The organism is Sporofaciens sp. St.21A7, assembly GCF_059728535.1.
In genome coordinates this window covers 1,091,691-1,142,714 of sequence record NZ_BAAGFN010000001.1, presented here as the reverse complement: position 1 = coordinate 1,142,714, position 51,024 = coordinate 1,091,691, and the positions used below count along the sequence as shown (strand labels likewise).

Sequence of the window (51,024 nt, the reverse complement as noted above, 5' to 3'; positions counted from 1 at the left end):
TTCTTCTTTCATTTTCTCTTCTACAATGGATTTCAGGCGCCCTAAAATTGTATCCATTAGCGTAGTTCCGGAAGACATATTCTCCGGAACAATAATTGGCAATATAATATCCCCGCCCTTTTTATCATCTTCGGCATTTTCGTTTTTCAGTTTATGATAGAATGTTTTCAAAATCGAAGTTTTACCAGCGCCTCTGCGGCCTATAATCCCGATATTATTTGTTTTCTGTTCTGTTTCAAACTGTTTATCACCCTGCTTATCACCCTGTTTTTGACTTCCGTATGGCAGGCTCTCTCGGAACACCTCAATCTGTTCATCAATGGATTCCGCATTTGGAAGAATCGCATTCATTTCTTCTTTGGATAAAATTCTTGCTCCTAATTTTGTCTTCTGTTTTCCCATAATATACTTTTCCTTTACAACTGTATATAACGACCTTACATAATAATATTTTACCACATTTTATAGAATCCAGTTAAAATAAATTGCCGTTTAAAGACAATTGGAAAATAGTTTCAAAATAACTCTTGCAATGTCCGATTTTCAAGGTATAATGGGAAATACGAGTCTTTTGCGGAATTAGCAGAAATTTGCAGTCAATACTGCAATCAATACAAATGAAAGGAGTCAAAACATGAGAAACGAAAAAATCAGCTGGGGAAATTTCTTTCGGACAGTACTTACAATCGCATTGCCAATCGCATTGCAGAATTTTTTATCCACCACGGCTAGTATGGTGGATACCATCATGATTGGCAGCCAGGGGGAATTGTCTGTCGCGGCGGTAGGAATCTGTTCCCAGATATCATCTTTATTCTTTTCCTGTTACTTTGGGTTCGCAAGCGGTGGACTGCTGTTTTTCTCGCAGTATTGGGGCGCCCGCAACGAGAAGGGAATCAACCAGGCATTCGGGCTTGCGCTTACCTGTATGCTGGCAGTATCTCTGCTCTTTGGAGGGGCTGCCGTTGCAAACCCGGATTTTATACTGGGAATCTATACTGACAAAGAAAATATCATCGCAATCGGCGCTCCTTATATCCGGATTGTAGGCTTCGCATACCCTCTGCAAGTGATTGCCATGATCATAAGTTTCCTGATGCGTTCTACGGAACGGGTGAAACCGCCTCTGATCAGCTCCATTCTTGCGTTGGTTACGAACTTCATCCTGAACTGGATTCTGATCTATGGACGTTTCGGCATGCCAAAAATGGGGGCGGCAGGCGCAGCAGTCGGCACTTTAGTATCTGGTATCGTAAATGTGTCCGTGCTGTCTGCCTTTCTTTTAAAAGACAAGAAGACAGTCGTGCTGAGACTAAAAGATATGTTTTCCTGGCAGGACGGTTTCCTAAAAGGGTATATGGGGAAATGCTTTCCCATTATCTTCAATGAGTTGTTCTATGGAATCGGGCAGATGTTGATTAATATCGTAATCGGGCATCAATCAGAATCCGCCATCGCAGCCATGGCTGCGTTCCGTGTCCTGGAAGGATTTGTATTTGCGTTCTTTGCCGGGCTTGCGGACGCCTCTTCCGTGGTTGTAGGAAAAGAAGTAGGCTCCGGACACCTTATGAGTGGATATCAGTACATGAAAAAATTCTCCGTGCTATGCCCGGCGATTACCTTCTGTATCTGCCTAATCGGGCTTCTTCTGAACAGGCCTTTGCTTGCGCTGTTCGGTCTTGGTACGGAAGCTATGTTTTTCGGCAAATATATGATTCTCATCTATCTTGCCGCCGGAACCATCCGCACCTGCAACTACATTATGAATAGCTGCTACCGGGCCGGCGGAGAAGCTGTATTCGGGACGCTGCTTGAAATTATCTGCCTGTTTACCATTAGCGTACCCGCAACGTGGGCTGCCGGTATGATATGGCATCTGCCATTCCTTGCCGTGTTCTCGTTCCTGTATACAGACGAACTCATCCGGCTTGTCTTTGAATTGTGGTATACCATAAGCGGCAGGTGGATTAAGCCCGTAACGGAACTTGGGCGGGCGGCTCTTCCTGAATTCAAGGCAGCGCTTGCAGCTAAGAAAAGTAAATCCACACAATCACAATGAATTGCAGCCGAAGCATGCGGCAGGCAGGTAAATCCCCCGCCGCATGCTTCGGCATATCAAGGCTGCAAAGCAGTTATCCCGCAATTTTACATCAGCGGCAAAATGTCATTTGCCTGCCATCTGCTTTTCCTGCTGCTCTTTCTCATTCTCACGGTGAAAATATTTATCTAACTCTTTTTTCGTCTCCTCCGGCATTCCTTTCTTAACCGGAAGCACTGCCGCATTTGCCACGTCCCCAATCAGCCTTATGGCAAAAGCCACATTTTTTTGCATTGCCTTTTCACTGAGGGTGGCGGATAAATCATGGATGGTATGTATCTCTGCCGTGGTTGTCTCCCTGCTCAGTCCCAATGCTGGAATTCCCTTGTCGCAGAACGGTGCGGAATCGCTGGAATGGACTACTACTGTAATTTTTGCAGGATAGCACGCGAGTTTACAGTACTGCTCCGCGAATGTCTGCAATTCCTTCTCCCCTGTCACGAAAATATGATTTGCACCCAAAGCTGTCCCGCACATATCAAAGTTGAAACAGAAACCAATCTTGTCAAACAGTTCTTCCTTCTGCTTCACATACGCTTTTGACCCCAAAAGGCCCATTTCCTCGCTGCCGCACCAGAGAAACCGCAGCGTCCTTCTGGGCTGGTTCGCCGCAAAGTGTCTGAAAATTGCCAGAAGAGCCGCCGTCCCGGTGGCATTGTCCCAGGAACCGGTCCCTACCGGGACAGAATCATAATGCGCCGTAAGGATGATGCTTTCCTCTTTCAAATCTGTCCCTTCAATCACAGCCGACACATTCCTGCTTTCCAATTCCACATCTTCCTGATTCAGCATAAGATGCACCTTCTCTACTTCCTCCTGAATCAGCCAAAGAGCGTCTGCCGCCGTTATGGCGAATCCGGGAATCACCCCATTCCTGCTCAGGTACTCTCCCAGCCTTCTGGGGAACAGGGACGCCTCTTGTTCAGAATGATAATACCTGCCCTGCATCACCAAAAACGCCGACGCTTTATGTTCTGCCAGCCGTTTATATACATCCTCTTCATAGAGTTTATTCAGCAGCACTGCCTTTCCTTCCAGATTCCCGGCTCCGGCGAAATCTATCTCAGAGGCTTCATCCAGATAGACAAGCTCACATTCCCGGTCTATGTTGCCGGAACGTAATAACGGCGCACATGGAATCTTCCGTCCTGCTGCCTGCACGGAACATTTTCCGACTTCCGCGCTGGGTATCTTAAAGGGCATGTATTCCCTCTGAATGTCTTCCCGCCCTGCTTCTTTTACAGCCTGGTTAATCTCTTCCATGACCAGTTCCGCCGCCTTTTTTTCTTCCGCACTTCCGCCTACGCGGACAAAACTTAATTCTTTTACAAACTCCATTAGTTCTTTCATTTTACTGTTCTCCTTCGTATTTCTTTCCAGCGCACAGAATCAGCAGTTATATCCGGCTCGTTCGCTTTGCTGGACTTTCTGAATTTTAATGGATAAGTCTATTATACATAGCTGTTTCATAAATTACAACTTGATTTATTTGGATGTATCCTCTGGTTAGATTACCAAAACCAGAATTTAGTATGATTCAGCAGGTAAAATGATCCTCCCATCTTCAATTCGCACAATTCTATCTGCCATTTGTGCGATTTCTGGATTATGCGTGATCATAACAATCGTCTGATGAAATTCTTTACTGGTCATTCTTAAAAGTCCAATTACATCATCACTGGTTTTACTATCCAGATTTCCCGTCGGCACTGTTCAGTTAGTACAACATAGAGAACCCCCGGAAAGCCTGCTGCCCTCCGGGGTACTTTTATTTTCTCCTGCTTTTGCTATACTCCCAGCACTCTTCTACTTCTTCACATTCATCACAAATCATTGCGCCATATGTCAATCTTCCGTTTTCCCTAAACATATTCCCAAAACATTTTGCGTGTGCTGTTTCTTCTGTGTCAGGTCTTCCGTTTACTGTTACCATGTGCCGCCCTCCTTACTCTGCCACTATCGCTTCCGCTGCGGCTTGCGCCGCTTCCCTTGTATTCCATTTCAGGCAGTCGCCGTCCCTTAACTGCACGTCCCCTATGTATGCGTACCAATGCCGCCCGCCCCTGAATTGCTTTATCCTGATTTCCTCCCGCTTGAAGTGTGGGAATACAAGCTGTTTCCTGCGGCAGAACTGCACCGTTTTAATTCCCCATGTATGACCGCCAGCCTGATTGATGAAGACTGCCCCATGTTCCCGGATTGTTTCAAGCTCTCCCGCCCCTATTTCCATATTCAGGCAACGGAAGCCGTCAAATATAGTCCCCTCTACCTGCTGCGCCTTAATGATTGCACATTGAAGATATTTAAAGTCTTTTCTCTGCATTATCTCTATACGCTCTTGTAAGGGCATATCGTCAAGTAAATTATACCACTCTTTCCCTTCCTGCCTGAACTTCATATAAAGGTTTACCGCCCCTTCATATCTGCCGCCAGTCTGTTTGTGATAGTCTATAATCTGTTCAACGTCCGTTAGCTTCAACCACCACATTTCCCCGTCATAGATGAAAAGATATTCGTTTTCCATGCGCCGCCCCTTTCATACGAACTGCGTCATTGTGTCAATATACTTCTTCATGTCCCCGGCTTCCCAGTACCCGGCGCAAGAATCGCCGCCCCGCCTGCTCTTCCCGTCATTGCTACAGAAATACTTCCACGCCCCTTTTCCCTGTTCTTTCGGCATGGCAAGTCCGCAGCTCTCACACTTCCCCGGTCTTTTGTCCTTCTCCTTCTCCATCCGTCTGCCCCTCTCTTTCCATGCGCTGATACACGGCAGTTACAATGTAATCATTCAGGGATTGCCCGGCAGCGGAAGCCGCCCTTTCAATCTTCACTTTCTCCCCCATTTTCACAAACGGGTACAGCCTTTCATAATTCTTGCCGTTGAAAGTGTTCTTCGCCCTTGTCGCCGCTTTCTGCTGCCCTGTGTTCTTTGTGTCCGGCTTTTTCCCTTCCGTCTTCTTTTCCTCCATCTGTCGCCCTCCTTCCTTTGGGTATGAATCATTATATCACTTACGCAAGTATTACGCAAGTATACAAATTATACAAAGTTACGCAAGTATATTTGTATATCCTGCCTATTGAAAATATACTTGCGTAAGTATATGATAGACTTATCAAATGAAAGAGAGGAAAACACAATGAAGAAATTTGAAGTAGGCAAGGGATACAGCATGACAAGCGTATGTGACCATAACTGCGTATGGACTTATACAGTAACCGCCCGGACAGCGCAAACAATCACCATTTCAGACGGCGAAAAAGTCCAGAAATGCCGGATAAGCAAGAAAATTTCTGAATACTGCGACGCTGAAACAATCTACCCGTTAGGGCGTTACTCCATGTGTCCCAGCCTGACAGCGTAACCGATAATCGGGGCTGCGGCTCCTGCCGCTGCCCTCCCTGAAAAAGAAAGGACCCTGAACAATGATAAAACCTGAAAAAGCCGCTTACAGCCGTCTTGCACTGAATGAAGGATTGAAGCAATTAAAAGCCGTACACCTTACCGCCGCCCGGAAGAACTGCTATTACCCGATTTATTCCAACCTTAATGAAATTAAAAACTGGCTGGAAGACTACGGCGGGAACCGTCACGCTTTCTACTGCTATCACCTTGAAGAATACAGGAACCGTCTTTACAGCCACTACAAGGAAACAACAAAGGCTGATTTCGCCCGCCTTGCCCGCCTTGCAAAACGGGATATGACAGAAAATATATTGTCTATCTTCCGTGAAGGGGAAGCCGGAAACGTGGATATTGTCTGAACCCCTGCCCCGTCCCTGCGGGGCTTTTCTTTTTATCTTACGCAAGTATACATATTGTACAAATATACTTGCGTAACTTTGTGTATTCTGCCTATTGAAAATATACTTGCGTAAGTATATAATAGTATCATAAGATGAAGCAAAGGAAAGGGGCAAATAAAATGACAATAGCAAATACAATCCTTGAACAACTCGGCGGCAACAAATTTATCGCAATGACAGGCGCAAAAAACTTTGTATCAGACGGAAACACGCTTCGCATGACGCTTCCGAAAAACCGCAGCAAGGCGAACCGCCTTTACATCACGCTTGACGCTTCCGACACTTACACAATGAACTTCTTCAAGTATACTGCCGGGCGGCTGAACAAAAAGACTTTCGCATGGTCCCCGGACAAGAAAGAAGACATTGAAAATATTTCCGGCGTATATGCAGATATGCTTCAAGATATTTTTACATCAGTAACGGGAATGTACACACATTTATAAAAACAACGGGCGGCGGCTCTGCCGCCCCTCCAGCAAAGAAGGGAATGAAAGAAAAATGATGATAGCAGAAAATTTCAATGATTTTGTAGACAAGGTATCAGAAGCGGAAAGAAGCGCACTGAATAGCCCCGCAGGTCAGGAACTTACACAAAAACTTCTTGAAATGAAGCTGGCGCAAAACCCGCACATGACCCCAGAAGAATGGGCGCAAACAAAGTCAGAATTTATGACTTTCATGTTTACAGTGTTCGTGAAGGAAGTCCCGGAAGCCATGCAGGAACTAGGACACCACGTTTATAACGAACTGCGGAAAGAAAACTGAATGACCGGGCGGCGGCTCCTGCCGCTGCCCTCCCTGAAAGGAACGGTGAAATTATGAAATTGAAATGGACTATGAACGGCGTAACCTTTAACCGCAGCAATTACCGCCCTGTGATTGCCCGCTTTGACAATACCACCTGCTGGCTCTCCCTCGCAGCCTGCACAACCACCAGCGGCTTCCGGGCGGCTGTCCGGGAACTTGCCGCCGCTTACGGCGCAAAAACCGTTGAACTGAAATATTTTTATGACGACGACGACAACCGGACTGAAACAAATGTTGTTGACTTTATGAAGCTATATTCAGAAGAACTTGACAGAAGCTATTTTATTTTTAGAAATGAATTAAATGTGCCGTCCGGCACTCCCCGGAAATTTATAAACTATACGGAAAGTGAGATTTTCACAACCGCATGAACGCCCCGTATTTGCCCCACAAGCGTCAGAAAAGCCCCGCAGGTATATTTCCTACCTGCGGGGCTTTTAGTCTGTCTGTGGGCTTGCGTGGCACGTCTGCGGGCTATTCTACTTCAATATGTGTCACGCCCTCTGCCGCTTCTGCCGCTTCCTCTGCCGTGATTGTCCCGGTTTTATTCCCGTCTGCGTCGTATACGTTCACTTTCCCTTCCTTGCTGTCCTCCAGCGCACCTTCCGGGACTTCATCTGTCGCAACTGCGGCTTTCCCTGCCGCTGCGGGTCCTGTGTAAATATTCACTGTCGGAACCTGTGCCGCTTCTACCGCCTGCGGCTCTGCCACCGCCGCTTCCTTCTCCCCGGCTTTCATTGCGTTGTAGGCTGACTGTGCGATTGCCCGCAACTGGTCTTCCGTGACTTCAATCCCGGCTTCGTCTGCAATCTCTTTCAGCTTTTCGACAACTGCCGCCATCTTCTCTTCCCCTGTTTCCTTTTTCATGAACTCTTTCGCCCATACTACAAACTGCGCCGCCCACTGTGACAGCATATTCAGTTTGTCAATTACGTTTTTCGGAATGTTCGGGAATACATACTTCCCGATAACAAACGCCGCAACCGTAAGTCCTAACTGTACCGCTAAAATGATAATGTCATTCATCTTCTTTTCCTCCCTCTTATGCTTCCGGCAGCTTCAAGGTCTGTCCGGGGTGAATCGTGTTGTTTGCCAGCCCGTTCATGACTTTAATTTCATTGTAACGGTAACCGTCCCCAAGCTGCGCCGCCGCAATCGCCCACAAGCTGTCGCCCGGCTTTACTGTATAGGTTTTTACGCCGCTTCCCGGAATCCTGATTTTCTGCCCGACGTTTATAATATTCGGGTTTGCAATCCCGTTGTGGCTTGCCAGCTTCTGGTATGTAGTGCCATACTTTGCGGCAATCTTTGAAAGCGTGTCGCCCGCCTGAACTGTGTAAACCTGTTCTGCGGAAGAAGCGGACCCGGAAGAAGGACTTCCGGAAGGAACGCTTGCAGAAGGAACGGACCCGGAAGGAACGCCGCTTGCCTTGCTTGCATAATCAGGCAGGCAATATCCCCGGATATAACGCCCGTTTACCTGCAACGCCCGTTCCCCCACTTTATTGCTCATATTCCCTTCAATGACCGTAATTGTATTCCCGTTCACCGCTTCCACAATGCCGACGTGTTCAGGATATCCCGTACAGTCCCCCGCCCCGTTGTCGTCCCAGTCATACATGACAATATCTGCGGGCTGCGGTCTGTATGCGTCGTTCTCCTGCCAGCGTCCCTTTGCCCGGTACAGGTCAATCATTGCCCCGCACCCACATTCAGTCGGCATAATGTCCGTAAGCCCGCAGACGATACCGACAAAAGAAACGAACGTGGCGCACCATGCGTCCGTATACTTCACCAGATAGCCCCGTGCAATCGGCTTGTGTGCGTTGTACCCGTCAATAATCTTCCTGTGGCTCCCGTCCGCTTCATTGCTTCCCAGATAGCCCCGTGCGGTCTGCACTACTTTGTTTCGCAACTCCTGTTCTGTCATAGTCTTTTTACCTCCTGTCTGATTATTGTTTGCAGCCCCGGAAGCCCCCTTGAAAAGCTCCTGTGCCTTTTTATATACAAGGTTCCTGCGGCTGCTGTATTTACCCATTACACGGTCAGCAAGTGCCGCCCCGTGTATGTGGTCAAGTTTTACTTTCCCGGCTCCCCCGGCTCTTCCCGCTGCGGCGTTCCCGACACGCTTTGAAGCTCCCGCCCCTCCCTGATTCTCCAAGTCTGCAAAATATACAAGGCTCTGCGGGTCTTCAATCCCCATCTTTACGCCGTGCGTGACGTATGAAAGAATGTCTTCTTCTGCCTGCCGGTCCTGCGCCTGCTTCCCCTGAACGCTCCCCAGAACCTTTGACAGCTTCGCTTTTTCCTCCGCTGTCGCTTTCCTTCTTGACCAGTCGGAAGCCGTCATGATTTCCCGGTACAGGGTCCCTCCCAGAACCGCTTCCGCTCCTGCGCCCATGCCCTGTACAATCTTTTTCAGAAGCGACAATGCCCGGTTCCCGTGCCACTGTACCTTGCCGACGCTCACCTCCCCATTATCATCAGCATTGACGGAAGCATAATTTCCTTCATTCGCAAAGATAATTTTCGCCGCTTCCGCTGCAATCTCTCTTTTCAGCTCTTCTTTCATCTGTCCTTCCTCCCTTACTGTGAACCCATGCCGGAAAAATCAGAAAGGGAACCGCACAAGTCCGGGTTCCCTTTCTTTATCTTCTCTAAATTTTCCGCTTTGCTCTTCCAGCAATAGAACGCAACCGCAAAAGCCGCAACGCCGCCCGTGAATGTCAGCAGGCTTGAAAGCTGGTATATGTCCTTTGCAACCACTACCCACACCGCAACCGCAAAAGCGATATAGTAGGTTATCATGATTGAAAAGACAATGATTTTTGTAACCTGTATCTTTTCCCGCTTCTGCTTCTTTGTCTGCGTCCTTGCCTGCGCCCTCCTGTACTTTCTTCGTGCCGCCATTATTCCCCGTGCGTTGAAAACGTACATGAATAAAGCGCATAACACGAACCCGGACGCAATCCATAAAACAATCATTCGTCTTCTTCCTCCCTTTCCACAAGAAAATCATTCTTTTCACAACGGCGCATATATACATTGCTTACATACTTGTAAGCCATATCTACACGCCCGTTTTCCAGCTTGTTTGCTTTTATGTACTCTTCATAGTCGCTATGTGTTTCAAAGAAATTGTCAAATTCTTCTTTCGTGTGCTTCCTGCGGTTCATACATTCATTTGCAAAGGTCAAGATTTCATGCCGCCAGCTCTCCACCTTGTGCTGCTGCAAGTCCTTTTCTATCTTGTCAAGCTGTCCTTTTATATCATGATTCATCAATGCCCCTATGCGCTTTATGATATACCGCACGGGCTGAAATTTAATGCCAGGGGTCAGGTCAATTATTATCCCTGCCGCCGCAAGCCACGCCAGAATCTCTTTCGCTGTCTGCAATAGCTCCTGTGACATTTCCGCATACCTCCTTTTTATACATTTCATTCAAACTTTTTCGCAGTCCGTAGCTTTCAAAATGTTTTAATATTCCCCGGTATGAAGCAACGCTTCTGTCAAGCGTGTCTTTGTCAATTTCACCTATTTTGTAGGCATGGAACATATATTGCAGCCGTCTTTTCAGCTTCTTTGCAGTCTTCTTCCTTAACTTCCTATGTGTCGCCCACACCCGGAAGCCTACAAACTCAATGCCCATACTTGTCGGGCGTATGCAGGTTTTCTTGTTTAACTGCAAATTCAGCTTCTTTCCCAGAAATACGGCTATGTCCTGTTTTACCTTCTCCAGATACTTTTTATCATCATGCAAAATTATAATGTCGTCCATGTATCGGATATAGAAGTGCAACCTTAATTTGTGCTTGCAGAACTGGTCAAGCTCATTCAGATACAGGTTTGCGAACATTTGAGAAGTCAGGTTTCCTATAGGCAAGCCCACATCATCTAACATTCTGTCAAATGCAACGTCCCCTATATCTGCGCCCAACGGCAATCCGAACTTTGTATCTTCGCAGTCAATGATTTTCGCCATAAGGTCTAAAAGCGGCGGGTCGTCAATCATCTTTGCAAGAATCTTCTTCAAAATGCCGTGGTCTATCCTGTAGAAATACTTTGATACATCTAATTTCAGATAGTAGTATTTCTTCGGCTTCCTGTCGGTCTGCTTTAACCAATATTGCAGGCGGTCTATTGCCTTGTGCGTCCCCTTCCCTACCCTGCAAGCGTAACTGTCGAAAATGAACTTCTTTTCAAAAATCGGGTTCACCTGCCTGTATATTGCGTGCTGCGCCACCCGGTCTTTGAATAACAGTGACATTATCAGGCGTTTTTTCGGTTCGTACACATAGAAAATATTGTACCTTCCGACGCTGTATTGTCCCCATATCAATTCATTTTGCAGGATAATCAGGTTATCTTCCAGCCGGTCCGTATACTCCATAACGTCCTGTCTGTATCTTTTGCACTTGATAGCCGCTTTGTATGCACAAAACAGGTTTTCAAAGTCATAGATTTTCGGGAAAATTCCCCGTATCTTCTTCAATGGTTTTTACCTCCTGCAATCAAAAATGTGTCGGGCAAATTTACTCCGGTCCACCACTCCGTTTCAAACGTGATATATTCATTCAGCCTTTCGGCTGACTTTCGCCCTGTAAGACAAAATCCTGATTCTGTCTTACAGGGTTACTAACTATCTTCCCGACAATTCAATCTTCTTCCTACGGTCCCCGGTTCCCCGGTCGCCTTTGGAACGGAAAAGAACCCCTTTTAACCCTGTACGCACGGGACACGCTCACTTGTGAACGTGACTTCTGGCTGTAGAGGAAAAGCGGAACGGAAGGACACATTGTTGTTGACGTTAGAACGGGCGTTGTTCAAGTTCAACGCCGCCACTCCACCGTTGGAAGTGTTGTTGAAGCTCGAACCCCGGATAGGCACGGCAAGTCCTCTATAACGGTTCTTTCCCGATATGAAAAAAGCGGTTTCCCGCTCATTTCTTTAATGATTTATAATAGCCGCCAATCATGCAGCCTATTTCATTTATCTTGCGTGAAATATTCTCATACTTCCGCAAGGGCAGGCAGGGTTTCCGGCTCCTTGTATACTGCGGGTCAGCCGCAAGCCTTACAAGGTGGCGTAATACGTCAACTTCGTTGTCAAGTTCTCCCAGCGTCGTCTTCTTGTAGTGCTTATTTTCCAGTGTCACGACAAGCCGCAAAATTTGAAGCATTGTTTCCCGTATCTCTTCCGCAAGTCTTCTTTGCGCCCGTGGAAACTGTTCAAGCTCTGGTCCCGTGTATAGTATCAGCTCATAGACTTTATTTTTCGTCTTGAAGTCGTCTGCCGTCGCATTGTCCCGTACCGGGTCAAGCTCCGGCAGTCCCTTTTCTTCTCCTGCCATATTTCACCCGCCTTGTCTGTTTTGATAGAAAGGGCTTGCTGTCGCAAGCCCTCCCAGTGTATCAGTTATCAGTTTACAGTTATTCATAAAAAGCGGAACGGAAGGACACATTGTTGAAGACGTCAGAACGGGCGTGGTCCAAGTTCAACGCCGCCACTCCACCGTTGGAAGTGTTGCCGAAGCCCGAACCCCGGATAGGCAGTCTTTCGCCGTTCGTCCTTGCCCAGTACCCGCCCGGTGAAGTCATGCCCGCTTCCGGGAAAAGTCCTGCTGCAATCAGAATTTTCGGTATTGTAACGCCCGTTACCGCTTCAACGCTCTTGAAATACTGGTTTCTCAAATAACTGTTTCCTTCGTCTGTCGTCGCAACTGTAACGCTTGTATTTATCCGGGGGCTGCTTGTCTGGCTTGTTCCGTCAATTTTCAATGTCCCTACGGTTCCCGGTTCAACCAGCGTTCCGTCCGGCTTAATCGCTTTCCATTCGGTACTACTTACCCCCATACTGCAATCAGATTTCATTGCGTTTCCGTAAGGAATAATCTGTATTTCACCGTTTACCAGCCGCATACCTGACACCCATTCCCAACAATTCCCGCAAAGGTCAGCAATGCCCGCTGCGCTGTGGTCATGGTTCCATGTTACGGGTCCGCTTCCTGTCGCCGTCCTGCCGCCGCCGTGTGAACCGTCGATATATGTATTTACGCCCCGTTCCCACGCCTTTTCATAGCTTGCGTCCCAGTTCGTGTTCCCTCTCGGAATCGTTTTATTTTTTTCACACCATAACACAAGGGCGGCAAAAACGCCGTTCTGTAATAAGTGCCAGCCCTCCCCTTTGTTCCGGCTGAACCGTAAAGCGTCGTCAAAATTCACATACGCTTTCGGGTCCTTCATAGGCAGGGAATAGGCTCTGTCATTCACGACACAATTCAGGTACTTTGATACCCAAATCACATTCTTTTCCACTCCTTCGACAACCCACCACGGCAAGGTTTCCTGTGTGCCGCCTGCAATAATATCAGAATACTTCATCTTCGGAACGCCTACCATGATAGACGGCTTTCCTAAATCGTCAAGAATGACTTTGTTATGTCCTCCAAAAGACGCAACCGCAAGGGCTAAATCATCAAAATTTCCCATCTTTATACCTCCCATAAAATAATTGTGCAAAGTGTAACATCAAAGTCAATCGGAATCGGCACTTCCCGTGGTTCTCCGTTTTCGTCCACCCCGTCTTCAATCACATCATAGCGGCGGGCGGGAATGATAATTTGCGCTGCGTACTTCTGCGCCCTGCCGCCCGTCCCGATAACAATTCCGTTTTCGCTGTCAATGCAAATGTCCAGCGACACTTCAAAATCTCTTTCCCGGCTTGCCAGATTTACAGAAAGTTCATCATCACCGAAAATAATCTTCTTGCCCTTCACTTCATACTGGATATGATTGCCGGGCATTTTTTCAACAACCTTGATTTTTGCCATCTTATCTTCCTCCTTCTTTTACAACTTCACGGGTCCTTGCGGCTATGATTTCCGCTGCTTCCCGTTGTTCCGGGGTTCCTCTCCCCTTTACTCCAAAAGATTGCAGCACATACGCTTCATGCTGCTTTCTTTCTTCGCTCCTGATAATCACATTTGCGCCCTTCATCAGTAGAAGCCCCCCTTCACAAACACTTTCAGTTTGACTTCCTTTGCGCTTCCTGTATGCGCAATCTTGAAGCCGTTCGCCAGCTTCTCCGTTACTTCAATATCCCCGACGCAACCGCCGCTGTATTCCAGCACTTCCGCTGTCACGGTATAGTCTAAATGGTTTCTTTCTGTTTTCAGCGCAACGGTCTTCACGGAATCATTGAAGGGGTACTGCTGCCCGTTTGTCATGGTCAGAAGAATTGTTTCCCCGGTTTCATCTGCCGCCCGCTGGTTCATGTGAATTGTTTCCGTCGCCAGAAGTGCCGCAAGCTCCCCGGCGTTCGTTATGCCGTCTTCCATGTGGTTGAAGTTCGTTGCGCTCTGCGGGGTCCCCTGCTGCAATACCTCCCCTTCCACGGCTTCATGCGTGATTGTCCCGTCGTCGTTTTCAATCTCTCTGTAACGGTTTTCATGCTCTGTAACATGGTCCTGCCACTGCTGCCATTCGTATGCCATCTTTATACCTCCTGTTCTACAAATCGGAAGACAAAACGGTATAACGCCCCTTCCTGCACATTAGAAAGCGTTATATCCTCCGTTTTATCTGCCCACAACTGCTTATTTTTGTTGTAAAGCTGTACCCGTTGAATTGTCGCTTCCGTCCCCGCCTGCGGCGTAATGTTCAGGTAAACCGCCACCCGCCCGTCTTTCAGGCGTTCCCGCCTGTGAATCGGGATTTTCTTCACTTCCTCATTCACCGTAACTTTTGCATACGCAATGTTATTGTCAAGAAAGCCTTTGAAGTCCTCTATTGCCTGTGGTGTCAGCATGGTTTTTCACCCCCTTTCAAAGTTTTCTGCGGCTCCCGCAAGGCTTGTTTGTATGCCTGAATACCTCCGCTTTCACCGTGCTTTCAATCCCTCCGCTTCCGGCTCCTTCTCCCGTGTTTCTGTCCGGCACGGTCCCGGCAGCTTTTACGGTATATAAAAAGCCGTCTGCGGCTTCTTCTGCCGCAATCCCGGCTTCGGAATTGCTCATGACAGTATTTCTTTCAGGCTTTGTCCCGGCAGCTTGCATGAAGAAGGGGAAGCCCTCTGCTTCCCCTTCTGCTTTTATATCCGTGCCGCTTCCCTGAAATACTGTGTTTCTGTCCGGGGCGGTTCCTGCTGCCGGGACTGAAAACGGCGTTCCTTCTGCTTCCGTCTGTGCTTCTATCCCTGCGCCCGTCCCTGCCCCTCTGTGGCTTCTCTGTGGCTCTTCTCCGGCGTTTATTTGTCCCGCAGGTGTATTTCTATGCCTGTAAGCCTTTAAAGCCGTTTCTGCGTCAATCTGCGTGTCTGTGTGCCTGAATACCGTGTTTCTGTCCGGGGCGGTTCCTGCTGCCGGGACTGAAAACGGTTTTTCCTCTGTTTCTGCCTGCGCTTCAATGACCGTCCCTGCCTGCGCCCCTCTGTAGCTTCTCTGTGGCTCTTCTCCGGCGTTTATTTGTCCCGCAGGTGTATTTCTATGCCTGTAAGCCTTTGAAGCCGTTTCTATGTCAATCTGTGCGCCTGTGTGCCTGAATATCGTGTTTCTATACGGATATGTCCCCGCCTGCGTCGGCAAAAAAATAAACCCCGCAGCGTCCGTCCCTACTACAATCACGCTTCCCGCCTGTACGCCCCGCCTTATCCTCTGCGGGTATGTCCCCGCCAGCAGGCTTCCCGTTGCCGGGTTTTTGTACAGAAAGAAGTCTGTATGCGTTTCTACCCTGATACCCACGCTTGCCTGATATACAACTTCGTCCAAATGTGAAGAAAGCCTTTTGTACATCATCACGGCATTTATAATTTCCTGAAAACTGGCTGTCACCCTGTTTTCCGTTACGTCGCATACAATGTGAAAGTGATGTGGTTCCCCTTCGTACTGATACCATTCTTCAACTTCGCTTTGCGGGTACAGTGCGCCCAGTGCTTTTTCAACGGCATATTTTGTCCCCATCTTCTTATGGACTTTTACGCTGCTTTTCAGAATGTCCCGTTTTACTTTCAGCGGAAAAGAATAGTCGTACCAGTCAACGTGCATATCGTATGCCAGAATGTCAATCAATGCTTCCGGCAGTTCGTCTATACGGGAATATATCAGCACATTTTCAATTTCCCCGCTGACCGTCAATGCTTCCTTTGTTACCGCTTCCGCAATCGCCTTGATTTTCGGGTCCTGCTTCAACGCCCCCGGCAGATAGTCCGCAAAATTCACCGTGTACATATCCCGCCCGGCGTTCCTTATTCCTTTGGGGTTAGGCATTTTCTACACCCCCGTTCAAAACCTTCATTGTGTCCCGGACAATCCTTGCAACGTGTGTTTCCTCTACCACCTGAAATGTCGGTTTTCTTACTTCTACCCGCTTCACGCCTGCTGCCATGATTAACTGCGTCAGGTATGACGGGTTTATGTCCCTTCCCATTTTCCCGGTCTGCCATTTTATGTATTCTTCCACCGCTGCCCTTGCTTCCCTGTCTGTAATGCTTGTGCTTGCCTGACTGTTTCGGTTTATGTAATATGTCAGGTCTATTTCAAACGGGTCTTCCTCCGGCATTGATACCGTGACAATATCCGTCAGCGGGCGCACGTCGGAAGCGTTCAGGGCGGCTTCTATTTCCTCCAGAACTGCCTGCGTCGGCTGTTCCCCGCCTTGTAACAATACCCTAATATCTACCACCCCGGCTTCCGGGCTTGTTGCCGCAACGTCAGCTATTGCCGTGCTGACTGTCTTTGTGTGATAGATATAGCCGTTTATTGGACCCGCTGTTGAAAAGCTCTCCATGCTCTCCCTCATGCGCTCATAGTATGAAGTGTCGTCTTCCTCTCCTGCGCCGCCCTCTGTCTTTGTCACGTTTTCAGCTTTTAAATAATAGTCGTAAACGTCAACAATTTCTTTCACCTGCCCAGGCGCAAGGTTATTCCCGACAATTCCCGCTGTCTGGCATTTCCCGTTGACTTCCCCGTATGTTTCCCCGGCTTTTATTTCAAGCTCTTCCGTGGTTTCAAATGTGATTTCCCCGTCAAATGTTATCCGTGTCCCCTGCGGGACAATTACGCTTTGATTCTGCGCCGCCGATATGTAACAACGGAATTTTGCAACGGCAGGCGTGGCGGGCAGGCGTTCAATATCCTTGAAAAGCTCCGCAAGGCTGTCTAAATACTCCCCCTTTGCATACCGGGGAACATTCTTTTTTGCCGTTTCATTTATCAGCACTCTTTGTTGTACAATAATAGCGGCGCACCATGCAATAAAAAGACGCTCCGGGGAAGCCGGATAAACTTTGTATTTTTCCCGTTTCCCCTGCTTCACCAGCTCTTTGTTTACCAGCTCTTCATAAAGCGCAATCATATTGCTTTCAATCGTTTCTGTGTCCGTTTCCAGAAACTCAATGTCCGGGTATTCCCTTTCAGGTTTCTTCATTTTCCGTCTGCACCCCCTCTATTTCTATTATTGGTATCAGCTTCCCCGTGAAAGCATTTTCTTCAAAGGTTATATCCCCCAGAATCGCCCGTGGCTCATATTCTTCAATCTGGTCATGCAACTGCCCCACCATGATATTTTTTACTACGGGCAACGGTCTTCCTATCAACTGCCCCGGAAGCCCTAACGCCCGCAGCAAAGGGCAGGTATTTTCCCATGTGTCTATTATGATTGCTACATTCTGCAATACTTCCTGATATTCATTTTTCGGGGATAGGTCAATATTTTTTAGTAGTGTTCCGTCACCTCTGATAATATCCATCTTTATCACCTTTTCGGGTACTCTTTCAGGGTCACTTTTATGTTTGCCGCCCACAAATTCCCTTTGTTGTCGAACCTCTGAAAGTCAACCGTCCCTTTCTGCATTACCCACTTGTAACTGCCGTATACCTTGCCGCCGATTACAAGCCGTTCTGCGTATCCCTTTCGCACCATCTCCCGCAGCTTTTTTATTTCCTTTAACGGGTTTACCCCTAAAAATACAGAAAGCGTCATAGAAAATGATATGCTTTCAATCCCCGGTCCCATGTATTCTAGCAGGTCAGCTTTTATGTGCCTGTCATGCGTTGCGTAATCAGCGGAAAAATCCCAGTTCATGCCGTCAAATGTTTTTACCGTATTTTCCGACACGCTGAAAACAAGGCTCCCGAAACTTCCGATTTTTGCCATTACATCACCTTCCCTACAATGTACCCTTCCCCGTCGCCGTCAGGAATCATCAGGCACAAAACAAGGTCCCCTACTTTCGGGACCCACTCTGTTATATATGCTTCGTGGAAATGCCCTGCTTCCGTTTTTGTTTTATTCCCGGCTTTGTCCTTTTCCCCCGGAACTACTATTCTGGGTCTGACTAATATGTGAAGCTCCCCTGACACAATGCCGCCTTTATCCCCGAACTTCACCCGTGCTTTCATGGTTCCGTCATTCACGCTCTGCACGGTCCCTTTCCGTATCATGTTTTTTAGTTCGTTCATATCTGCCATTAATACCCCTCCAGAACCTGTTTTAAAGAAAGGTCTACCGTGTAGCCCCCTGTCAAGCTGTGCTTCGCCTGCGTTACCTTGTATTTTCTATCGAACTTCTGAAAGCCTTTTAATTTTACGGTCATTCCCGCTACAAATGAAACGTCGCCCACTACCTTCAAACTTGCTGTAAATTCCTGCGTGTTCTTTTCCCGCAGGCGTTTTTTTGCCAGCGTCTTCGCTTCCTCCGTGTTCCTGACTTTTTCGTTTATCTCCAGAACCTGCCCTGTCCCCGTGCTGCTGTCCGGCGTGTATGTATATTCAATGGTTTCTTTGCTGTCCGGGTCTGTATAAGAAACATGACAACTTGTGTACGCCGTATCTGTCAGGCTTGTTCCCAGTTTGTAGGATATAATATTTTTATCCCCGTATTTGAAAGTCTTTGCTGCGGGTTTTGCGTCATACTCCGCAGCGTCATATATTACAATTTTCAGCGTTGTCACTTTCAACGCCATTCCTGCGGCGTGGCATAGCTCCTGCAAAAACTTTACGTCCGACGTTTGCACCTGCTCTTTTCTTTTGAATGTCGGATTGTCGCTTGCTTCATACATCAGGGAAAGCCCGCTGTCACCCGCTATTTGTTCCCCTATTGCTTTTAACGTGATATTTTCCCACGCCCTTGACTTTTTCTCTATCCGCATTGTGGAAGTGTACGGAATAGACGTGCTTTTCACGGTTACTTTTGTGGGCGGTCCTGATACGTCGATACCGTCTATTTCAAAAGTCCCGATATTCAAAGTTGCGTCTTTCCCTGTGTCGTTCCAGTTCTGCTGGACAAGAACCGCCGTTACAAGTTTCGGCTTTGCCCCCTGCTTCACTTCCTCCACGGTTTCAACTGCTGTACTCTTTGCCGTGCCGCCTGTCGTTATCCTGAATACCTGCCCCGGATAAATCAAATTCGGGTTCGGTATGTTGTTTTCTTGTGCAATCTGCGGGTACTTTGTCCCGCTCCCTAAATACTGTGAAGCAATCGCCCACAATGTGTCACCCCGCTTCACAACATAATTTATTACTTCTTCTTTCTGAACCTCTTTCACAACCTGCTTTGTTGTTTTTATGATTGTCGGCTTTACTTCCAGCCAGTCCCCCATCAGGTTCCGTTCCCGGTCTTCATACACAATTTGAAAATCATCTGTGCTTCCGTCTTCATTGTCCGTATAACTTGCGCTCACTAAATGCAACGCTATATTCTCTGGCACGTCTACATTTTCAAATTTCAGCTTTAGCACCACCCGCCGTGCAAGTCTTTTGTCGCTCATTAGATTAACAACCCCCTTTTCCACGGCGGCAGCTCCATACTTTGTTTTTCCTCCACTTCCGGGATAGTCAGAACTACCCCGGCAGGGAAGATAAACATTGCGGCATAGTCGGCATTAGCTTTTATCAATTTGTCCGTATGAAGGACGCTGCCCATCTGCGTGTACGCTATCTGGTCCCACATATCCCCGGATATTGTTGTATATGTCTTACTCATGCCTTGACCGCCTTTCATCATCATTTCTTTTGTCCAGAAGGTCTTCTACCTCCTGCAACAAGTTTCTATTGTTTTCCTCCAGCTTCTCTTCCAAGTCGCCCGCTTTGTCGCCATCAACGTATATTGTCGGATTGCTGTTGATTGTTACGCTATTCCCGCCGCCCGTTCCTGCGCCGCTCACTACTTCTGGCGGCTTTACTTCCGGCGCATTGTTCGTGGTATTGTAGAATACCTGTGAAGCCGTCTGCCCGGCTCCTGCCGCCTGCGCCACCTGTCCGGCTGCGTTCTGTGCGCTGAATATGTCTTTTGTCTGTTGCGCCGTGTATACCGTCATTCCTGGCGCATTTGTTATCAGCTCTGGACCCTCTTCACCTGCAATGAATGTGTCCGGCGTGTTCTTTGTTCCTTTTGCAAAGGTCGGAAGTGTCGGAATGTTTATGCCCTTCCCTCCTACTCCCGGAACCCAGTCTGGAATCTTAATGCTGTTCAGTGCTGAAATAGCTCTGTTGATAACGCCTATAATTCCATTGATAACGCCCGTTGCTATGGACTTTAGCCCGTCCCACGCTCCTTGAAATACCGACTTCACGCCCTCCCAAGCTGCGCCCCAGTTCCCGGTGAAAACTCCCGTGATAAACTGTATCAGCCCTTGAAAAATCTGCGTTGCCGCCTGCACCACACTTCCAATCGTTGTGAATACTGTTTGAAATACAAAAAGCACCTGCGGCAAAACCGCCTGTACCGTTGTAAGAATCTGTGTCAAAATCGGCTGTATGATAGTCCATATTGTCTGGAAGACGGTCTGCACTACAGGCAAGACTGCTGAAAGAACCGTTGTTATTATGGTCCCTAGCTGCTGTATGCCCTGCACAATGAACGGAAGTACCGTTGATACGATAAAGTTAAAAACTTCGCTGATAATCGGTAAAACATACGTTTGAATGAATGTTATAACTTCGCTGATAATCGGCATAATGCCCGCAATAAAACTTCCTATGACCGGGATAATGCCGCCTATGAAGTCCGCTATTGCCTGAAAAATCTGCATTACCACCGGGGCTGCTGACTGTATGCCGCTGATAATTCCCGGAATGACCGTTGTAATCAGCACATTCAAAAACTGTTCGACAACCGGGACTATATGCGTTGTCACAAACCCTACAAACTCCCCTGCTGCCGCTACAACTTTCTGGAAAACGCCTGCAAAGGTATCAAATACCGCAACGCCCTTTTCCCCGAAAATCTCTTGTATCTTGTCCCTTGCCGCACCCAGATTTCCGTCTGAAAAAACGCCCTTGATTGTTTCGCCTACGCTTGTTACTACTGCAACAATTTTGTCGAATATCTCAAGCCCCTTTTCTCCGAAAATATTTCCTACTGCTTCCCGGACTTTATCAAAGTTCTTCCGTAATAGCTGTACTGCCGTAATAACCGCAGTTACCACGCCTACTACGGGCAAAATCTTTCCTGCAACCACCCTTCCGATTGACCCAAGCGGGGAACGTGCGACAATGCCGCCTATTCCTGACAGTGCCTTTCCAAGTATGCCGCCGATACCGCTAAACGGTTTTGTGATGAATCCGACAACTTTTGAACCTATGCTGGAAAGCCCGATTGCCTTTATCTTGAAAAGCTCCAGAACTCTCTGTGCGTCCTTTATCCCGCTTGCTATGTTCAGGAACCCCAGTTTTGCGGTCAGCCCTGCAATTCTCATTCCTGCAAGTGCCGCCGCTACTTTTAGGACTGTTTGAACCAGCTTCGGGTTCGCCTGCGCAAATTCTGAAACTTTTATCACGACCGCAGCCACCTTGTCTGCAAGGTTCCCGACAATCGGCAGAAGGTTTTGACCCAGAACAATACCTAAATTTGCGATACTGTTCTTTGCCTTTTGCATTTTCGCTTCCGTGGTGTTTTCCATTTTCGCAAACGCTTCTTCCGTTGCGCCTGCGCTCTCAACCATTCCTTTTACAGATTCGTTGAATCCGTCCACACCGTTCGACAAAAGGGAAACTGCCGCTTTTCCTGCTTCTGCGGACCCGAACACATCAGACAGGCTTTTCCCGCTGCTTTCTGCCGCTTCCTGCATTATTCCCAGAACGTCGCCCAGGCTCTTCCCGTCTGCCATCAATTCCTTGAAGCTCTTCCCCGCTGTCTGCCGCAAAAGTTTGTCTGCTGTAGTCCCGGACTTTCCAAGCTCATTCAGCATACTATTCATGTAAGTTGTGGTTTCTGCTGCCGCAATACCTTTGCTGGTCATGATTGCATAACCAGCCCCAAGCTGCTCTAATGCCACCCCGTTTGCGTTTGCTGTCGGTATGATTTTACCCATAACGCTTGACAGTTCGCCCACGGTCACTTTACCTTTATTTTGTATCTGAATAAGCATATCCGACACGTCGCCTACTTTTGACGCTTCCATTCCGTAAGCGTTTAGAATCGTCGTCAGAACGTCCAGCGTCTGCGAACTTTCCGCAAATCCCGCTTTTGCAAGTTTAGCTGAATTGCTAACAAAGTTTACTGCGTCCCCAGTCTTCTGCCCCGCTGAAATTGCATTGTAAACATCATCTGCAATAGCTTCGGCAGCAATCCCCGTCGTGTTTGACAGCTTCATGATTTCACTTGAAAGCTGTTCAAGCGGCACTTGCTTTGTGTCTGCAATCGTCCCGACTTTCGCCATAGCGGTTTCGTATTTCTGCGCCGCCTGTACGGGTCCGGCGTATATCGCCGCCGCAACTGCGCCAACCGCCCCTATCGTTCCCATTAGCTGTGTCTTTGTAGCTGCTATATTCTCTTTTATTTTTGCCTGTTCGGAATTGATACGGCTTAAATTTTCTTGCGAACCCCGCAGCCGTTCATATGACCGTTGTAAGCGGGCGTTTGATTCTTCCAGATTGTCTGTGTCAATCCCTGCGTCCCGTAGCTCCTGCGCCATCCGTTCAAGCTGTTCTTCTTGTGAGTGTATGCTGGCAGTGGTCTGTCGTATCTGGTTTTCATTGCTTTTCAGGCGTTCGGTATTCCTTGCGACTTCGTTTTCTTCCTTCACAAGCTGCGCTGTCAGTTCTCCCGTTGCGTCGCCTGTTTCTTCGATTTTCGCCCGCAGCCTTTCAGCGTTCGTCTGGTGTTGCTGTATCTTCTGCGAAACTTTTTCATGTTCCGCTTGCAGTTTTTCCAGCTTCCCCCTCTGCTGCTCTATGGCGTTTGAAGCCTTTGTGTAGCCGTCAACCTTTGATTGCATGGAATTTACGCTTTTTATGCTGTCCTGCAACTTGCGCTGTGTTTCAATCGCACCTTTGAAAGTGCTGTTGAAATTCCCGCCCAGTGACGCTTTCAGCTTAAAAAGAAGTTTAAATTCCTTCTGTGACCCTGCCAATCGCTTCCACCTCCTATCGCTTTTTATGTGTTAGGCGTTCCCGCTCCCGTGCATCTTCCCTTTCTACTTCATTCACGCTTTTAATCCAGCGGAAAAGTGCGGAAAGTGTAAGCTGCATAAAGAACGGTATAGGCGTGTTAGAAGCCCTTGCCAGTCTGTAAGCCTGTTTTCTGATAAAATTTCCGGGGCTGCTTACTTTTAATAGCCCGATTCTATTAAAAAACTTCTTGCCTGATTCTTGATTTTCATATAGTCCTTGATTTTTAGCCGCCTGATTTCATCAGCCCCAACGCCTGCTGCACGGGCGGCAAGCATGGTCTGGAATACAGACGACACTTCCGGGGTCAAAACGTATTTGTTCTGATCCTGCAATTCCTCTTCAATCGCTTCTACATCTTCCCCGCATAACCTGTCAAAATAGAAGGTAAGTTCTGTAAATTTCTTTCCTCCGATTTCTACAGGTTCAGAAAATTTGTGCGTATAATTTGCGCTTTTCTCTTTTTCTTTCTTTTTCCCGTCCATGCTGACAATTCCTGTCTTTTTAGCTTCCTTCATTTCCTCTGCAAAGTCCTCCTGCGGCTCCTGATTGATTGTTTTGTTTTCTTCCATTTGCTTTTCCTCCTTAAACTTTTGTATCAAAAAAGCAACCTTCACGGCTGCTTTTTATTTTGATTATTTCGTTGTCAGGGCTTTTTCTACATCCCACCCCAATTTATTTATCCTTTCATACAACACACTTCTTTTTATCCCTGTTTTCTCTGACCACTCTGTTATTGTTTTCCTTTCTCCTTTGTAGGTTAAATAATGATTATAGCGTGTGTTACTGCTTTGTTGTTTCCTTGTTGCCCATCGACAATTTTCTGGTTCATAACCTTTGTTATTGTCCTTTCTGTCAATCGTCAGATTTTCTTTATATCCGTTCATTTCTGCCCACTTTTCAAACGCTTCAAAACTCTCTTTCCATTCTTTACAAACCGTGATTCCACGCCCACCGTAATATTTATAGTCTTTAATATTCTTGTTTGTGGTTCTCTGAATCATTTGATTCCATATTTTATAAAGCCTTGTACCCGTTTTGCCATGCGTTTTAGTTCTTTCAATCGACAATTCTATTGCTTTGCAACCGCAACTCCCGTTCATATTCATTTTTATACTTTGCGGCAGTATATCCATATATTTCAAGCGTCTGTTCATCTGTTAATTTTTGAAGCATACCTTTGTAAATGGCGTTCTTTACCATTTCTTCTACCTGATATTGTTCGCTTTTACTAAGTGCTTTGAAACACTGAAAATACAAACGTACTCCCTCTGGTTCGTTTTCCTTTTCTTCCCTCCGTCTAAATTCAATTATTTTTCCCATCTGGTATTCTCCTTTCAAAAACCTGTTGAAAGAATTACCTAACCGTGATAGAATGGTTCATGGAAGGTAACTTCTGTTAAAAACAGTCGTTTGTACTTTGGTCGGTGCTACGGCTGTTTTTTATTTCTTGATTTCAGACTTCAATCTATGTATCCCTCTTCTAATCCCTTCTGTTTTTGCTATGTTTTCTTGATTGCAATACTTTTCAAGTATTTCTTGTGTTTCATCATCAAGCCGCACATGAATAGGGTTAGATTTTGGATTTTCTGATTTTGGTCTGCCCGTTCTAGGACTCATGCTATCACCTCACTTTTTGTAGCCCCATAAATAATATAATTCATGTAGCCCAAAAAGTCAAGCAATATTTTGAAGTATTTTATTATTTCCCCAACGCACGTTTGACAGATGCTAAATAGTCGGTTCCATTGATATAATAGACAAAGTTCAGCTGGTCAATTTCAACTACCTTCTTTCCGTCCAGATAAAGCGTATATGACGATACCGCATATTCTCCGCTTGCGTCCGCTGCGGAAGCCGCCGCAAGTTTTCCGGGCGCAAATTTTTTTGGTGTAACCTTCATAACGTGCTTTGCCGCAACCGTTTCAATTTTGCCCGTCTGCGTGTTCCTTACCTGCTGCGCCGCCCGCAGGTCAATGTTATGTATTCTCGGTTCTGCCAGCCGAATTGCCGCTTTCGTGACTGTTCGGAAATTCAGCGTCAGTGTCATTGCTTCGATATGTCCCAACACTACCGCTTCAACATTCCCGGCAATCCCCGCCCCTGTAATCTCTTCCGCAAGGTTCGACACTTCTGGCAGCGTCGCTTCTGACATTCCTAAATACTCAACTGCGTCCTCATAAACGGAAAAATTTATAATAAGTTCATCAACTTTCGCCATTGTTTAGCCCTCCTTCCTTACACTGCCAGCAGGCTTGACAGATAGGAAATATCATATTCAAGCACATATTCCATAAGCCGCAAAGGTGAAGGTGGCGTAATGTAGATATGGAATTTTGCCTTTCCTGACATTAACGCTGTCAAGCTGTTTTCCTCTTCCCGCAGTTCTACACGCCCGCCCACAATCTTTTCATCTGCCGTCAGTGCCGCCAGCCAGTCGTTGATACCCTGCAAGATTGCGTCTATCAGCCGCCGTGTCAATTTTCGGTCAATGTGTGACCAGTAAGAAAGCGTGACTGTTTTTGCAACCCATTTGAACATACGGGAAATGCAATAGAAATAGTCAACCGGGTCTGTATTCGCCGGGAAACAAGCCGTATAATCTCCCCAACTCACAAAACCGTTAATAAAGTTCAGCCCCGTAATAACCCCGTTGTCATTCAGGAAATTCGCTTTCTGCACGTCAAGCACGACTTCTTCACCGTTTGCCAATACCATGCTGTCAGCCTGCAAGCTCTTGTTTGAAGCACTTTCGCAGGGGGTCCCGTCGCCCAGTGAACCGTCGTTGTCCGTCCGTGCCATCAATCCTGCCTGCTGCGTCGAAAAATTGAAAACCCTGTCACCCAGTTTCAACTTCGGGAAGCATACTAATTCATTCGGCTTCATGAAGTTTTTTGACTGTTTCCATGCCGGAACCTCCGTGTAATACGTCGCCCCGCCCTCTGCCCTTGTGTCTACGTCCAGAAGTGCGTCCGCTTCAAAAAGCCCGTTGATATTTTCGCCTTTTGCTGACATCACCGCTGCCACCTCCGGGTCATGTGACCAATTCGGACACAAAATCAGGTCAGGAACAATCCTGTATTTCGGGAAGCAATCGTCAATCAGTTCAAGCCCTGTCGTCTTATGTGTCGCTATGCTGTAACCGCCGATAATATCAGCTTTTGTCACCTTCGACGGGTCAACCTCCGTACATGATACCGTCATTTCCCCTGTCGTGTCCTCCACAAACTCAACAATGCAGGCTGTGTCATTGTAGAACACTTCAAAGTCTGTGCCTTTTTCCTTCCCTTCAATCTCTACGCTTTCCGCAAGCGTTTCAAGCGGAAGCGCAATCTGGTTTTCCGCAACTTCATATTTCTTCCCGCTCACTTCCTTTTTGTGCTTCGACGGGTCCAGAATGTTCACGAAAAACGCCGGGGACTGCTGATATAAAACAAACTGCGTGTAGACTGCTTCTGAAAGCCCGTACCCCTCCCAGTTGTCGGAATATCCCAATGCTTTCACGGCTTCTTCATAGTCATTCGCCATGATAACGTCGTTCACCTTCCCGCCTACCATATGCGCCGGGGCAGCTCCTACCACAAACGGAATCCCCGTTGCTACGACTGTAGGGCTTCCGACGCTTGTTTGCTGCTTTTTCGTGTCAATTCCATGTGTAATATCAGCCATCTTTTACTCCTCCTTCCTCTCATTTGCGGCAATGGAAGAAACAATATCCGTGTAATATTTGTTCAGAATGTTTCCTGCCGTTGCTGCCCTGTCCTTTTTCTCTGCCAGCTTTTCAACCGGGACAAGCATTTTCCCCACAAGCGGGTACTTCTCCAGAACCGCTGCAAGCTCTTTGTCTATTTCCTCCCTTGTCCCTATCAGGATTTTATTTGTTTTCAGAAGTCCGGCAGGCAGCGACGGTCCTATATATGCAAGCGTCACTGTTTCCCTTCCTTCTTTTTTCCCTCCTGTGGCTTCGTTATTTGCCCCAGAATCGGTTTTTTTGTCGTTCGTGGTATTATTTACCGTCTTTCCCTTTTCTGCCGCTCCTGCGGCTTCTGTGGCGTTCTTCTTTACTGCCATATGTCCGTTACCTCCCTTTCCATTGTGGGCATTGACCAGTTAGTTACCATTTCGCCCAAATAATAGGGCTGTGTGCTGTCCGGGTACACGATATATTCAAGCGGATATTGCAGCACGAACCGTTCACCGACGACCCCGGCTTTTTCCAGTTCGCTCCTGATACGCAAAAGCACATTCAGCACATCAAAAGAACCTTCGCCGCCGTCCTCTGAATACGTTGCAACCACTATCCGTATTTTGCAGTCGCTTTCCTGCGGCTCCCCGTTCTCCTTGTCGTCCTTCCCGGTCAGGAATTGAAGAAGGATATACGGGACTTTTTCTGTCTGGTCTTCTTTTTTGGGAAGACGCATTTTGTAAACGTCTGCCGCCCGTTCCTTCACTTCCTGCGGGTTTAGGTTCCTTACCTTCACTTGCAGTTTAATGTCTGCGGTTTTCTCTTTCACAAACTCTTCCAGGCACTCTAACAAATTTATAGCAGTCATTCCTTTAACCTCCGTAACCGTTCAAAATGCGTTCAATCTCATGTTCCAGCCGTTCGTTTACTACCGTCTGCGCTTCTTCCTCCAGCGTCTGCATTATGTTTTCATTTTCTACCATCTGCGCCGTTGAAAGTCCCATAAGCTCTTGAACGGGAAAACGCTTTGATGTTTCACGTTCAAAAACTCCCGTTCCATATTTCAAATTTGCAATGAACGCTTCTTCAAACTGTGTCCCGCCGCCTTTCTTGACTGTTGCTTTTACCCGTCTTCCTACTCCGGGGGCTTTTGGTGTTACCTGAAATTTATATAGTGGTATCTTGCAGCCTGCAAAAGTTACAACGCCAGCTAAATTGCTTGTGCTTGCTTTGCTTACCTGCGTATTTGCCGCCGCTGTAAATGCGCTGCTCTGCACGGTATACACTTCTTTCACCCGTTTTTTTGCCCCGGTCTTTACCCGTGACAATCCCCGGTTTATTGCGTTTGACAGCGCACGTTCCGCACCTTTCGGAACTCCTGCCAGAATACGCTCCACCCGTTCTATCGCTTCCGCTGATACTTCAATCATTCTGTATACGCCCCCAGTTCAAGCACGATTTCCCCGGCTTCATAGCTGCTTTTTTCAATCGTGTAAAGGCTTACCGCTCCGGCTTCCTCTATTTCGATTTCACGCCCTTTTTTCGGCACAATGCCCATATCTACATGGGATATATAAAGCATTGCTTCCGCTCTATATATCCCCTCTGCATTATCGCCGCCCGGCTTCTGCCTGTCTGTCCCTGTCAGGTGGTCAAGCACGGCGGGGACTTCGTATTGCTTCCCGTCGTACCATATGCACATCATTTCCGCAAACTCTCCGGGGTTATGGAATGTTTTCAGGTCTTTTATTATCTGCGCTTTGAAGTCCATTATATTACCTTCGCCACAAACCAACTGTCTACGTCATGCGGCACGGACAGCGGGGCAGAAGACAACTGCAAGAACCTTCTTGCGGGCTTTCTCTTTACCCATGTGTCAGGCACATATTTTCCCTCTACCGTGTGGAACTCCTTTGTATTTTCATCAATCAAAGTTATTGCGCCGTAATACATGGAATAATTTGCATTGCTGCTGATAAGCACAAGTTCACCTTCCGGGACAAGCGGTTTTTCCGTCGCTTTCTTCGGGTCCTGGTCCGTCCAGTCGTCAAGATACCATTCGTTGTATGTGTAAATGTCAAGCCCTAATTCGTGAATAGTCCCGATATAGGTTACACCGTTCGGAAGCTGCCTGGGCTGAATGACTGCAAGGTGGTAGTTTCTCACGTCCAGCAGGTTCTTCACCTTGTCGTGGTTTACAAATACCGTTGCAACATCATCTGACATAATGCACATATCGCAATTTGTGAACCCTGTCTGCTGCACTTTTTTGTGCCACCGCTTCAAGTCCGCTATCGGGTCAGAATCCTTCCCAGTCCACTTCTTTGCCGCCGTCGTGATTTCCTCCCGGTTCGTAAACTTGAAGTCAATCATTTCATTCAGCCCTTCCCCGATAATCGGGATTTTCCCCATAAAGATAGACTGTACACACATCAGCTCTTCCCGGCGTGTAATCATTTCCCGCAGCTCCACAAAATCACTTGACATTTTCAGAACTGCACGTTCCGCAGGTGTCCTTCCTGAAACAATGCTTTCCCCCGGCTGCCGCTTTAACAGATTGTCAACCGTTGTAATTTTATCGGGCGCAACTAAAGGCGGTTTATAGCTCTTTGTTTCGTACCCGGTATTTGCCACGGTTTTCCCGCCGATAAGCCTGTGTACATACGGCGCAACCTTGCGGGAACCCTTTACAAAGTCCACGTCAACCTCTTCTGTCACAAAAGTTTCTTCATGCTTGAAGAAAGTGCTTCTGAAAAACGTATGCACCGGGGGCATTTTGGAAACTACCCGCCCCATTGTCCGTGGGTCATAAATGCTTACTGTTTCATTTGCCATCTTCTTATCCTCCCTTTTTTATCCTAATTTCCGCAGGAAAATTGACATTTTCCGCAGGGGTCTTTTTATGTCCTCTACTGTTACGCCGTCCGGCAGGTTCAATGCTTCCTGAAAAAATTCCCCTGTTATGTAATATACAACGGGTTCGTCTGCTGCTGCCGCCGCTGCTGTAATTCCCATAACATTCGCCGCCGTTTCTGCCGTCACCGCAACAATCTTTCCTTTTGTGTCTTCCGCTACGGGCATATGTTCTGCAAGCTCACCGCCTGCCGTCCCGCTTTCGGTCAGCGTCTGGAAGTCGCCTGCAAAAAAGTTTTTTGCTTCACACGTCCTTGTTTCAATTTCATACATTCCCATTGTCGTCCCTCCCTTTATTTCACGTCGGGAAACAAGCGGTCAATCGCTTCATTGAAGAGGTCTTTCCCTTCGCTTCCCTTCTCGCTTGCGCCTGCGCCTACGTCGGAAACGTGGCTGTCTGTTACGTCTTCTTCCCTGTTTTGCAGGTATGCGCCGCCCTGTTTCTTTTGTTCCATTACAATCTGCAACGCCATTTCCCCGGCAGAAATAGGGTTCACAAACTTTGCGTCATGCACAATGCTTTCAAACCCTCCCACCGCTGCGTCTTCCAGTGCCTTGATACGGTTTCTTTCCTCTTTCCGGGCGTTGTCTTCTATTGCTGCCGTCAAGTCGGGATATGCCGCTTTCAACGCTTCAATCGTTGTGATTGTGTCTTTCGGTTCCATCTTTTTTTCCTCCTTTTTGGGTTTATTTTCCGGCTGTCTGCCGTTTTGCAAACCTCCCGGCGTTGCTGCCGGGCTGTTTAACAACATTTTAGGAACGGTCTTGAAAGTCCCCATGTCAATCGGTACAGAATTGACAATAATTCTTCCTGCGTTTTCAATGACCGTCTGGGCTTCCTCAAACATTAGTTCATCACAAAAACCGTTTTCCACTGCTTCGTCGCCCGTCCACCATGTTTCATCTGACATAAAGCCGGATATTTCATCAGCCGTCTTTCCCGTTTTTACAGAATAGGCGTTAATGATTGATTGTTTTATCACTTTCAATTCCTGCGCCATCTTTTCAAAGTCTTCTGCTCTGAACGTGTCCCAGACTGTCATTGCCGGGTCGTGTATCATGAAAACGCCGTTTCTCGGTATCTTGATTGTGTCGCCTGCCATTGCGATAATCGTGGCAGCGGAAGCCGCCCACCCGTCAACTTTTACCGTGATTTTTGCGTCATGGTCCTTTAGCCGTGTATATATTGCGTTTGCTGCGAACACATCACCGCCAGGGCTGTTGATACGCACTATTATTTCCGGCACGTCTTCCCCTAATGCCGCAAGCTCCCTGTTAAACTGTGCGGGCGTTACCCGGTCTTCCCACCAGCTCTGCTGGCTGCTGATAGTTCCGTACAGAAGCAATTCAGGCGGCTTTGTCGCCGTCCCCGGTACGAAGTCCCAGAATTTATTCTGTGTCACTCCGAACGGGTTTTTCTCCCTGCTGCCCGTCGCTGTCCTGCTGTTCGTCTGACTCTCCGGGCTTTGTCCCGTTGTCGTCCTGCCGTTCGTCTGGCTCTCCGGGCTTTGTCCCGTTCCCCTGCTGCCCGGCTGCGCTTCCGGGTTTTTGTTCCCCTGCATTGACAATTTTCTTTACCTCCTTTAGCTTCTTTTCTTCCTGCTTTAGCTGTTCGCAGTTACTATAAAAGTCACCACCAGCCATCTCCATTGTTTCTGCGCTGCGGGTAGAAAATCCGTTTTCAACCCTTGTTACCGCTGCCCCTACCTCCTGAACCGGGTTCAGAAGCCCCCGTGCGGGTCCGTTCCACTGTGCTTTGCAGTACGCTTTTCGGCGCAACGGGTCTGTGAAGAATCCGGGGGCATTTATCCTTCCTTTTGCTACCGCTTCCGCAAGCCATTCTTCATATACGGGCTGGCAAAAGTCGTTTGCCATCCATGCCCGGTACATTTTAAACATTTTCCACGCTTCCTCTAACGCTCCCCGGCTTGCAGAATAGGAACTTGTAAAATGCTTTAAAAGCAATTCATACGGGATTTCAAGTGCTGCGCCTATCTGTCGGCAGATAGCTTCCACAAAACCGTTGAAATTTTTGTTCGGTCTTCCGGGGTTTATGTCGTGCGCCTTTTCCCCTTCTGCAAGGTCAAGTATTGCGCCGGGTCCCAGTTCAAGGCTGTTTTCGTCATCTTCGTCAATCAGGTCTTCTTCCGCTATGCCGGACCCTACAGGTTCCCCGTCTTCATTCGATTCTTTTTCGATAAAGACAGTAAAAAGCCCTGATATAACCGCCGCTATCAATTCAGCGTCCGTATACCGTCCTAGCTGCTTTAAGGCTTCTATGACCGGGGCAAGGAAGGGAACGCCCCGCCGCTGGTCTATCCTTTCCCGGCACATTAAATGCAGCACATTCTTTCTTCCCGTCTTTTTCCCGTATGCTTCTACCCGCTGCCACTCCATGCGCTCATTCGCATATGATAACGGGTGGTGTTTTGAAAAGTGATACGCTACAACTTCCCCGTCAGCGTCTACTTCAACACCCCCTACAATCTGATTGTCGAACGTATCATAATTATTCGGGCTTGAAAGGCGGTCAGCTTCCACAAGCTGCACCCGTAAATCATAGGGCTGGTTTATCCGCTTTTTCGTCGGTAGCAATACAAGCGTGTCCCCAGAAGCAAGCCAATTCAGAAACGCTAATTGCTGCAACTCATAAAAATTGTCAATCCTTGCCATATCGCAATCCGGGCTTTCAGCCCACAACGCCCATTCCCTTGTTATCTCCTTTTCTAACTGCTGCGCCTGCGTTGCCGTTATCTTTAATACTTCTGCGTCTACCGTTGGTTTTAACATCAGCCCACGCCCTACAACATTTGTTCGCATTGTCTTCACAGCTCCTGTCGCAATCGGTACGCCCATGTATAAATCACGGGAACGCTGCCGCAGTATAGAAAGATTGTCGTTTATGTCTTCACGGGCAGAACCCCCAGCATAATTCCACCCGATTAAGGACTTTTTTGTTGTGTTTGCGCCGTAATTGCTGTAACCGCTGTTTAAAATCTGCATTTTCTGTCTTGCAGCGGTTCTTTTCAGTGCCGTTTGCGGCGCAATCGTGGCAATTACGCTGTCTATTGCCCTTGCTATCCCGTTCAATCCTTCACCTTCTCCCGTTTTATGGCATGAAAAAAGCACTGTTTCCAGTGCTTTCTTGCTGTTTTTTTCAATCTTACCAGTTTATATAATATCAGCTTTTTCCGGGCAAAAAAAGGAAATAAAACGGCATTTCGGGCAATCGGGGGAAATTGCGGGCAATACCGGGCAATTTTACAAGTCCCGTATCACTCCCCGTTTTATCCTGTTTCTTCCTCCCTTCCTCTGTATGTTCTCCAGCTTCTGAACTTTCCCGTTCCAATACTCTATGGCATTTCTTATTTCCGTCAGGTTCGCCCGTGTCAGTGTTCGTGAACCGATTGTATAGCTCTGTCCTGTCGCAACCGTCATTTCCGCTTCCAGCCATACGTCTAAATGCTTTTGTGCAGTTTCAAGTGTGATTCCTGCCATTATAATATACCTCCGTTGCTTCTTCTCTTTTTTCTTTTCCTTCCTGCCGCCGCTCCTGCTGCCGCCGCTTTCTTTTCCTCCGGCTTCTTCAACGGAAGCTGCGTGATTTCGATTGCCGCCGTTGCATAGTTCCGGCAGTCTAACGCTTCATTCCTTTTGTGTTCCCCCTTGTCCTTCAGCTCCCATGCAAAGTACGGTCTTCCCATTTTGTACCGCAGTACCTTTTTTTCAGAAGTCAGCCCCTTAAAATATTTTTCGTCGTACCCCTTCCCCTGTTCTAACGGGAAATGACAGTACCCCGGACCCGGCGTTTCAAGTTTCAATCTGTCCATCAGCCAGCTTTTCCCTGTGTCAACTCCTATCGTGAAAAGGTATGCTTGTTCACGATTGCTTTTTGACGGTTTCTGTATGTACGCCGCTGCGCTGTCGTTGCTTCCCTTGATTGCAAACACTTTCCGGGCAAACCGTTTTTTGCAGAATTTATATACCCTGTTTGTGAAATGCCCGCCGCTGTCCATGCAGGTGCATACAATTTTCAACTTTGTCCCGTCTTCCTTCGTGAAGGTCTGTGAAAGAAATGTGTCTAATTCCTCCCAGATTTTATCCCCGTGCAAGTCCCCGTATATTGCGGCGTACTTTATGCCCCAACTCTCATAATCAGGACCCCACCCGACAACCTCAATTTCAAACCTGTCGTCCTGCGTGTCAACTCCTGCTGTCAGATACAGAACGTCTTCCGGGACTTCGCAGCTATAGTATTCCCTGCGGTTCAAAAGTACGTCGTCGTCTACGCTTTCCCCGTCTTCTTCCCATGTCTGCCCCATCTCGGTATTCGTCCATACCTTCATTAGCTGCACATTTCCCTTTTTTACTTCCTCATTCGCTTCAATGAACTTTTCAACAACCTCTTTCCACGTTGTTAGTGTAGAAGCAAGGGTATTCAGGTGAAAGCCCTTCACCGGGTTTTCCGGGTCCTCATGTACAAATTTCCCTTCTGTATAGTGTTCCTTCCACTCCGCTTCGCTTGAAATTACCCCGCATTTTTCGCAGGCATAGCGTATTTCTGACAGGTCGTTTTTATCATAGACAACATTTCCCCAGACAAGCGGCTGCAATTCCCCGCAGCACGGGCAGGGCGTGTTCCATTCCCCCCGGCTGCTGTTCTCATATTCAATTTCTATCCGGGAAGCCCCCTTGATAGTCGGCGTTGAAATGTCCACCTGTTTTTTGTTCCAGTACGTCGTTTGCCGCTTTGCCGCAAGTAGAAGCGGGTCCCCCTCCGCCCCTGCGCTTGCCGGGTATCCGTCTATTTCATCAGCAAGAAGAATCCTGACCGTATGGCTCCGCAGTCCCGTGGGGCTGTTCGCTCCTGCAATCGTTACAAACCCGCCCGGAAAAATCTTGTGCGTGATTGTGTTCCCGCTGCTTCTTGATTTATCGTCTATGCGCTCCGCAAGTACGGGCGTACTCCGCAGCATGGGGGACAGCTTTTCTTTTGAAAATTTTTCTGCCATGTCAATGGTGGGCTGTATAACCATTATCGGGGAAGGGTCGTAATGTATGTAGTACCCTATCGGGTTCAAAACCATTGCGTCAGTCTTCCCCACCTGCGCCGCTGACATAATCACAACTTTTTTTATTGATATGTCCGTGATTGCGTCCATAATTTCTTTCTGGTACGGGGCTTTTGCGGTCTTCCACCGCCCCGGTTCCGCAGTCGTCCCGGCAGCAAGCCGCCTGAACCTGTCAGCCCATTCAGAAAGCGTCAAATCTGGCGGCGGCTTTAGAACCTTGAATAGTCTGCGGAAAAGCTGCGCCGTGTTATCCCTCATCTTCCCCGCCCTCCTTCGTTATCCTGTCAAAATCAGATAATTCTTCCAGCGTTTCATCAATCGCCGCTTTCATCAGCTTAAAAATTTCCGTCTGGTCTTTCTTCTTCGCAAGAATCGGGCTTAACTTTGCAGGGATAGCCAGAAGACGGGTTCTGAAATTTACAAGCGTGTCTGTGACAATCTTTTCAATGTCTTCTGTCGTGTGAAGCTCATTCTTCCGCAACTGTAGTTCCAGCTCCTGATTCTCCCTTTTCGCCCGCACCAGCTTTGCCCGCTCCGTGTTGTAGTCCACCTTCTCTTCCGCTTCCGGGTTCTTCTGCCGCAGGAAATTTATATACTGCTTTGTCGCCGTCTGCAAGTCATACAACCCCGGCTTGTATTCGGTCAATATCCCTTTGTCCCGCAGCGTCCGCACGTTCCTTTCCGTCATGTCCAGATACCGTGCTATCGCCGCCGACGTGTACAACTTCATTTTTTCGGTATACCCCCCTTTCAAAATATTCCCCGGCAGAAACGGAAGCCGTTTTTTTCATTTCGTATCTAGGCAGGGTCTGGGCGTCGCCGTACCCGCATAGCTTCCAATCGGCTGAAAGAACCTACACCCATTCAGTCGCCGTCCATCAAATCGTCAATGATTTCTTCCGTTTCATCATCAATAATGAACTCACCTGTTAATTTTTGTTTAGCAAGCTGATATTTTCTTTCTTCCAGCGACAATCTTCTTTCTTCCATCTCATATGACTTGATACTGTCTATCTGCTTTATGATACGTCCATGCAGGCGGTTCAGTTCTGCTTCTACCTTCATAGCTCTATCAAATGCACTTGATTTAATGATAGTCTTCATTGCTGTCTTTAGCTTCTCTGTACCCCCTTCCGGGTCCTGCACCTGCCCTGTGTCAATGCCGCTGTCCTGCTCTCCCTGTACCTCTTCAAGCGTCTTCGGTACTGCCATATGTACCAGCTTATCAGCATAGAAAGCCCCCTCCGCTTCCGGGGCTGTGTACTGCTTCAATAGCCCCTCCAGATATGCCTTGCGTACTAACAGGCTTTGCAGCTCCTCCGTCATTTTCTCTATGCTGCCGCCTGGCTTTACCGCTTTTATTTTCTCCGCTCTCTCCGGGTCTATGTCGTCAATCCCCGCTTGTGCAAAGGCTCCGTGTGTGACGGCGTTTTTATTTCCGTCCTTTTTAGGGGTCCTGCCTGCCGCATTTTTATTTCCCCTCTGCCCGCCCTTTTTCTTCGGGGCTTCTTTCAGGCGTTCTTCCCACTTGTCCTCTGATTTCCACTTGCTTATGCGGGCTTTCGGAACGCCTGCTGCCGCCGCAAGCTCTTCAAGCGTCATTTTCCCGCCGCTTTCTATGTACCTTTTCAAGCTCTGGTCCCGCTCCGGGTTCCTCTTTCTTCCCATGCCCTCTTTCACTTCCCTTCGTTCGTTTTCGCAGCTTTGCCCCGCCCTGATTTCGGAAATATAAAAAAATCAGGGTTTCAAAATCCCCGGAATATGAAGCCAGCCTTGCTTCCCCTGCATTTTGAAGCCCTGTTTCTTTCGCCTTATTATACCAGCTTTTTCCGTGCAATGCCGGGCAATCCTTCATTCCTTTATTTCGTATTCAGAAAGTATGCGATTGTTTTCAAAACCTTTCAGAAGACGTTCCACCGCTCCGTCCCGGATATTTTTACACTGTCTTTCGCTGTAGTGCGTCCGCTCCGCTACCTGTTCCCACTTCATGCCGTGAAAATAATACCCGAAAACAACATTTTTTTGCTTCATTGTCAGCCGGGACACTTCTTTCAGGATTTCAACCTTTACTTTCTGCAATTCCTCTATTTCCCGCTGGTAACGCTGAATATCTCCCCGCACATAATCCGGGATATTCAATGCAAGCCGTTCTGTGGGGTCAGAATTTGCATATTTGCCCTTTGTCGTGTCGCTATAGCCTACCCCCTGAATCGGATTGTAATATTGTTCTAAGTCTGAAATAAAGCTGCGTCTTGACTTGATTTCCCCGTCAATCTCCGGGAACAATTCAAGCAATTTCAGAACTTTGTTTTTGTTCATGGTCTTTGCCATCCCTTTTACCTCCTTCTCTCCACACGGCAAGGGCAAGCACCGTTTCCGGCGTTGCCCTCTCTCCGTTTTCCTCCATGTTTTTCATAATATCTTCAATATCCGCAAGCAATCCCACTATGTTCGGCCCTCTTTCCGTCTTAACTCCTGAACCGTAAAACCGATAATGCAATAATCATCTTCAAGCCCCGTCCAGTCTTCCCATACATACGTTATTTCTGTTACAATCTCCCGCCCGGTCATTCTCCCTGCCGTGTACTCCTGCATTACTGCCGTATCTCCTACCCTGTACCCGTCATTCTTTAACAGATAGAATGTCAGCGTTTCATTTGCGATTTCATTATACTTTGAAGCCGCCAGCGTGATTTCATGCACCTTCTTTTCCGCTTCACTCGGTAACTGCTGCATTTTTTCTTCCTGCTGCTGTTCTTTCAGCTTTCTTTCCGTTTCCCGGTCAAGTGCTGCTTGCTGTTCGTCGTACCGCTGTTCATCTGTCTTGCGGGCTTCCTCCCGGTTCACATAGGCATTGCAGGAAGTGACCGTGCTTTTCTTTTCATGACAAGTTTCGTAATTCTCGCAGGAATAGCAAAGAGAAGTGATATTTTCCGGCTGCGGGTCTTCGTATTCCTCCGGCTGGTTCATGAAGTCTTCCTGCTGCCCCTCTGTGGCTTCTCCTGCGCCCTCTGTGGGCGTTTCTTCCTCTTCTGCGGGTTCTTCTTCACCTTCGCCCGTTTCGCCCGGCAAAATGTCTTCTGTGAAGCTCATTTGCCCCGGCATATCCTTTCCGGCTTCCTCCCTCTGCTTCATTTCCCTTGCTTCCGTCAATGAAAGCGTCCCTGCTTCCTCCACCCTGTCTGCTGCTTCCTCCTGCCCCGCTGCGCTCATGCCGCACAACTCAACCGCTACAGAAACATTGATAACACTATCTTTAAAGTATTTCATCAGGCGGGCAGAAAGATTGTTATAAATGGACTTATACCGCCCCAGTTGCGCTTCCGTCGTCCCTGTTATCTCTGCAAGGACTTCACGGGTCCTTCCGTTCAGGCTGTATTCCTTTTTCAGCTCTTTTGCCAGTTCCTCTGCCTGAATTGCTTCCATCATCTTTTCCCAGTCTGTCTTATCCCGGAAGCGGTTCGCCATAATCAACGCCAGCCGGTCCCTCACGTCCTCTTTTTTGAAGACGCAAGGCACAAACCGCATTTCCTCTTTCCCCTCTTCTAACAGGGAAAGCACCGCAAGCCGTCTTCTATGCCCCGCAATCACTCTGTATTTGCCGTTTTCCGGGCGGCTTACAAGTAACGGCTGCAATATGCCCACAAGCTCAATAGAACGCTTTAATTCGTCGTCTACATGATAGAAATTTTCTTGCGACGGTACAAGGTCATGTACATCAATATTTACAACTGCGTTTTCCTCTGTCTGCTGCGGGGCGTTGTCCTGCTGCCCCGCTTCGCTTTTCTCCTGCTGCCCGCCGCTTACTTCCTCCAGCTCCTTTGAACGGCTGTTCAATAAGTCTGTCAGGTTGAATTTTGCTTTTGCCATCTCTTTTTCCTTCCTTTCCGTGTCCGATTCGGTCACATTTTCAGATATTCTTCAACCAGCTTTTTATAGTCCTGCGCCGCCCCGCAGCGGCTGGAATAAATCAAAATCGGCTTCCGCTCAAATGTACTGGGTTTCATTTTTGCCGTGCGTCTGATATGCGTATCAAAAAGCGGGTATTTATTGCATACTTGCAGATATTGTTCCCCCTGCTGGTCTGCTTCGTTCAGTCTGTCATACTGTGTAATGAAGCACCCCCGGAAGCACAATGCCGGGTTCAGCTCTTCCCGTGCGTTTTCAATCTGTTCTGTCAGCTCTTCCAGTCCATCAAGTGAAAAGTCGTCAATCGTAATCGGCACTATCACATCATCAGAAGCAACTAGCGCATTTATCGTGCTTATGTTAATATCCGGGGCATTGTCTATAATGCAGAAGTCGTATTGCCCCGCTACCTGCTGCAACGCTCTCTTGAACCGTGTCTGCTGCGGGCGGCTCTGGTCAAGCATTACTGACAGATTCGCCGTTGACAGGTTCATATTTGCCGTGATAATGTCTAACCCCTCATAGTCCGTATGCTGAATGACTGCTTCCATGTCAATTTTCCTGTCCGTCATTACCTCTGCAACGCCCGCTTTGTCATAGCTGTGGCGGTTAAAGAACTTTGAAGCGTTCCCCTGCTTGTCGTTATCGACCAGCAGAACCTTCTTTTTGTGTACGGCGTTCAGGATATGCGCCATATTGACGCTTGAAGTTGTCTTTGCAACCCCGCCTTTCAAGTTGATAACAGAAATTGTCTTCATGTGTCCTTCCTCCTTGTATCTGGTATGATATTTTTATTTTCCCAGTAGTGCGCCGGGCGGGAATCGGACCCGCCCCGCAGGTCTTCACACCTGCTACCCCTCTGCAGCTCCCGGCTCTTCTCCGAACAAAAACCCTTTGTCTACAAGAAATTTTATCCAGTCGCAGCCTGTCACGTCTTCTTCTTTGATGAATTGATAGAACGCTTCTTTTGTTTCAACTCCGTCTGCTTTCATGAAGCGTTCGGCGTTTTTTACTGCGTTTGTCTGAAAAACGTGTTCTGCAAAGAATATCTTTTCACATTCCCCGTAATCATTTACCCCGTATTCTCCCCGCTTCCCCGGCGTTCTCATTAGAACCTTTACAACGGGCTTTTTGCTCTTGTTTCCTGTTCCCTTGCTGATAACAACTGCTTCACTGAATAACCAGCCATTCCAGCCCCTTCTTTGCTGTGAAAACTGTGTTCTAGGAACCTCTACTAAATCCCCCGGCTTCAACTTGCTGTATTCTGCTTTTTTCATGCGCCCTTCCTCCTTGCGTCTGTTATTTCATTCAATGCGCCGGGCGGGAATCGGACCCGCCCCGCAGGTCTTCACCTGCTGCCCCTCTGCGGCTCCCGGCTCTCTTTATGCTTCTACCGTTTCACTTCCTGCAAAAAATACTTCCCTGCCGTCCCAGTTTTGTATTTTCACTTTCTTTTCTTCTCTCCTGCTTTCATTGTATCTTCCTGAATGGTGGATTGCCGCATATGTGATTGTTTTCGCCGTTCTCTTTACAATTTCAAATACAACTGCGTGTTCCCCGTATCTTTTGCCGACTTCAAATGTCCTCATTCTTTTTTCCTCCGTTTGCCTGATTGATTATGTATTTATTATATACTTGCGCAAGTATATTTTCAATAGGCAAACTGCACAATCTTACGCAAGTATATTTGTTTATTTTTTATACTTGCGTAAGATATACGGGTTTTCAGACGGTCAGCCCGGCTTCCTTTGCCGTTATCAACGGTATGTATTCCCCGGACCCGTCAAGCTCATATGTAAAAAGAACTCTGTTTTCCCTCTGGAAATGTGTGCAGGCAATGTCTGTTATCTTCGCATATGTCGTCATATACAACGCCCCTTCCTGATTCTTTCCCGCTGGTGTAATAACCTGAATTTTGTCCCCGATTTCATACGGGCTTCTTGCGCTAAATGCCGCCACCTGCATTGTCCTTTTCCTCCATCTTCTTTTCATTCTGTTTTCTGACATACCACGCAACTTCCCGCAGTATGATAAACACAAGCCCCGCTGCCGCTGTCAGCAAAATAACTGCTATCCCTTTCAGGAAGAATCCTATTGCTTCCGCTGCCGCTTCAATCAATATCACTTTTGCTTTCCCTCCTGTTCTTCTCCCTCATTTGCGCCCTTGCCCGTTCAACGGAAGGTCTTATTCTGTTTACCGTCTGCAACTGTCTTTTTAAAAGCGGCTTGCGCTTCTCCGGCTGTTCTGCCGCTTTCTGCTGCCGTACTCTCTGCAATACCTCCTGTTTGCTCTGGCAATGCCTGTTCTTTCTCTTCCCCACTTCCTTCGCCCTCCTATCTTCTTTTCTTTTTCCCGTATTTCCTTTTCTTCTTTGTCGCCCGGCATTTCAAGAAAACGTCTTCTTTCGCCTTTGCAACTTCTTTCTGTACCCGTTCATGATTTCTGTTGTCCTCTTCCTCCTGCACAACCTCCAGAACCTCTACCGCAGAAAGCGGGAATGTGTAAGTACAGCCAGGGTCATAGGTTCCCGCTTCCCAGTCAGCCTTGAAGCCCTCAAAATCATCTTCATAAGCGCAAAACGGGTTATATTGTTCCGCTTCATACATTGCAAGCATTACCCGGTTATCGTCTTCCTTCTTCCAGTTCCATAAGTGCCAGCTTTCGTGATTGTCATAGTCCCACATGCTTACCCATAGTTCTAATCCGTCCCACAATTCATCAGCTTTCTTCATGTGCTTGAACTGATTGGAAGTAAAGCCCTGCCCCTTGAACTCTTCCCGATAGTCCTTTACTTCCCTTCCTGCCGTATGAAGCCGCACAAATGCAACTTTCGGAAGATACGGCGGCTTTTCCCTGTCAACTTTCACTTTTCCTTCCTCCTGTCTATCCTGTAGGCAATACGCATGATTGCTTCCATTGATTTTTTTATGTTTGCGTCCGTGTCTGCCGTAATACTTAACACGCCCGCTATATCCCGCAATTCCTCTGCGGTTTCTTCGTCTGACTTTTCAGCCAGACAGTCAGCGCATATTCCCTGCCCGTCCTCCGGCAGCGTCTTTCCGCAGATAATACATTTTTCACGGTCCATGCCCGCACCTTCTTTCACCAGTCCTGCATTTTCTTCACCTTTTCTGTCAATGCCTTTTCCCTCTCTATCAACGCCCGGACTTCATACGGGGAAAGCCCTGTTTCCTCATACTCGAATAGCTTCTTTGCAGCCCGTACAACGCCCACATTCTGCTTTAGAACGGGTTTTCCGCTGCCTGTGCTTATCTCTGTAAGCCTTTCCCGTTTCCTGCCCTTCTTGCCCCTCTGTGGCTTCTCCTGCGCCTGCTGCCGGGCGGCAATCTTCGCCCCCTGTGAAACTATGGCATTATGCGGGATATAGCCCCGCATGGCGTTATTAGAAGCCCTGACCGCTGCTTTTTGTATGTTCACGTCTGCCCCTCCTTTAATTTGTGATTCTTAAAAACTGAAACATACAGGCTTCATCATGCAGAAGAATCACTTCCCCGTCTTCGTTCAGAGTAACAACCGTTAAAAATTTCGGCTTTGCAATCCCCTTTTTCTCTGCTTCAATCTCTGGTGGCGTGTCATTATACCTCCAGCACATATTCAGCGCATTATATACACGCTCTTTATAAACAACCTTAAAGCCCCGCATATCTATTCCCATGTTTTAGCCCTCCTTCTGTGTTTTCCGGCTCTCTATTGCAGGATAGCCCGGAAACTGCAAATACCCTGCAATTATCCTTTCCGCTTCCTCTGCCCCGTAACAAACCGCCGTGAAATATCCCTGTTCTTTCAGTGCTTCCAGCCATTCGTCCTGGCTGTCCGTCGTTTTGTTCCTGCCGTACTTCATTTCGATATACAGCCCGTGGAATCCGTTTCTTGCTACAGGCAAACATAAATCAGGAACGCCCGCTTTTACCCCCTGCCGCTTTAGGTTCGCCGCTTCCAGCGTGTTCCTGCTGCCGCCGTTCGGGATATGATAAATCAATTTCAGTTCCGGGTGGCTTGCCTGCTGCCATCCGCACCACTGTATCACTGTTTCCTGCTCTGTCGCTTCGCTTCTCCTGCGGTTCTGCTGCCTTGCGTAATAGTTCATTTTCTCTATCTCCCTTCTGTCAGCTTCTTAACGTGTGAACTCTTAAACAGGCATGACTGGGGATTGATTAAGAAATAGCATTTCTGCGGTATGTACAAATTCGGGTCATTTCTGAATTGTTCTTCCCCTGTTTTATGCAGTTCCCCCTTGATAACGTCGTTGTCAAATAGCTTTATTGTGACGACTTTTCCCAGATACTTTTCTAACTCACTTCTTTTCACTCTTTCTTTTCCTCCCGTTCGTCAAAATGCGTCGCCATCATGTCTGCAAGATGAAGCATAACTGCCAGCTTGCTTTGCCGGAAAGCGTTGTCTAAATCATACCCGCCGCCCCTTGCGTAAAAGTCGTACTGCCCCATGTGCCACCTGATTGCCAGAATCTCTTCTTGTGTCAAGTGCATAAACTGTAAAATCAGGATAACGGACTTTTCCCCGTGTCCGGCAGGGAAATTTTTTGTCAGCCGATATTCTGTTATACCTTCAAATTCAGCTTTTTTATATGCGTCTATCTTGCATAAATCATGAAGAAGCCCGCAGATTGCCAGCGTTTCCAAATCATAGTTCAAAGACTGCTGCCGCCGTTCTTCCTCTGCGTTCATCTGTATAAGCCGCCGACACACATTTATTGAATGTTGTGCAAGCCCTCCGGGTTCCGCTCCGTGGTGTCGCTTGCTTGCCGGGGCTTCAAAGAAGCCGTTTGCGTCCATCCATTGCAGAAGGTCGGCCGCCCCCGGTCTTTTTATGTAGTTGAAATAGTTCCTGAATACCTGTATTGTTTCTTCCTGCTTCATTCCTTTTCTTCCTCCGCTTTAATGCTTCTTTCTACATTCAGGGCATAAGACTTTCTTTCCCACGCTCCATCCGTTCTGCCTTGCGTATTCAACAAGATATATTTTTGACGGGAGCCATTCTTTCGGTTCTCTCCTGTATTCAATGGCTTTCCCACACTTGTCGCATGAATAGCCGCTATAAAACATTCTTTCCCCCTTTCCTCTTCCTTGACAGCCTTTCAAGCCGTCTGGAAAGCCTTTGTATGTTTCCGTATGTCCCGCACTCTTTACACTCTGCCTGCCCGTAATGACCGGGGCAAGCGTCGCACTCTTCCTGCTCTGCTTTCAGCATTGTTTCCGTGGTCGCTGCCTGAAAGAGTGTGTCCCCGTCAAATTGCTTTTCCTGCTGGTCCTGCTGCGGTTCTTTTAATTCCTCTTCGCTTATCCCGTATTTGCTTTTTATCTTTTCATACAGCCGCCGTGCGTCCTGTCTTTCGCCGCCCACGCCCTTCTCTGCAAGGGCTTTCAGCTTTTTCAGTTTGTCCGCTGCCTGTTCTCTTGTCATGCCTGCTGCCCTCCGTATACTTCCACAAGCCCGCCTTTCTCCTGTGCAAGCTCCGTTATGCCCTCTTCAAGTGCAATCTGTATTTCCGCAAGCATACCTTCTGAAAGCCCGTACCTGCTTCCGATAAAGATATATCTGCAATTCCTTAAAAGCTCCGTGCCTGCCGCCATCCCCTTTTCCCTTTGTTCCTGGTCCTCTTCGTTTAGTACCTGCGTCAAGTACAAGTGCGGCGTTATCGGCGTATATCCGCAGTCTAACGCAATCCGGGTCAACTCCCTTGCATACTCCGTGTTTCTCTCAATATCGCCCCTGTACGGGCTGCATATATAGCATAATTTACTTTGCATTTCCCTTCCCTCCTGTCAGATTAAGTCAAACAATGAAAGCTGCGCTTTCTCTGCCTGTATGCGCCTGTCTGCGTCCGTGTAATACCCTTCGTCAATCTCTATCGCATACCATTCAAACCGCAGGCGTTGACACGCAACCGGGCAAGAACCGCTTCCGGCGTGTGTGTCAAGTATTCTGTCGCCCCGCTTTGCATAGCCGTTTGTCAATATCCATTCATACAGCTTCGCTGGCTTCTGTGTCGGGTGAATCGTCCCTTCTTTCAGAAGTTCCACCCGGTTAAATGTGACAATCCTTGTCGGGCAGTCAAACGACGTGTAGGCAATTTCACAATCTGACATTGACAAGCCCCGCTGCCCTTTGTCCCAGATTATCCAGCCTTTATGCCCTGCTTTTAAGTGCTTCACAAAATAATTGCCGCCCCAGATAATCTGGTTTTCAGATACCCTTTCAAGCTCCCGGAAGTATTCTGCGCCCGGTATGCCTTTACTGTCCCAGTCCTTCTTTTCGTGTTCCTTCCTGCTTTGCTTTGGATTGCTGCACACTTTCTTTTTCTGTCCGTCATTGCCTATCCCATAGGGCGGGTCAACTATCGCAAGTTGAAAGAACTTATCCGGCATTTCCCGCATGACGGGCAGGCAGTCCGCATTTAAAAGCGTGTTCGGTTCATACCTCCACAATCTTTTTCACCTTCTTTCTGTCTTACATTTAATGTCCGGCACGTCTTCCCCTCTGTAATACTGCCAGGACTGCGGCGGTCTTTTCAGCCCGTACAGGCTTAATTTGTGCGGCGTGTCGTATTCCTTCGCCTGTGACACTGACCAGCCCCACAAGGGCTTCCCGCTTTCTCCTGCGTACTCTTTCAACTGCTGCCCGGTCAGGCAGCTTGCCCCCGGAACATCTACTTCCAGCAATCCCGCCCGGCTCTTTACTTCCGGGATAGTCCGTATTTTGAAAAAGCTATTGCAGATAAATTCCCCTTTTATTTCCCCTGTCCCTGTCACATACACAAGAACCCTGAACGGACCCTTCCCGGCAGGACGTGTCTTCCTGATTTCAAGCTGCTTTTCTCCTGCCAGAATCTTCTTCCACCATCGGTCATGCAAAGACAATATGATTGTGTCCGATTCGGACAACCTCTGCTTTTCAGCCATCTTTCCTTTCCTCCTGTTCTGCGGCAATTATTCCCCGGAAGACACGTTCTGCACACGGTACAGCAATACTGTTTCCCAGTGCTTTTATCCGTGCATTGCTTGACATTTCCTTTCCGCTTGCCCCGTACTGCGTCCAGTTATCCGGGAATCCGTCAAGCCGTTCACATTCTAACGGGGTCAGGGAACGGACCCTGTATTTCTGCCGCCAGCTCTCTTCCGGGGCTGCCACGGCGTGTCTGTCGCTCTCTGTCAGCGTCGGGGAAATATCCTGCCCCACTCCCGTCTGATTGCCGCCGCTCCCCGCTTTCCTTCCCAGTACATTCCCGATAATCGTATATACGGGAAGAAGATAGTACCCCGTCTTTGCCGCCCCGCCGCCTGCCCGCCCCATCAGCGTCACGCTTTGTTTTGCGTCAATATATATCCTGTCGCCGGTCCGTCCAAAATCTAACTTTGTATGCTTCTTTTCTTCTCCCTCTTCAAAGTTCAGCTTCAACTGTCCGTCTGCGCCTTGTGCCAGTCCTCCGCTATTACCTCCAGAAGCGCAATCCGCAGTTTGTCCGGCATATCCCGTTTCATATCCTCTGCCCTCTGCAACATAGCCCAACACACTTTCGCACTCAAAAAGTATTTGTCCGGCACGGTCTGTTCTAAAATCTCTGACAAGATAGATTCGTTTTCGACGCTGGGGAACGCCCCAGTATTGAGCGTCCAACATTCTCCAAGCTGTACTTCCCCCCCCCCCTGCTTCTAACCATTCCGGCATTTGCCCATCTTCCGCTTGCAGGCATTGGAATTGCGGTCTTTGTGATTTCTTCAAGCACCTTTTGAAAGTCCCTGCCTTTATTGTTTGAAAAAGCCCCTGCCACGTTCTCCCAGACTGCGTATTTTGGGTACTTTCCATTTGTCGCACACCTCATTTCATCAATAATTCTGACCGCTTCAAAAAACAGTCTTGATTCTGACCCGGCAAGCCCTTTCCCGTTCCCTGCTACACTCAAATTCTGACAGGGGGAACCAAAAGAAATAATGTCAACGGGTGGTATCTCTGCGCCGTTTATTTCCATGATGTTCCCTAACTGCTGCATATCCGGGAAATGTTTTGCGCTTATGTCTATGCAGTCCGCTTCAATTTCGCTTCCCCATACAGGCGTTATGCCCTGCCGCTTCGCCGCAAGCGGAAAGCCTGCTATCCCGTCAAATAAGCTCCCTAACGTCATTTTCCCCGCCCTCCCCTGCTATGAAAAGAAAGCTGCTGGCATAAGCTCATACCCGTCAATATCTTTGTTTTCAAGCGGCTTGTCATATTCGATATATCCCCACGCCATTCTTCCGATTTCCGGCACATATTCCCGGCTATTGAAATTGTGAATCAGCATTGCCGGATTGTCTTTCGGTTTCGGATATGTCCCCGGCATTACCGGGCGTTCTAAACTGTAATACTTGTATTTCATTCTTTTTAGCTCCTTCCTTCAATCTCTGTCTTAAAATCCTGCTTTTCCCAGAATCAACTCCCGCTCTATCTGCTTTTCTGCTTCCTCTTTGTTGAAGCCGTTTTTCACAATTATTTCTGCAACGTGTTCTGTGCAATACGGGTATTTTGCAGCTATTTCAGAAGCCGCCTTTTTCATTTCCGGGTCAAGCCTGTTGTATGTCGGATATGCCCTCTTTAACTCTCCGTACAGCATTTTCTATCCCTCCAGCACAACCCTTGTATAAATCATCATTTCAAGGTCTGAAAACGCAAATTCACTGATACTTTCAACGGGTACTTTCTCCCCCGGCGTTTTGTACATTGCCGCCCCTGCCCTTTTCTGCTCTTTCCTGTGTATGTCTGTTGACAGTCTGTGCCGCTTTACTTCCCGGCTCCTGTCAATCCCTGTATAGCCCAGGCAGGCAACAAACCCCCTGTAAAGCTCTCCTGTGCTGTCCTCAATAATCAGCCTGTCACTGGGGACAGCTCCCCGCATGAACTCTTCCAGAATCACTTCTTTTTCCCTCCTGATTTCCTGTTTTTCTTCTTCTGCTTCTTGTCCGGCTTCTTCCACATCTTCAAGTAAATGTGCCAGCCCGTTTCTTCGTAGTAGGCAGGTTCAATGCTTACAATGTCATATCCGGGGAACTGCTTCTTGAAGAACTCTTTCCCGCAATCATCAGACTTCGCCAGCTTCTCTATCTGCTTCTTTGTGTATTTATAATCAGCGTTCGGAAGCTCTACCGGGCGCACAAGGTTTCTGCTGCTACTCCACCGCTTCTTGCCCTGTGGGTCCTTTACTATGTACTTGCAGAGGGCTTCAATGCCGTTTTCGTTCGTCTGTATGCGGTCAGCATTGACCCACCCCATCTGCTTTATGTTCGCTCTATACTGTAAGTCCTGCGCCTTATTCCAGTTAATGCGGTCAGCCGTCCACATCAGTTCTACGTCATCACGGGACAAACCGCCGTTCATGATAATGTGATGGTGTACCCGCTTTATCATCTGCCCTTCCTTGTCGAATTTATATTCTGTCACAAGGATATATTTCAGCGGGTCCATCCCTAACTTCCCCCGCCTGTATGCTATCCGGCGCAAGTAGTTATTCACTATCTTTTCCGCTTCCTCTATGCTGTCCGGCAGGTGGTCTTTATCGTATGTACAGGAAACGTGTAAATCACCTATGCCAAAATTCCCATTCCCTAACTGAACCAGATACCTTTTGGCGTTCTTTTCGTTCAGGTCTTTTTGCTTTGGCTCCGTTACCTTCTTACGCTTCCCCCTCTTCCCCTTTGCCACCTTATCCGCTTTTTCCGTCCGGGGTATTATATCTGCTTCCCGATACTGCCCGCAGTCCACCTTCTTCTCCCTCATGAACACTTTACCCAATGCAACCACACCTTCCTTTGCTGTCCTTATACCTGTGTGGCGTGGGTATGTTCCGGGCGGGGACTCTCCCCCTTCTCCTTCCTTCCCTCCTGCTTATTATCCATGTATTACGCAAGTATATAATATATATTATCTTACGCAAGTATATATTCTATATCTAACTTACGCAAGTATATATATACTATTCGTAGGAATGTTAATACCCCATACAAGCCCGCTTTCCGGGATAAAAACCCGGCATTTTCAACGGTTTTCCCGCTGATTTTGCTTGCTTTTACACCGCCAACATGGTATAATAAACATGACTTGATTTATTAAAAAATGTTAGCGAAAAGCCTTTGTTGAATGTGTTTGCGGCACTTCTTCAAAGGCTTTTTGTTGTGTCCTTTTCCTGCGGGTTACAACGGCTTGTATAGCTCTTTCCTGCTTTCCCCGCACCACAATTTCTTTCCGTCCTCCGTCCTGATTGTCACTATTCCGTCACAAAACCTGTACCCTGCTTCAATCGTCCCTTCATGCCACTTTCCTTCATGAAAAATCGCTGCGGGCTGACCGACAACATACGGAAATTTCGGTTTTTCTAATACTTCCATTTTTTCAACGTCAGACACGCCGTTTTCATCAACGCACGGGAATAAATCGTTACCCTGCCAGCAGAAGACAACGCCTGTTATAGAAAGCTCTACTTCTTCCGGCTCAAACCCCGGAAGCGTCTTTAATCTTGTACGCTTCACTGTCTTAAATCGCACATCAAATTCCCGTACTTCTCCGTCAGGCAGTACAAGCCGGGTCCTGTCGCCTATTTCAATCGGCGTTCCGTTTTTGTCTTTCAATCCTGTATACATTGCTTTCCTTCCCTTCTGCGGTCGTTATCACGCCCGCCCCAGTAAATCAGTTACCAGTTTCCAGTCTTTCAGGTATAAAGCGGAACGGAAGGACACAAAGTAGTTGACGCCAGAACGGGCGTGGTCCAAGTACAACGCCGCCACTCCACCGTTGGAAGTGCTGCCGAAGCTCGAACCCCGGAAAGGCACGGCTTCTTCAAGTTCACTGTCAGCCCATATCCCCGCTTTCTCCTGCTGCCAGTTCTGCGGCAATATCCCCAGTCTATGTACAATGTCCGGGACTTCTTTCAGGCTCCCGGCAAGCTTCAAATCCCGCATATGGCAACCGTTCCAGCCCCCGGCAATCTGCCCATCTGTCAGCACGACTTTTCCGCACTGTGCGTCAAGATACAGCGGCTTTCCGAACGGAAGCCCTTCTTCCCCCGGTTCCTCTGTCCGTGCAACTACCCACGCCGGGTCCTGCGGCTTGAAGTCCTCTGCCGCTGCGTTATTGTCCGGGATATACTCAATTACGCCTTTATGCAGGCGCAAGCCCGCCACACGCTCCCAAAAGTTCCCGCAGAGTCCGAAAACCCCTTCCGGCGTTCCGTCGTGGCTCCATGCAAGCGGTTCTGTCCCAGTCAGAACCGTGTAACCGTCGTAACAATACCCCTTTTCCTCCGGGTCGTCAGCGTTCTTCCCGTAGTCCGTGTTACCGCTGATAATATGCCCTGCTGCCGCTGCGTCTTTCATCAGGTAAACCCATTCTGCATTTGTCATTAAGTGCCAGCCGGGTCCTTTTCTCCGGCAAGCTGCCGCCGATTCATCATGCCCCATACTTTCAACGGGCTTCTGATACGGCAGGGAAACGGGTATTCCGTTAATTACGGTATTCGTATACTGTGAAATGAGAATAGCCGCCATAATCTCCCCGTTTACCTTGAACACTTCCGGCACGTCCTCTTCCTTGTAGGTTCCCGGCTCCATGTAAAACATTGTCATGTAGTTGGGAAGCCCGGCTTCATCATTCACGACAACCGCCGCTTTGAAAATGCCCTTTTCCTGTTCTGCTGTCATTTTTGACATTCTTCTTTTCCTCCTTGTATCTGGTATGATTTATTTATACAGCCGCCTTTTCCGGCTGCTGTTCTCCTTCTTCATGCACCGTCACTTTGATTGACAGGTTTTCTTTCCGAGAAAGAATCATTGCCAGCGTTTCAAAGAACCGCTGCACGTTGAAAGTTCCTTCCACCTGAACGCCTGCTGCCGCAATCCCTTCTTTCATGTGCGCCACCTCCTGCGTCATTCCTCCGGGTCCGGGTTATAGCAATCATGCGTTGACCCGACAAGCCAGCCTGACATATCAATATCAATGTCCCCGCCGTCCGCTCCGTGTGATATTTCCATATCACCGTAGAAGCCCCACGCTTCCCCGTCCGTCGTGTGTATCAGTATATAGCCCGCCTGCGGTTCCCGGCTCTCCTGCGGCTCCTGCCGCCCTGCATACCTTCCCGCACCGTACCCGGCAGCGGCGCACGTCAGGACTATTGCAGCCCTGACCGCCGCCCGTTTTGCTTTTTTCATGTTCCTTTCCTTTCTCACGCCCGCAGCCGGGGCGGGCGTGTCATGCTGTCCCGATTGCCCCGGCAGGCAGGCTTTTCACGAACTTTGCGCCCTGAATGAAAGCAAGAAATTCCCGCTTTTCGTGATTGTCCAGC

Annotated in this window: 82 protein-coding genes and 1 pseudogene (2 of these 83 running past the window's edge); 6 read left to right on the top strand and 77 right to left on the bottom strand. The window is 48.0% G+C overall.

Features of this window, described 5'->3' with window-relative positions:
• On the bottom strand, positions 1-402 hold the 5' portion of the coding sequence (locus AC6I3O_RS05850; protein WP_497850053.1) for a TniB family NTP-binding protein. It extends 273 nt beyond the left edge of the window; only the first 402 of its 675 coding nucleotides appear in the window; its start codon is at positions 400-402; the stop codon falls past the left edge of the window.
• 232 nt (positions 403-634) lie between these two features.
• On the opposite strand from AC6I3O_RS05850, the gene AC6I3O_RS05845 reads away from it, so the two are divergent.
• Positions 635-2,059 (top strand): MATE family efflux transporter, encoded by a 1,425-nt coding sequence (locus AC6I3O_RS05845; protein ID WP_497850052.1) that lies wholly within the window; start codon positions 635-637, stop codon positions 2,057-2,059.
• 105 nt (positions 2,060-2,164) lie between these two features.
• Here AC6I3O_RS05845 and AC6I3O_RS05840 read toward each other — a convergent pair whose 3' ends face one another.
• The 6 genes and pseudogenes from AC6I3O_RS05840 to AC6I3O_RS05815 form a co-directional block, all read right to left on the bottom strand.
• The gene (locus tag AC6I3O_RS05840; protein WP_497850051.1) at positions 2,165-3,448 is read right to left on the bottom strand and encodes a M20/M25/M40 family metallo-hydrolase; all 1,284 of its coding nucleotides are present in this window, start codon (positions 3,446-3,448) and stop codon (positions 2,165-2,167) included.
• A 177-nt stretch (positions 3,449-3,625) separates the two neighbouring features.
• Positions 3,626-3,805: pseudogene (locus tag AC6I3O_RS05835) on the bottom strand (ABC transporter ATP-binding protein); the annotation flags it as partial.
• A gap of 61 nt (positions 3,806-3,866) precedes the next feature.
• Positions 3,867-4,031, bottom strand: a complete 165-nt coding sequence (locus AC6I3O_RS05830; RefSeq protein ID WP_004069446.1) for a hypothetical protein — start codon at positions 4,029-4,031, stop codon at positions 3,867-3,869.
• A gap of 12 nt (positions 4,032-4,043) precedes the next feature.
• Positions 4,044-4,622 carry a hypothetical protein gene (locus AC6I3O_RS05825; protein ID WP_004069447.1) on the bottom strand — a complete coding sequence of 193 codons (579 nt, stop codon included), beginning with the start codon at positions 4,620-4,622 and terminating at the stop codon, positions 4,044-4,046.
• Positions 4,623-4,634: 12 nt separating this feature from the next.
• Positions 4,635-4,832 carry a hypothetical protein gene (locus AC6I3O_RS05820; RefSeq protein WP_004069450.1) on the bottom strand — a complete coding sequence of 66 codons (198 nt, stop codon included), beginning with the start codon at positions 4,830-4,832 and terminating at the stop codon, positions 4,635-4,637.
• Positions 4,795-5,067 (bottom strand): type II toxin-antitoxin system TacA family antitoxin, encoded by a 273-nt coding sequence (locus tag AC6I3O_RS05815; protein WP_004069453.1) that lies wholly within the window; start codon positions 5,065-5,067, stop codon positions 4,795-4,797. Before AC6I3O_RS05815 ends, AC6I3O_RS05820 begins: the two co-directional genes overlap by 38 nt.
• A 168-nt stretch (positions 5,068-5,235) precedes the next feature.
• On the opposite strand from AC6I3O_RS05815, the gene AC6I3O_RS05810 reads away from it, so the two are divergent.
• The 5 genes from AC6I3O_RS05810 (at position 5,236) to AC6I3O_RS05790 (ending at position 7,083) form a co-directional block, all read left to right on the top strand.
• Entirely contained in the window at positions 5,236-5,460 is a 225-nt protein-coding gene (locus tag AC6I3O_RS05810) for a hypothetical protein (protein ID WP_004069455.1), read from the top strand.
• Positions 5,461-5,521: 61 nt separating this feature from the next.
• Positions 5,522-5,860, top strand: a complete 339-nt coding sequence (locus AC6I3O_RS05805; RefSeq protein ID WP_004069456.1) for a hypothetical protein — start codon at positions 5,522-5,524, stop codon at positions 5,858-5,860.
• A gap of 161 nt (positions 5,861-6,021) precedes the next feature.
• Positions 6,022-6,348, top strand: coding sequence for a hypothetical protein (locus AC6I3O_RS05800; protein WP_004069457.1), 327 nt, complete (start codon positions 6,022-6,024; stop codon positions 6,346-6,348).
• Between the two features lie 55 nt (positions 6,349-6,403).
• Positions 6,404-6,670, top strand: coding sequence for a hypothetical protein (locus tag AC6I3O_RS05795; protein ID WP_004069458.1), 267 nt, complete (start codon positions 6,404-6,406; stop codon positions 6,668-6,670).
• A 53-nt stretch (positions 6,671-6,723) separates the two neighbouring features.
• Positions 6,724-7,083: a hypothetical protein gene (locus tag AC6I3O_RS05790; RefSeq protein WP_004069459.1), complete on the top strand. Its 360-nt coding sequence runs from the start codon at positions 6,724-6,726 to the stop codon at positions 7,081-7,083.
• 103 nt (positions 7,084-7,186) lie between these two features.
• Here the strand turns inward: AC6I3O_RS05790 and AC6I3O_RS05785 are convergent, their stop codons facing one another.
• The 70 genes from AC6I3O_RS05785 to AC6I3O_RS05440 all read right to left on the bottom strand — a co-directional run.
• A complete protein-coding gene (locus tag AC6I3O_RS05785; protein WP_004069460.1) occupies positions 7,187-7,738 on the bottom strand; it encodes a phage holin, LLH family in 552 nt (183 codons plus the stop codon).
• Positions 7,739-7,754: 16 nt separating this feature from the next.
• On the bottom strand, positions 7,755-9,284 hold the full coding sequence (locus AC6I3O_RS05780) for a LysM peptidoglycan-binding domain-containing protein (protein WP_497850050.1): 1,530 nt from the start codon (positions 9,282-9,284) through the stop codon (positions 7,755-7,757).
• 14 nt (positions 9,285-9,298) lie between these two features.
• The gene (locus AC6I3O_RS05775; RefSeq protein ID WP_004069462.1) at positions 9,299-9,697 is read right to left on the bottom strand and encodes a hypothetical protein; all 399 of its coding nucleotides are present in this window, start codon (positions 9,695-9,697) and stop codon (positions 9,299-9,301) included.
• A complete protein-coding gene (locus tag AC6I3O_RS05770; RefSeq protein ID WP_044989616.1) occupies positions 9,694-10,125 on the bottom strand; it encodes a hypothetical protein in 432 nt (143 codons plus the stop codon). Before AC6I3O_RS05770 ends, AC6I3O_RS05775 begins: the two co-directional genes overlap by 4 nt.
• Entirely contained in the window at positions 10,055-11,206 is a 1,152-nt protein-coding gene (locus tag AC6I3O_RS05765; protein WP_004069464.1) for a reverse transcriptase/maturase family protein, read from the bottom strand. Before AC6I3O_RS05765 ends, AC6I3O_RS05770 begins: the two co-directional genes overlap by 71 nt.
• A gap of 447 nt (positions 11,207-11,653) precedes the next feature.
• Complete coding sequence (avd, locus tag AC6I3O_RS05760) at positions 11,654-12,064, bottom strand: diversity-generating retroelement protein Avd (RefSeq protein WP_004069465.1); 411 nt, start codon at positions 12,062-12,064, stop codon at positions 11,654-11,656.
• A gap of 79 nt (positions 12,065-12,143) precedes the next feature.
• Positions 12,144-13,202: a hypothetical protein gene (locus AC6I3O_RS05755; protein WP_497850049.1), complete on the bottom strand. Its 1,059-nt coding sequence runs from the start codon at positions 13,200-13,202 to the stop codon at positions 12,144-12,146.
• Between the two features lie 2 nt (positions 13,203-13,204).
• On the bottom strand, positions 13,205-13,543 hold the full coding sequence (locus tag AC6I3O_RS05750; RefSeq protein WP_004069468.1) for a hypothetical protein: 339 nt from the start codon (positions 13,541-13,543) through the stop codon (positions 13,205-13,207).
• 1 nt (position 13,544) lies between these two features.
• Complete coding sequence (locus tag AC6I3O_RS05745; RefSeq protein WP_004069470.1) at positions 13,545-13,709, bottom strand: hypothetical protein; 165 nt, start codon at positions 13,707-13,709, stop codon at positions 13,545-13,547.
• The gene (locus AC6I3O_RS05740; RefSeq protein ID WP_004069471.1) at positions 13,709-14,206 is read right to left on the bottom strand and encodes a hypothetical protein; all 498 of its coding nucleotides are present in this window, start codon (positions 14,204-14,206) and stop codon (positions 13,709-13,711) included. Before AC6I3O_RS05740 ends, AC6I3O_RS05745 begins: the two co-directional genes overlap by 1 nt.
• 2 nt (positions 14,207-14,208) lie before the next feature.
• Positions 14,209-14,520: a hypothetical protein gene (locus AC6I3O_RS05735; protein ID WP_004069472.1), complete on the bottom strand. Its 312-nt coding sequence runs from the start codon at positions 14,518-14,520 to the stop codon at positions 14,209-14,211.
• A 16-nt stretch (positions 14,521-14,536) separates the two neighbouring features.
• The gene (locus AC6I3O_RS05730; protein WP_004069473.1) at positions 14,537-15,976 is read right to left on the bottom strand and encodes a phage tail protein I; all 1,440 of its coding nucleotides are present in this window, start codon (positions 15,974-15,976) and stop codon (positions 14,537-14,539) included.
• Complete coding sequence (locus AC6I3O_RS05725) at positions 15,969-17,135, bottom strand: baseplate J/gp47 family protein (RefSeq protein ID WP_004069474.1); 1,167 nt, start codon at positions 17,133-17,135, stop codon at positions 15,969-15,971. Before AC6I3O_RS05725 ends, AC6I3O_RS05730 begins: the two co-directional genes overlap by 8 nt.
• Entirely contained in the window at positions 17,122-17,457 is a 336-nt protein-coding gene (locus AC6I3O_RS05720) for a hypothetical protein (protein WP_004069475.1), read from the bottom strand. The genes AC6I3O_RS05725 and AC6I3O_RS05720 overlap by 14 nt, the downstream gene beginning before the upstream one ends.
• 5 nt (positions 17,458-17,462) lie before the next feature.
• Positions 17,463-17,864 carry a phage tail protein gene (locus tag AC6I3O_RS05715; protein WP_004069477.1) on the bottom strand — a complete coding sequence of 134 codons (402 nt, stop codon included), beginning with the start codon at positions 17,862-17,864 and terminating at the stop codon, positions 17,463-17,465.
• A complete protein-coding gene (locus AC6I3O_RS05710) occupies positions 17,864-18,178 on the bottom strand; it encodes a hypothetical protein (RefSeq protein WP_004069479.1) in 315 nt (104 codons plus the stop codon). The genes AC6I3O_RS05715 and AC6I3O_RS05710 overlap by 1 nt, the downstream gene beginning before the upstream one ends.
• Positions 18,178-19,476 (bottom strand): phage late control D family protein, encoded by a 1,299-nt coding sequence (locus AC6I3O_RS05705; protein ID WP_044989618.1) that lies wholly within the window; start codon positions 19,474-19,476, stop codon positions 18,178-18,180. Before AC6I3O_RS05705 ends, AC6I3O_RS05710 begins: the two co-directional genes overlap by 1 nt.
• Positions 19,476-19,691 (bottom strand): tail protein X, encoded by a 216-nt coding sequence (locus tag AC6I3O_RS05700; protein WP_004069482.1) that lies wholly within the window; start codon positions 19,689-19,691, stop codon positions 19,476-19,478. Before AC6I3O_RS05700 ends, AC6I3O_RS05705 begins: the two co-directional genes overlap by 1 nt.
• Positions 19,684-23,061: a phage tail tape measure protein gene (locus AC6I3O_RS05695; RefSeq protein ID WP_497850048.1), complete on the bottom strand. Its 3,378-nt coding sequence runs from the start codon at positions 23,059-23,061 to the stop codon at positions 19,684-19,686. Before AC6I3O_RS05695 ends, AC6I3O_RS05700 begins: the two co-directional genes overlap by 8 nt.
• A gap of 198 nt (positions 23,062-23,259) precedes the next feature.
• Positions 23,260-23,670, bottom strand: coding sequence for a phage tail assembly protein (locus AC6I3O_RS05690; protein ID WP_497850047.1), 411 nt, complete (start codon positions 23,668-23,670; stop codon positions 23,260-23,262).
• A 63-nt stretch (positions 23,671-23,733) separates the two neighbouring features.
• Complete coding sequence (locus tag AC6I3O_RS05685) at positions 23,734-24,168, bottom strand: hypothetical protein (RefSeq protein ID WP_497850046.1); 435 nt, start codon at positions 24,166-24,168, stop codon at positions 23,734-23,736.
• Positions 24,158-24,421 carry a hypothetical protein gene (locus AC6I3O_RS05680; protein ID WP_497850045.1) on the bottom strand — a complete coding sequence of 88 codons (264 nt, stop codon included), beginning with the start codon at positions 24,419-24,421 and terminating at the stop codon, positions 24,158-24,160. Before AC6I3O_RS05680 ends, AC6I3O_RS05685 begins: the two co-directional genes overlap by 11 nt.
• 120 nt (positions 24,422-24,541) lie before the next feature.
• Positions 24,542-24,718, bottom strand: coding sequence for a ribbon-helix-helix domain-containing protein (locus tag AC6I3O_RS05675; protein ID WP_497850044.1), 177 nt, complete (start codon positions 24,716-24,718; stop codon positions 24,542-24,544).
• 82 nt (positions 24,719-24,800) lie between these two features.
• Complete coding sequence (locus tag AC6I3O_RS05670) at positions 24,801-25,319, bottom strand: phage major tail tube protein (RefSeq protein WP_160227323.1); 519 nt, start codon at positions 25,317-25,319, stop codon at positions 24,801-24,803.
• Between the two features lie 17 nt (positions 25,320-25,336).
• A complete protein-coding gene (locus AC6I3O_RS05665) occupies positions 25,337-26,767 on the bottom strand; it encodes a phage tail sheath family protein (protein ID WP_497850043.1) in 1,431 nt (476 codons plus the stop codon).
• Positions 26,768-26,770: 3 nt separating this feature from the next.
• Complete coding sequence (locus AC6I3O_RS05660; protein ID WP_004069491.1) at positions 26,771-27,169, bottom strand: hypothetical protein; 399 nt, start codon at positions 27,167-27,169, stop codon at positions 26,771-26,773.
• Positions 27,160-27,651, bottom strand: coding sequence for a hypothetical protein (locus AC6I3O_RS05655; protein WP_497850042.1), 492 nt, complete (start codon positions 27,649-27,651; stop codon positions 27,160-27,162). Before AC6I3O_RS05655 ends, AC6I3O_RS05660 begins: the two co-directional genes overlap by 10 nt.
• Positions 27,652-27,655: 4 nt before the next feature.
• A complete protein-coding gene (locus AC6I3O_RS05650; RefSeq protein WP_497850041.1) occupies positions 27,656-28,213 on the bottom strand; it encodes a phage tail protein in 558 nt (185 codons plus the stop codon).
• Positions 28,210-28,554 (bottom strand): hypothetical protein, encoded by a 345-nt coding sequence (locus AC6I3O_RS05645; RefSeq protein WP_497850040.1) that lies wholly within the window; start codon positions 28,552-28,554, stop codon positions 28,210-28,212. The genes AC6I3O_RS05650 and AC6I3O_RS05645 overlap by 4 nt, the downstream gene beginning before the upstream one ends.
• Complete coding sequence (locus AC6I3O_RS05640) at positions 28,554-29,618, bottom strand: major capsid protein (protein ID WP_497850039.1); 1,065 nt, start codon at positions 29,616-29,618, stop codon at positions 28,554-28,556. Before AC6I3O_RS05640 ends, AC6I3O_RS05645 begins: the two co-directional genes overlap by 1 nt.
• 18 nt (positions 29,619-29,636) lie before the next feature.
• Entirely contained in the window at positions 29,637-29,975 is a 339-nt protein-coding gene (locus AC6I3O_RS05635; RefSeq protein WP_497850038.1) for a hypothetical protein, read from the bottom strand.
• Between the two features lie 14 nt (positions 29,976-29,989).
• Positions 29,990-31,099: a head maturation protease, ClpP-related gene (locus AC6I3O_RS05630; RefSeq protein ID WP_497853426.1), complete on the bottom strand. Its 1,110-nt coding sequence runs from the start codon at positions 31,097-31,099 to the stop codon at positions 29,990-29,992.
• Positions 31,086-32,786: a phage portal protein gene (locus AC6I3O_RS05625; RefSeq protein ID WP_497850037.1), complete on the bottom strand. Its 1,701-nt coding sequence runs from the start codon at positions 32,784-32,786 to the stop codon at positions 31,086-31,088. The genes AC6I3O_RS05630 and AC6I3O_RS05625 overlap by 14 nt, the downstream gene beginning before the upstream one ends.
• Before the next feature lie 171 nt (positions 32,787-32,957).
• On the bottom strand, positions 32,958-33,194 hold the full coding sequence (locus AC6I3O_RS05620) for a DUF6148 family protein (RefSeq protein WP_289703928.1): 237 nt from the start codon (positions 33,192-33,194) through the stop codon (positions 32,958-32,960).
• Positions 33,194-35,026 (bottom strand): phage terminase large subunit family protein, encoded by a 1,833-nt coding sequence (locus AC6I3O_RS05615; protein ID WP_497850036.1) that lies wholly within the window; start codon positions 35,024-35,026, stop codon positions 33,194-33,196. Before AC6I3O_RS05615 ends, AC6I3O_RS05620 begins: the two co-directional genes overlap by 1 nt.
• The gene (locus AC6I3O_RS05610) at positions 35,016-35,498 is read right to left on the bottom strand and encodes a hypothetical protein (protein ID WP_004069511.1); all 483 of its coding nucleotides are present in this window, start codon (positions 35,496-35,498) and stop codon (positions 35,016-35,018) included. The genes AC6I3O_RS05615 and AC6I3O_RS05610 overlap by 11 nt, the downstream gene beginning before the upstream one ends.
• A gap of 134 nt (positions 35,499-35,632) precedes the next feature.
• A complete protein-coding gene (locus tag AC6I3O_RS05605) occupies positions 35,633-36,436 on the bottom strand; it encodes a phage terminase small subunit-related protein (RefSeq protein ID WP_497850035.1) in 804 nt (267 codons plus the stop codon).
• Complete coding sequence (locus AC6I3O_RS05600) at positions 36,360-36,623, bottom strand: hypothetical protein (protein ID WP_004069519.1); 264 nt, start codon at positions 36,621-36,623, stop codon at positions 36,360-36,362. Before AC6I3O_RS05600 ends, AC6I3O_RS05605 begins: the two co-directional genes overlap by 77 nt.
• Positions 36,620-37,099 (bottom strand): DUF722 domain-containing protein, encoded by a 480-nt coding sequence (locus AC6I3O_RS05595; protein ID WP_497850034.1) that lies wholly within the window; start codon positions 37,097-37,099, stop codon positions 36,620-36,622. Before AC6I3O_RS05595 ends, AC6I3O_RS05600 begins: the two co-directional genes overlap by 4 nt.
• Positions 37,056-37,214: a hypothetical protein gene (locus tag AC6I3O_RS05590; protein ID WP_497850033.1), complete on the bottom strand. Its 159-nt coding sequence runs from the start codon at positions 37,212-37,214 to the stop codon at positions 37,056-37,058. Before AC6I3O_RS05590 ends, AC6I3O_RS05595 begins: the two co-directional genes overlap by 44 nt.
• On the bottom strand, positions 37,214-38,638 hold the full coding sequence (locus tag AC6I3O_RS05585; RefSeq protein ID WP_497850032.1) for a ParB/RepB/Spo0J family partition protein: 1,425 nt from the start codon (positions 38,636-38,638) through the stop codon (positions 37,214-37,216). Before AC6I3O_RS05585 ends, AC6I3O_RS05590 begins: the two co-directional genes overlap by 1 nt.
• Before the next feature lie 32 nt (positions 38,639-38,670).
• Positions 38,671-39,435 (bottom strand): ParA family protein, encoded by a 765-nt coding sequence (locus AC6I3O_RS05580; RefSeq protein WP_004069527.1) that lies wholly within the window; start codon positions 39,433-39,435, stop codon positions 38,671-38,673.
• Between the two features lie 93 nt (positions 39,436-39,528).
• Positions 39,529-39,954 (bottom strand): hypothetical protein, encoded by a 426-nt coding sequence (locus AC6I3O_RS05575; RefSeq protein WP_004069529.1) that lies wholly within the window; start codon positions 39,952-39,954, stop codon positions 39,529-39,531.
• Positions 39,955-40,059: 105 nt separating this feature from the next.
• Positions 40,060-40,266, bottom strand: coding sequence for a hypothetical protein (locus AC6I3O_RS05570; protein WP_004069531.1), 207 nt, complete (start codon positions 40,264-40,266; stop codon positions 40,060-40,062).
• Between the two features lie 136 nt (positions 40,267-40,402).
• A complete protein-coding gene (locus AC6I3O_RS05565; RefSeq protein WP_004069533.1) occupies positions 40,403-40,642 on the bottom strand; it encodes a hypothetical protein in 240 nt (79 codons plus the stop codon).
• Positions 40,623-40,802 carry a hypothetical protein gene (locus tag AC6I3O_RS05560; protein ID WP_004069536.1) on the bottom strand — a complete coding sequence of 60 codons (180 nt, stop codon included), beginning with the start codon at positions 40,800-40,802 and terminating at the stop codon, positions 40,623-40,625. Before AC6I3O_RS05560 ends, AC6I3O_RS05565 begins: the two co-directional genes overlap by 20 nt.
• The gene (locus AC6I3O_RS05555; RefSeq protein WP_004069538.1) at positions 40,789-40,998 is read right to left on the bottom strand and encodes a hypothetical protein; all 210 of its coding nucleotides are present in this window, start codon (positions 40,996-40,998) and stop codon (positions 40,789-40,791) included. Before AC6I3O_RS05555 ends, AC6I3O_RS05560 begins: the two co-directional genes overlap by 14 nt.
• Before the next feature lie 13 nt (positions 40,999-41,011).
• Positions 41,012-41,545 (bottom strand): hypothetical protein, encoded by a 534-nt coding sequence (locus tag AC6I3O_RS05550; RefSeq protein WP_004069540.1) that lies wholly within the window; start codon positions 41,543-41,545, stop codon positions 41,012-41,014.
• Positions 41,542-41,766, bottom strand: a complete 225-nt coding sequence (locus AC6I3O_RS05545) for a hypothetical protein (protein WP_004069542.1) — start codon at positions 41,764-41,766, stop codon at positions 41,542-41,544. The genes AC6I3O_RS05550 and AC6I3O_RS05545 overlap by 4 nt, the downstream gene beginning before the upstream one ends.
• A 14-nt stretch (positions 41,767-41,780) precedes the next feature.
• On the bottom strand, positions 41,781-42,116 hold the full coding sequence (locus tag AC6I3O_RS05540) for a hypothetical protein (RefSeq protein ID WP_004069544.1): 336 nt from the start codon (positions 42,114-42,116) through the stop codon (positions 41,781-41,783).
• A gap of 13 nt (positions 42,117-42,129) precedes the next feature.
• Complete coding sequence (locus AC6I3O_RS05535) at positions 42,130-42,354, bottom strand: hypothetical protein (protein ID WP_497850031.1); 225 nt, start codon at positions 42,352-42,354, stop codon at positions 42,130-42,132.
• A gap of 3 nt (positions 42,355-42,357) precedes the next feature.
• Positions 42,358-42,786: a VRR-NUC domain-containing protein gene (locus tag AC6I3O_RS05530; RefSeq protein WP_004069546.1), complete on the bottom strand. Its 429-nt coding sequence runs from the start codon at positions 42,784-42,786 to the stop codon at positions 42,358-42,360.
• A 5-nt stretch (positions 42,787-42,791) separates the two neighbouring features.
• Complete coding sequence (locus AC6I3O_RS05525) at positions 42,792-43,007, bottom strand: hypothetical protein (RefSeq protein WP_004069547.1); 216 nt, start codon at positions 43,005-43,007, stop codon at positions 42,792-42,794.
• The gene (locus AC6I3O_RS05520; RefSeq protein WP_369910822.1) at positions 43,004-43,576 is read right to left on the bottom strand and encodes an HD domain-containing protein; all 573 of its coding nucleotides are present in this window, start codon (positions 43,574-43,576) and stop codon (positions 43,004-43,006) included. Before AC6I3O_RS05520 ends, AC6I3O_RS05525 begins: the two co-directional genes overlap by 4 nt.
• Positions 43,577-43,594: 18 nt before the next feature.
• The gene (locus tag AC6I3O_RS05515; RefSeq protein WP_004069549.1) at positions 43,595-43,762 is read right to left on the bottom strand and encodes a hypothetical protein; all 168 of its coding nucleotides are present in this window, start codon (positions 43,760-43,762) and stop codon (positions 43,595-43,597) included.
• Positions 43,752-44,120, bottom strand: a complete 369-nt coding sequence (locus AC6I3O_RS05510; protein ID WP_369910823.1) for a hypothetical protein — start codon at positions 44,118-44,120, stop codon at positions 43,752-43,754. The genes AC6I3O_RS05515 and AC6I3O_RS05510 overlap by 11 nt, the downstream gene beginning before the upstream one ends.
• Positions 44,117-44,467 (bottom strand): DUF7768 domain-containing protein, encoded by a 351-nt coding sequence (locus AC6I3O_RS05505; protein WP_004069553.1) that lies wholly within the window; start codon positions 44,465-44,467, stop codon positions 44,117-44,119. The genes AC6I3O_RS05510 and AC6I3O_RS05505 overlap by 4 nt, the downstream gene beginning before the upstream one ends.
• A gap of 15 nt (positions 44,468-44,482) precedes the next feature.
• On the bottom strand, positions 44,483-45,145 hold the full coding sequence (locus AC6I3O_RS05500; protein WP_004069555.1) for a DNA methyltransferase: 663 nt from the start codon (positions 45,143-45,145) through the stop codon (positions 44,483-44,485).
• 6 nt (positions 45,146-45,151) lie between these two features.
• Positions 45,152-45,619, bottom strand: coding sequence for a hypothetical protein (locus AC6I3O_RS05495; RefSeq protein WP_004069557.1), 468 nt, complete (start codon positions 45,617-45,619; stop codon positions 45,152-45,154).
• Complete coding sequence (locus tag AC6I3O_RS05490) at positions 45,612-46,337, bottom strand: DNA cytosine methyltransferase (RefSeq protein ID WP_369910826.1); 726 nt, start codon at positions 46,335-46,337, stop codon at positions 45,612-45,614. Before AC6I3O_RS05490 ends, AC6I3O_RS05495 begins: the two co-directional genes overlap by 8 nt.
• On the bottom strand, positions 46,270-46,839 hold the full coding sequence (locus AC6I3O_RS05485; RefSeq protein ID WP_497850030.1) for a DNA cytosine methyltransferase: 570 nt from the start codon (positions 46,837-46,839) through the stop codon (positions 46,270-46,272). The genes AC6I3O_RS05490 and AC6I3O_RS05485 overlap by 68 nt, the downstream gene beginning before the upstream one ends.
• A gap of 18 nt (positions 46,840-46,857) precedes the next feature.
• Entirely contained in the window at positions 46,858-47,073 is a 216-nt protein-coding gene (locus AC6I3O_RS05480) for a defense against restriction DarA-related protein (RefSeq protein ID WP_004069561.1), read from the bottom strand.
• A 30-nt stretch (positions 47,074-47,103) separates the two neighbouring features.
• Complete coding sequence (locus tag AC6I3O_RS05475) at positions 47,104-47,307, bottom strand: hypothetical protein (RefSeq protein WP_497850029.1); 204 nt, start codon at positions 47,305-47,307, stop codon at positions 47,104-47,106.
• A gap of 3 nt (positions 47,308-47,310) precedes the next feature.
• Positions 47,311-47,607, bottom strand: coding sequence for a hypothetical protein (locus AC6I3O_RS05470; RefSeq protein WP_497850028.1), 297 nt, complete (start codon positions 47,605-47,607; stop codon positions 47,311-47,313).
• Complete coding sequence (locus AC6I3O_RS05465; protein WP_497850027.1) at positions 47,604-48,491, bottom strand: rolling circle replication-associated protein; 888 nt, start codon at positions 48,489-48,491, stop codon at positions 47,604-47,606. The genes AC6I3O_RS05470 and AC6I3O_RS05465 overlap by 4 nt, the downstream gene beginning before the upstream one ends.
• 389 nt (positions 48,492-48,880) lie before the next feature.
• Positions 48,881-49,327, bottom strand: a complete 447-nt coding sequence (locus tag AC6I3O_RS05460) for a hypothetical protein (RefSeq protein ID WP_497850026.1) — start codon at positions 49,325-49,327, stop codon at positions 48,881-48,883.
• Between the two features lie 27 nt (positions 49,328-49,354).
• Positions 49,355-50,392 (bottom strand): hypothetical protein, encoded by a 1,038-nt coding sequence (locus tag AC6I3O_RS05455; RefSeq protein ID WP_497850025.1) that lies wholly within the window; start codon positions 50,390-50,392, stop codon positions 49,355-49,357.
• Between the two features lie 34 nt (positions 50,393-50,426).
• A complete protein-coding gene (locus tag AC6I3O_RS05450; RefSeq protein ID WP_243259810.1) occupies positions 50,427-50,591 on the bottom strand; it encodes a hypothetical protein in 165 nt (54 codons plus the stop codon).
• A 17-nt stretch (positions 50,592-50,608) separates the two neighbouring features.
• Positions 50,609-50,890 (bottom strand): hypothetical protein, encoded by a 282-nt coding sequence (locus AC6I3O_RS05445; RefSeq protein ID WP_497850024.1) that lies wholly within the window; start codon positions 50,888-50,890, stop codon positions 50,609-50,611.
• A gap of 40 nt (positions 50,891-50,930) precedes the next feature.
• Positions 50,931-51,024 carry the 3' portion of a hypothetical protein gene (locus tag AC6I3O_RS05440; protein WP_004069576.1) on the bottom strand. Its footprint extends 83 nt past the window's final position, so only the last 94 of its 177 coding nucleotides appear in the window; its start codon lies off the right edge, out of view — the gene reads right to left on this strand; its stop codon occupies positions 50,931-50,933.

Excerpts from the sequence above, each read along its gene's own strand:
- AC6I3O_RS05790 (WP_004069459.1), top strand. The coding sequence starts at position 6,724 with ATGAAATTGAAATGGACTATGAACGGCGTAACCTTTAACCGCAGCAAT.
- AC6I3O_RS05700 (WP_004069482.1), bottom strand. The coding sequence starts at position 19,691 with ATGAGTAAGACATATACAACAATATCCGGGGATATGTGGGACCAGATA.
- AC6I3O_RS05460 (WP_497850026.1), bottom strand. The coding sequence starts at position 49,327 with ATGTATACAGGATTGAAAGACAAAAACGGAACGCCGATTGAAATAGGC.
- AC6I3O_RS05780 (WP_497850050.1), bottom strand. The coding sequence starts at position 9,284 with ATGAAAGAAGAGCTGAAAAGAGAGATTGCAGCGGAAGCGGCGAAAATT.
- AC6I3O_RS05535 (WP_497850031.1), bottom strand. The coding sequence starts at position 42,354 with ATGGGAATAGATATGCGGGGCTTTAAGGTTGTTTATAAAGAGCGTGTA.
- AC6I3O_RS05485 (WP_497850030.1), bottom strand. The coding sequence starts at position 46,839 with ATGACGTTAGGGAGCTTATTTGACGGGATAGCAGGCTTTCCGCTTGCG.
- AC6I3O_RS05610 (WP_004069511.1), bottom strand. The coding sequence starts at position 35,498 with ATGAAGTTGTACACGTCGGCGGCGATAGCACGGTATCTGGACATGACG.
- AC6I3O_RS05705 (WP_044989618.1), bottom strand. The coding sequence starts at position 19,476 with ATGAGCGACAAAAGACTTGCACGGCGGGTGGTGCTAAAGCTGAAATTT.
- AC6I3O_RS05455 (WP_497850025.1), bottom strand. The coding sequence starts at position 50,392 with ATGTCAAAAATGACAGCAGAACAGGAAAAGGGCATTTTCAAAGCGGCG.
- AC6I3O_RS05615 (WP_497850036.1), bottom strand. The coding sequence starts at position 35,026 with ATGAGGGATAACACGGCGCAGCTTTTCCGCAGACTATTCAAGGTTCTA.
- AC6I3O_RS05475 (WP_497850029.1), bottom strand. The coding sequence starts at position 47,307 with ATGCTGTACGGAGAGTTAAAGAGGGCATATCCGACATACAACAGGCTT.
- AC6I3O_RS05445 (WP_497850024.1), bottom strand. The coding sequence starts at position 50,890 with ATGAAAAAAGCAAAACGGGCGGCGGTCAGGGCTGCAATAGTCCTGACG.
- AC6I3O_RS05510 (WP_369910823.1), bottom strand. The coding sequence starts at position 44,120 with ATGACAAGAGAACAGGCAGCGGACAAACTGAAAAAGCTGAAAGCCCTT.
- AC6I3O_RS05800 (WP_004069457.1), top strand. The coding sequence starts at position 6,022 with ATGACAATAGCAAATACAATCCTTGAACAACTCGGCGGCAACAAATTT.
- AC6I3O_RS05660 (WP_004069491.1), bottom strand. The coding sequence starts at position 27,169 with ATGGCAGTAAAGAAGAACGCCACAGAAGCCGCAGGAGCGGCAGAAAAG.
- AC6I3O_RS05740 (WP_004069471.1), bottom strand. The coding sequence starts at position 14,206 with ATGGCATACGAATGGCAGCAGTGGCAGGACCATGTTACAGAGCATGAA.
- AC6I3O_RS05775 (WP_004069462.1), bottom strand. The coding sequence starts at position 9,697 with ATGATTGTTTTATGGATTGCGTCCGGGTTCGTGTTATGCGCTTTATTC.
- AC6I3O_RS05720 (WP_004069475.1), bottom strand. The coding sequence starts at position 17,457 with ATGGATATTATCAGAGGTGACGGAACACTACTAAAAAATATTGACCTA.
- AC6I3O_RS05495 (WP_004069557.1), bottom strand. The coding sequence starts at position 45,619 with ATGGCTGAAAAGCAGAGGTTGTCCGAATCGGACACAATCATATTGTCT.
- AC6I3O_RS05640 (WP_497850039.1), bottom strand. The coding sequence starts at position 29,618 with ATGGCAAATGAAACAGTAAGCATTTATGACCCACGGACAATGGGGCGG.
- AC6I3O_RS05570 (WP_004069531.1), bottom strand. The coding sequence starts at position 40,266 with ATGAGGACATTTGAAGTCGGCAAAAGATACGGGGAACACGCAGTTGTA.
- AC6I3O_RS05750 (WP_004069468.1), bottom strand. The coding sequence starts at position 13,543 with ATGGCAAAAATCAAGGTTGTTGAAAAAATGCCCGGCAATCATATCCAG.
- AC6I3O_RS05745 (WP_004069470.1), bottom strand. The coding sequence starts at position 13,709 with ATGAAGGGCGCAAATGTGATTATCAGGAGCGAAGAAAGAAAGCAGCAT.
- AC6I3O_RS05735 (WP_004069472.1), bottom strand. The coding sequence starts at position 14,520 with ATGCTGACACCACAGGCAATAGAGGACTTCAAAGGCTTTCTTGACAAT.
- AC6I3O_RS05530 (WP_004069546.1), bottom strand. The coding sequence starts at position 42,786 with ATGAACTATTACGCAAGGCAGCAGAACCGCAGGAGAAGCGAAGCGACA.
- AC6I3O_RS05505 (WP_004069553.1), bottom strand. The coding sequence starts at position 44,467 with ATGCAAAGTAAATTATGCTATATATGCAGCCCGTACAGGGGCGATATT.
- AC6I3O_RS05805 (WP_004069456.1), top strand. The coding sequence starts at position 5,522 with ATGATAAAACCTGAAAAAGCCGCTTACAGCCGTCTTGCACTGAATGAA.
- AC6I3O_RS05830 (WP_004069446.1), bottom strand. The coding sequence starts at position 4,031 with ATGGTAACAGTAAACGGAAGACCTGACACAGAAGAAACAGCACACGCA.
- AC6I3O_RS05680 (WP_497850045.1), bottom strand. The coding sequence starts at position 24,421 with ATGGGAAAAATAATTGAATTTAGACGGAGGGAAGAAAAGGAAAACGAA.
- AC6I3O_RS05605 (WP_497850035.1), bottom strand. The coding sequence starts at position 36,436 with ATGGGAAGAAAGAGGAACCCGGAGCGGGACCAGAGCTTGAAAAGGTAC.
- AC6I3O_RS05600 (WP_004069519.1), bottom strand. The coding sequence starts at position 36,623 with ATGAAGGATTGCCCGGCATTGCACGGAAAAAGCTGGTATAATAAGGCG.
- AC6I3O_RS05710 (WP_004069479.1), bottom strand. The coding sequence starts at position 18,178 with ATGGCAGATATGAACGAACTAAAAAACATGATACGGAAAGGGACCGTG.
- AC6I3O_RS05675 (WP_497850044.1), bottom strand. The coding sequence starts at position 24,718 with ATGAGTCCTAGAACGGGCAGACCAAAATCAGAAAATCCAAAATCTAAC.
- AC6I3O_RS05645 (WP_497850040.1), bottom strand. The coding sequence starts at position 28,554 with ATGGACTTCAAAGCGCAGATAATAAAAGACCTGAAAACATTCCATAAC.
- AC6I3O_RS05595 (WP_497850034.1), bottom strand. The coding sequence starts at position 37,099 with ATGGCAAAGACCATGAACAAAAACAAAGTTCTGAAATTGCTTGAATTG.
- AC6I3O_RS05770 (WP_044989616.1), bottom strand. The coding sequence starts at position 10,125 with ATGTCACAGGAGCTATTGCAGACAGCGAAAGAGATTCTGGCGTGGCTT.
- AC6I3O_RS05755 (WP_497850049.1), bottom strand. The coding sequence starts at position 13,202 with ATGGGAAATTTTGATGATTTAGCCCTTGCGGTTGCGTCTTTTGGAGGA.
- AC6I3O_RS05565 (WP_004069533.1), bottom strand. The coding sequence starts at position 40,642 with ATGCAGGTGGCGGCATTTAGCGCAAGAAGCCCGTATGAAATCGGGGAC.
- AC6I3O_RS05635 (WP_497850038.1), bottom strand. The coding sequence starts at position 29,975 with ATGGGAATGTATGAAATTGAAACAAGGACGTGTGAAGCAAAAAACTTT.
- AC6I3O_RS05730 (WP_004069473.1), bottom strand. The coding sequence starts at position 15,976 with ATGCCTAACCCCAAAGGAATAAGGAACGCCGGGCGGGATATGTACACG.
- AC6I3O_RS05820 (WP_004069450.1), bottom strand. The coding sequence starts at position 4,832 with ATGGAGAAGGAGAAGGACAAAAGACCGGGGAAGTGTGAGAGCTGCGGA.
- AC6I3O_RS05480 (WP_004069561.1), bottom strand. The coding sequence starts at position 47,073 with ATGAAATACAAGTATTACAGTTTAGAACGCCCGGTAATGCCGGGGACA.
- AC6I3O_RS05840 (WP_497850051.1), bottom strand. The coding sequence starts at position 3,448 with ATGAAAGAACTAATGGAGTTTGTAAAAGAATTAAGTTTTGTCCGCGTA.
- AC6I3O_RS05585 (WP_497850032.1), bottom strand. The coding sequence starts at position 38,638 with ATGGCAAAAGCAAAATTCAACCTGACAGACTTATTGAACAGCCGTTCA.
- AC6I3O_RS05450 (WP_243259810.1), bottom strand. The coding sequence starts at position 50,591 with ATGAAAGAAGGGATTGCGGCAGCAGGCGTTCAGGTGGAAGGAACTTTC.
- AC6I3O_RS05810 (WP_004069455.1), top strand. The coding sequence starts at position 5,236 with ATGAAGAAATTTGAAGTAGGCAAGGGATACAGCATGACAAGCGTATGT.
- AC6I3O_RS05490 (WP_369910826.1), bottom strand. The coding sequence starts at position 46,337 with ATGTTGGACGCTCAATACTGGGGCGTTCCCCAGCGTCGAAAACGAATC.
- AC6I3O_RS05580 (WP_004069527.1), bottom strand. The coding sequence starts at position 39,435 with ATGAAGACAATTTCTGTTATCAACTTGAAAGGCGGGGTTGCAAAGACA.
- avd (WP_004069465.1), bottom strand. The coding sequence starts at position 12,064 with ATGGCAGGAGAAGAAAAGGGACTGCCGGAGCTTGACCCGGTACGGGAC.
- AC6I3O_RS05670 (WP_160227323.1), bottom strand. The coding sequence starts at position 25,319 with ATGGCGAAAGTTGATGAACTTATTATAAATTTTTCCGTTTATGAGGAC.
- AC6I3O_RS05545 (WP_004069542.1), bottom strand. The coding sequence starts at position 41,766 with ATGGACCGTGAAAAATGTATTATCTGCGGAAAGACGCTGCCGGAGGAC.
- AC6I3O_RS05785 (WP_004069460.1), bottom strand. The coding sequence starts at position 7,738 with ATGAATGACATTATCATTTTAGCGGTACAGTTAGGACTTACGGTTGCG.
- AC6I3O_RS05520 (WP_369910822.1), bottom strand. The coding sequence starts at position 43,576 with ATGAAGCAGGAAGAAACAATACAGGTATTCAGGAACTATTTCAACTAC.
- AC6I3O_RS05650 (WP_497850041.1), bottom strand. The coding sequence starts at position 28,213 with ATGATTGAAGTATCAGCGGAAGCGATAGAACGGGTGGAGCGTATTCTG.
- AC6I3O_RS05690 (WP_497850047.1), bottom strand. The coding sequence starts at position 23,670 with ATGGAAGAAAACAAAACAATCAATCAGGAGCCGCAGGAGGACTTTGCA.
- AC6I3O_RS05575 (WP_004069529.1), bottom strand. The coding sequence starts at position 39,954 with ATGAAAAAAGCAGAATACAGCAAGTTGAAGCCGGGGGATTTAGTAGAG.
- AC6I3O_RS05620 (WP_289703928.1), bottom strand. The coding sequence starts at position 33,194 with ATGGCAGGAATCACACTTGAAACTGCACAAAAGCATTTAGACGTATGG.
- AC6I3O_RS05795 (WP_004069458.1), top strand. The coding sequence starts at position 6,404 with ATGATGATAGCAGAAAATTTCAATGATTTTGTAGACAAGGTATCAGAA.
- AC6I3O_RS05825 (WP_004069447.1), bottom strand. The coding sequence starts at position 4,622 with ATGGAAAACGAATATCTTTTCATCTATGACGGGGAAATGTGGTGGTTG.
- AC6I3O_RS05845 (WP_497850052.1), top strand. The coding sequence starts at position 635 with ATGAGAAACGAAAAAATCAGCTGGGGAAATTTCTTTCGGACAGTACTT.
- AC6I3O_RS05725 (WP_004069474.1), bottom strand. The coding sequence starts at position 17,135 with ATGAAGAAACCTGAAAGGGAATACCCGGACATTGAGTTTCTGGAAACG.
- AC6I3O_RS05515 (WP_004069549.1), bottom strand. The coding sequence starts at position 43,762 with ATGTTTTATAGCGGCTATTCATGCGACAAGTGTGGGAAAGCCATTGAA.
- AC6I3O_RS05655 (WP_497850042.1), bottom strand. The coding sequence starts at position 27,651 with ATGACTGCTATAAATTTGTTAGAGTGCCTGGAAGAGTTTGTGAAAGAG.
- AC6I3O_RS05815 (WP_004069453.1), bottom strand. The coding sequence starts at position 5,067 with ATGGAGGAAAAGAAGACGGAAGGGAAAAAGCCGGACACAAAGAACACA.
- AC6I3O_RS05715 (WP_004069477.1), bottom strand. The coding sequence starts at position 17,864 with ATGGCAAAAATCGGAAGTTTCGGGAGCCTTGTTTTCAGCGTGTCGGAA.
- AC6I3O_RS05665 (WP_497850043.1), bottom strand. The coding sequence starts at position 26,767 with ATGGCTGATATTACACATGGAATTGACACGAAAAAGCAGCAAACAAGC.